The sequence below is a fragment of the Streptomyces sp. NEAU-sy36 genome, assembly GCF_013423905.1.
Taxonomy (GTDB): Bacteria; Actinomycetota; Actinomycetes; order Streptomycetales; family Streptomycetaceae; genus Streptomyces; species Streptomyces misionensis.
In genome coordinates, this window is the sequence record NZ_CP058977.1 from 7191319 (window position 1) to 7247602 (window position 56284).

A 56284-nucleotide genomic window follows, 5' to 3' on the forward strand; every position below is an offset into this window, starting at 1 on the left:
CGTACGACACCACGCGCGACCCCGCCACCCCCTCGGCCGTGGTCGACTGCGCCGTCTACCGCGACGGCCGGCGCCTGCCGAGCGCGAAGCCGCTGACCCCGCAGGAGGCGATGCGGCTGGTGCGGCGCGACGGCGGCTTCGTGTGGATCGGTCTGCACGAGCCGACCGAGGCCGAATTCGCCGGTATCGCCGGGGAGTTCGGGCTGCACCCGCTGGCCGTCGAGGACGCGGTGCAGGCACACCAGCGGCCCAAGCTGGAGCGGTACGACGACTCCCTGTTCACCGTCTTCAAGACCATCCACTACGTCGAGCACGACCGGCTGACCGCCAACAGCGAGGTCGTGGAGACCGGCGAGGTGATGTGCTTCACCGGCCGGGACTTCTTCATCACCGTCCGGCACGGCGGCCAGGGCTCGCTGCGGGCCCTGCGGCACCGGCTGCAGGACGACCCGGAGCTGCTGGCCAAGGGCCCCTCGGCGGTGCTGCACGCCATCGCCGACCACGTGGTGGACGGCTACATCGCGGTCGCCGCCGCGGTGCAGGACGACATCGACGAGGTGGAGACCGAGGTCTTCTCGCCGGGCCGGGGCGGGGTCTCGCGCGGTGTGGACTCCGCGCGGATCTACCAACTCAAGCGCGAGGTCATGGAGTTCAAGCGGGCGGTGGCACCGCTGCTGCGGCCGATGCAGCTGCTCAGCGAGCGGCCGATGCGGCTGATCGACCCGGACATCCAGAAGTACTTCCGGGACGTCGCCGACCACCTCGCCCGGGTCCAGGAGCAGGTGCTGGGCTTCGACGAACTGCTCAACTCCATCCTTCAGGCCAACCTGGCGCAGGCGTCGGTCGCGCAGAACGAGGACATGCGGAAGATCACCGCGTGGGCCGCGATCATCGCCGTGCCGACGATGGTGTGCGGGGTGTACGGCATGAACTTCAAGTACATGCCCGAGCTGCACTGGAAGTACGGCTACCCGGTGATCATGGGCATCACGGTGGCGCTGTGTCTGGGCATCCACCGGACGCTGAAGCGCAACGGCTGGCTGTGAGCGGCGCGGATAGGGTGAGCGCATGACAAGCGAGCTGCTCGACCGGGCTCTCATCGAGGAGGCCGCCAAGAAGTCCGGCCTCGTCTGGGTCGCCGGCGCCGGTGCCGCGCGTGCGCTGTGGCACGTGTGGCACGAGGGCGCGGTGTGCCTGGTCGGCGACGGGCCCGGGGAGCAGCCGCTGACCGGGCTGGCCGACGGCGCGACCGCCGAGGTGACCGTACGCAGCAAGGACAAGGGCGGCCGGCTCGTGTCCTTCCCGGCGACCGTCACCGAGCTGCCCGCCGGCACCCCGGAGTGGGAGGCGGCGGTCGGCGAGCTGAAGGGCAAGCGGCTGAACGCCCCCGACGCGGAGCGGATGCCGGACCGCTGGGCCCGCGAGTGCCGGGTGCTCCGGCTGGTGCCGGCGGGTCCGGTGGCGCCGCTGCCCGCCGAAGACCTCGCACAAAGACCGGTCCCGACCCCGGCGACGACGCGCCGCCCGGTCCCGGCGGCCCTGCCGAGACTGCTGGCCAAGCGCCGCAAGGGCCGGTAGCGCAAGGGCCGGGCGAGGCCCGGCCCGCGGGTCGTCGTGGCGGCGGAGTACCGCCGAGACGGCCGGCCGTCGTCGTGGCGGCGGAGTACCGCCGAGACGGCCGGCCGTCGTCGTGGCGGCGGCGGTGACGCCGGTGCCGGCGAACAGAGGTGGCGGGCGGCCACCGCCCCGTGTTCACGACGTCGGCAGCTGCTGCCCGTAGTCCACCGTCTCCGAGTCCGCGGGCTCGGCGAGCGCGAAGTTCTTGCCCCAGTCGGAGAACCGGAGCGTGCCCGCGTTGCCCGCGCGGGTGAGGGCGAGGGGATAGGGGGTGCCCTGGAGGGAGACGTCCAGGGTGCCGCCGGAGCCGTGGTCGCCGGTGATGCGAATGGTGCGGGTACCCGCCTGGGCGTGGTGCCCGTCCGTCGCCAGCGTGCCGTGCAGTGTCAGCAGACCAGCCAGGAGGACGTCCTTGTCCGTGAAGCCGCTGAACTTCTTGTACGCGGGGTCCCCCTGCGGCACCTTCACGTACTTGCCGTCGAGCTTGGCCGCGGCCCCCGCGCCCTGGGAGCCGGTGCCGTTCTCGCCGTCGGCCTGCCGCCAGAAGTCCGCGCCGGCCTTCAGGTACAGCTGGCTGCCCACCCGCAGCAGCCGGAACGTGGCGCCCTCGGAGGTCACCGAGCCGGTCCCGCCGTCGGCCTTCAGCCGCATGTCCAGCCGGTACGTACGGCCGCTGGTGACCACGGTCCCGGCGAGCCGTACCGCGGGCGCCGCGTCGGCCGCCGCCCGGGTCCTGGCCTGGATCTTCCCGGCGGGCAGCCTGCCCACGCCGTTCGTCCCCGCGTCCGGGTCGTCGCCGCACCCCGTGAGCACCGCCGCGCCGGTCACGGCCAGCGCGCAGATCGCGGTCACCAGACGGGTACGGCCGGGGGGAATCGCAGTCACAGGTGAGGTCGCCTTTCCGACGGTTCCTTCAGCGGCGTACCGCAGCGTACCGGTGCCCCGGCCCCCGGCGGAGCCGGTCCGTCCGGACCCCCCACCAGGGCGTATCCAAGCGGTACGGGCTAGCCTGAAGCGCACCCGTGCGGGCAAATCCGAGCAATTCCGCAACGACCCGCCGACCAGGTGGACAACCCGAAACGCAGAGCGATTCCCAGGCCACGGGCGTGCCCCGGGCCGCGGCAGCAGAGGAAGCAGAACCATGGCAGCCGGCGCTCCCCGGATCTTCGTCTCGCACCTCGCCGGGGTCCCCGTCTTCGATCCCAGCGGCGACCAGGTGGGCCGCGTGCGCGACCTCGTCGTGATGCTGCGCGTGGGCCGCAGGCCGCCGCGCGTGCTCGGGCTGGTCGTCGAACTCGCCACCCGGCGCCGCATCTTCCTGCCCATGACCCGGGTCACCGGCATCGATTCCGGGCAGGTCATCATCACCGGCGTCATGAACGTCCGCCGCTTCGAGCAACGGCCCACCGAGCGGCTGGTCTTCGGCGAGCTGCTGGACAAGCGGGTCACCCTGGTGGAGACCGGCGAGGAGGCCACCGTCCTCGACGTCTCCGTGCAGCAGCTGCCCGCGCGCCGGGACTGGGAGGTCGACCGCGTCTTCGTCCGCAAGGGGCGCAAGGGCAGCGCCTTCCGGCGGGCCAAGGGCGAGACGCTGACCGTGGAGTGGGCGGCCGTCTCCGGGTTCTCCCTGGAGGAGCACGGCCAGGGCGCCGAGAACCTGCTCGCCACCTTCGAACAGCTGCGCCCCGCCGACCTGGCCAACGTGCTGCACCACCTGTCCGCCAAGCGGCGCGCCGAGGTCGCCGCCGCCCTGGACGACGACCGGCTCGCCGACGTACTGGAGGAGCTGCCGGAGGACGACCAGATCGAGATCCTCGGCAAGCTGAAGGAGGAGCGCGCGGCGGACGTCCTGGAGGCCATGGACCCGGACGACGCGGCCGACCTGCTGGGCGAGCTGCCGGAGGAGGACAAGGAGCGGCTGCTCAGCCTGATGCAGCCCGCCGACGCGGCCGACATGCGCCGGCTGATGTCGTACGAGGAGCACACGGCCGGCGGTCTGATGACCACCGAGCCGATCGTGCTGCGCCCGGACGCCACCGTCGCCGACGCGCTCGCCTGCGTCCGCAACCCCGACCTCTCCCCCGCGCTCGCCGCCCAGGTCTACGTCTGCCGCCCGCCGGACGAGACCCCGACCGGCAAGTACCTGGGCACCGCCCACTTCCAGCGGCTGCTGCGCGACCCCCCGTACACCCTGGTCAGCTCACTCCTGGACGACGACCTGCAACCGCTGTCGCCGGACGACACGCTGCCGGTCATCGCCGGGTTCTTCGCCACCTACGACATGGTGGCCGCGCCCGTGGTGGACGAGGCCGGGTCGCTGCTGGGAGCGGTGACCGTCGACGACGTACTGGACCACATGCTGCCCGACGACTGGCGCGAGACCGAGTTCCACCTGGAGGAGAGCCCCGAAGGGGACGAGGGGGCCACGCACCATGACGCCTGAGCGCGAAGGCGGCCGCGAGCACGGCCGGGAGCGCGCCCCCTCGGGCGCCACGGCCGCCACCCGCCCGCGCACGCCCCGGCTCGACCAGCCGCGCCCGCCCCGTCGGCGGCTCCTGCCCGAATGGGACCCGGACGCCTTCGGCCGGCTGTCCGAGCGGATCGCCCGGTTCCTCGGCACGGGACGCTTCATCGTCTGGATGACGGTGGTCATCATCGTCTGGGTGGTGTGGAACGTGGCCGCGCCCGTGCACCTGCGGTTCGACCAGTACCCGTTCATCTTCCTGACCCTGGCGCTGTCCCTCCAGGCCTCCTACGCGGCCCCGCTGATCCTGCTCGCGCAGAACAGGCAGGACGACCGCGACCGGGTCAACCTGGAGCAGGACCGTAAGCAGAACGAGCGGTCCATCGCCGACACCGAGTATCTGACCCGGGAGATCGCCGCGTTGCGGATGGGCCTCGGCGAGGTCGCCACCCGCGACTGGATCCGCGCCGAGCTCCAGGACATGCTCAAGGAGATGGAACGCCGCGGTCACGGGGGGCCGGTCGTATTCCCGGCGGAACGGACGGAACGCCCGCCGGGACGTGACGCAGACGACCGCTGAGGTGCTACCCCCAGGCCCCCGAGGGCGCCGTACCATCGTCCTTATGGCTACGGAAGACGCGGTGCGCGAGGCACTGGCGACGGTGAACGACCCCGAGATCAACCGCCCCATCACCGAGCTGGGGATGGTCAAATCGGTGGAGATCGGGGAGGACGGCGCGGTCGCGGTCACCGTGTACCTGACGGTCTCCGGCTGCCCCATGCGGGACACGATCACCCAGCGTGTCACCGAGGCCGTCACGCGGGTCGAGGGCGTCACCCGGGTCGACGTCACGCTCGACGTGATGAGCGACGAGCAGCGCCGGGAGCTGGCCGAGGCGCTGCGCGGCGGCCAGGCCGAGCGCGAGGTGCCGTTCGCCAAGCCGGGCAATCTCACCCGGGTCTACGCGGTCGCCTCCGGCAAGGGCGGCGTCGGCAAGTCCTCGGTCACGGTGAACCTGGCGGCGGCCATGGCGGCCGACGGCCTCAAGGTGGGCGTCGTGGACGCCGACATCTACGGCCACTCGGTGCCGCGCATGCTGGGCGCGGACGGCCGTCCCACCCAGGTCGAGAACATGATCATGCCGCCGTCGGCGAACGGCGTGAAGGTCATCTCCATCGGCATGTTCACCCCGGGCAACGCCCCGGTGGTCTGGCGCGGCCCCATGCTGCACCGGGCCCTCCAGCAGTTCCTGGCGGACGTCTACTGGGGCGACCTGGACGTCCTGCTGCTCGACCTGCCGCCGGGCACCGGTGACATCGCGATCTCCGTGGCCCAGCTGGTCCCGAACGCCGAGATCCTGGTCGTCACGACCCCGCAGCAGGCGGCGGCCGAGGTCGCCGAGCGCGCCGGTTCCATCGCGGTGCAGACGCACCAGAAGATCGTCGGCGTGGTCGAGAACATGTCCGGCCTGCCCTGCCCGCACTGCGGCGAGATGGTCGACGTCTTCGGCACGGGCGGCGGCCAGCTGGTCGCCGACGGCCTGACCCGCACCACCGGCACCTCGGTCCCGGTCCTCGGCTCCATCCCCATCGACGTCCGGCTGCGCGAGGGCGGCGACGAGGGCAAGCCGGTCGTGCTGACCGACCCCGACTCCCCCGCGGGCGCGGCCCTGCGCTCGATCGCGGGCAAGCTGGGCGGCCGGCAGCGCGGGCTGTCGGGCATGTCCCTGGGGCTGACCCCGAAGAACAAGTTCTGAGCCGTCGGTCCACGCCGAAGGGGCGCCGGAACGAACCGGCGCCCCGGGGATCACACGTAGGCGGAGACGTCCTCGACCGCGGCGAACCCGAGGCCGTACGCGCTCATCCCCCGGCCGTACGCGCCGAGATGCACCCCCGCCTCGGTGGTACCGGCGAGCACCCACCCGAACTCGGACTCGCGGTAGTGGAAGTCAGCGGCCACCCCGTCCACCGGGAGCGAGAGACGGGACCACTCCGGCCCGCCGAGATCGTCGGCCAGCGCCCACGCCGTCTCGGTCTGCTGCTCCAGCCAGTCGTCCCGCAGGGTGTGGTCCAGCTGCCCCGGCCAGGTGAAGGACAGCAGTCCCACCCCCGCGAGCCAGGCGGCCGAGGACACCGACGTCGCCTCCAGCAGCCCCGTCCCGTCGTCGGTCCGCCGGGACGGGTGCGCGGCAACGGTCACCACGACCGCGAACTTGTCCCTCGGTTCCCCGGTGACGCCCTCGTGCAGGACGGAGGGCGTGTCACCGTGCCCGATCGAGCCGTGCTCCACGGCGCCGTCGGAGGCCATGCCGACCTGCATCAGCCAGCGCGGCCCCGTGAACGCCTCGTCGAGCCCGTACCAGGGGAAGGGCGCCCGCAGGTAGGCGTCGACCGTGCGGCGGTCGGAGGGGAACCCCTGCCCGCCCTCCGGGGCCGGCGCCGTCGCGCCCACCCGACTCGTCGTCTCCATCTGCCCGGACGCCTCCTCGCTCTCGTCGGACCGGGGCGGCCCGCCCCCCTTCGGGCGTACTCCTCCGGTCCGCACAACAACTCGGCAGCATAACCACACCGCTGAGCGCCGCAGGGCAGGCGCCGGACGCGGGGGTACCCCGAACGACCCGTTCACGCCGTTCGCGGCGGGCGCGCGCTATGACACGCGTCACGTGCGCGTGTCGGGATGGGACGGTTCGCGGCTTACGTGGCGTCGAAGTCGAACGGGGGCCGCTCGTCCTTGCCGGGGTCCTCGGACTTCTTGGTCATGTCGATCTTGCCGCCGGCGGCGGGGGAGGCCGCCTCGGAGGAGGACGAGGGGGCAGAGGAGGAGGAGCCGGTGTCGCGGCCGTTCACCGCGTCCGTGATCTCGGCCATCTCCTTCTTCAGGTCGAATCCGTTGCGGATCTCCTGGAGGCCCAGGTCGTCATTGCCCAGCTGCTTGCGCAGGAACGTCTTCGGGTTGAGGTCCTCGAAGTCGAAGTCCTTGAACTCGGGACCCAGTTCGCTGCGGATGTCCTGCTTGGCGCTCTCCGAGAACTCGCGGATCTTCCGGATGGTCCGGGTGACGTCCTGGATGACCTTGGGGAGCTTGTCCGGACCGAACACGAGCACCGCGATGACGATGATCGTCAGTAGCTCCATTGGCCCTATGTCATTGAACACCTGACGCTCCTTGCGATGTCCTCGGTCGCTCAACGGTACCCGGCGTTCCCGTCCGACCGGTACCGTCCCGTGGTGAGACTTGTGTCAGTTCCGCTCCGAGGCGCCCAGGACGAGTGAGACCTCCCGCTCGGCACCGCCGTGTTCGACCGTCAGCCGCAGCCGGTCGCCCGGCCGGTGGGCGCGGATCCTGACGATCAGCTCCTCACCCGTGTGGACCCGCTCCCCGTCGACCCGGGTGATCAGGTCGCCCGGCGCGAGCCCGGCCCGTTCCCCGGGGCCGCCCTTGAGGACGGCGGGGCCGCCGTTCGCGCCGTGGTCGTCGATGCGGGCGCCGTCGCCGGTGTAGCCCGTGTCGAGGGTGACGCCGATGACCGGGTGGGTGGCGTGGCCGTCGTTGATCAGTTCCTCGGCGACGCGCCGGGCCTGGTTGACCGGGATGGCGAAGCCCAGGCCGATGGAGCCGGCCTGGCCGCCCTCGGTGTCCGAGCCGCTGTCGGCGGAGCGGATGGCCGAGTTGATGCCGATGACGTGGCCCCGGGAGTCGAGCAGCGGCCCGCCGGAGTTGCCCGGGTTGATCGGGGCGTCGGTCTGGAGGGCGTCCACGTAGGACACGTCGCTGCCGTCGCCCTCCTCGCCGCCCGCGGTGATGGGCCGCTCCTTGGCGCTGATGATGCCCGCGGTGACGGTGTCGGCGAGGTCGAAGGGGGCGCCGATGGCCACGACCGGGTCGCCGACCCGGACGCCGTCGGAGTCGCCCAGGGTCAGCGGGGTGAGCCCGCGCACGCCGTGCACCTGGACGACGGCGAGGTCGTAGCCGCTGTCCCGGCCGACGACCGTGGCCCTGACGGAGTCGCCGCCGCTGAACGTCGCGGATATCTTCCCGCCCGACGCGGCGGGCGCGACCACGTGGTTGTTGGTGAGGATGTGGCCGCGGTCGTCGAGCACGAAGCCGGTGCCGGTGCCCTCCTCGCCGGAGCCGGAGACGTGCAGGGTGACGACGCTGGGCAGGGCGCGGGCGGCGATCCCCGCCACGCTGTCCGGGGCGCGCCCGGCGGGCACGCTCCCTGCCTGCGGCAGGGTCACCTCGCCGCCGAGGCCCCCGCGTTCCACATAGGCGCCGACGACGCCGCCGATCCCGGACGCCAGCAGGGCGACGGCCAGGGTCCAGACGACCAGGAACCGAGCGCCTCGCCGCCCGCCCCGCCGCGCGCCGTCCGGCACGGCGCCGGCCTGCTGGAGCGGCCCTCGCCCCCACGGGTCGTAACGCCCCCAGGGGTCCTGTGCGGGCCCCGGGGCGGCCGGGGACACCGGGACGGGGCCGCCGGCCGCGACGCGCTCCGGGACCGCCGTGGAGCCCTGGACGGGCGCCGTTTCCGGAAGGGGCGCCCGTGCCGGGGCCGCGGCGGGTGCCGGTACGCCGGTGGACGCCGGTGCCTGGGCAGCCGGAGCGGCGGGCGCAGGCGCGCCCGGGAACGCGGGCGCGGGTGCCGGGGCGTGGCCGTGCGGGCCTGCCGGTGGCGGCGGCAGCGGGGTGCCGTGCGTCGGGGTGGTGCCCGGGTGCTGGACCGGCGGGGCGGGGGCCCAGGGGCCCGGCTCGCCGTAGGGCGGGGTGCTGTAGGGGTCCGGTTCGTGCAACGGCGTGGGGCGCTCCGGCTTGGCCAGCTCGAAGTCGCCGTCCGGCGTCGGACCGGTCCCCGCCGCCCCCTCCGTACCCGCTCCCGGCGGGACGCGGTTCCCCTCGTTCATGCTCTCCCCACGGCCGGCCGCGGCCGTGCGCTTCGGCGGCCGCGGGACGTCGACTGCGTGCCCGGCCGATCATCACGGGCACGGCCCTCACCGGATTCAACCAGGTCCGCGGGCCGTGGCGCAGCGCCGGTCAGCGCGCCTCCTGCGGGGCGCTCGGGGACGTCGAGGGGGTGGCCGCGGTGGCGGGGAGGGAGTCGGAGAGCACGCCGGGGACCATCGGGACCGTGGACCACTTGGTCAACGGCAGGCCCGTGGCCTTGTCCGGCAGGCGTATCAGCGGGGAGACGGCGGTCGCGCCCGCCATCAGCGGAGCGCTCAGCCGGCCGCCGAGGCCCTGGTCCGGTCCGGCCGAGGGAGCGGGGGCGCCGGGCACCAGGGGCGCGGTGACGGCGGTCGGCGGTGTCGCCGTCGTGTGCCCGAGCAGGGTGCCGCCCTGGGCGAGCAGCGGGCCGGGGCGACGGCGCTGGGTGTCGGCCGTGCCGGCGCCGGTGCCGCCGGTGGCGCTGCCGGTCCCCGTGGTGCCGGCCGGGACCACGTTGCTGCCGGTGCCGGAGCCGCGGGCGTCCGCCGCCGGGGAGCCGGGGATGGCGGTGGTCACGCCGCCGAGGGCGACCGCGGCCAGCGACACCGCGCCCGCGGCGGCGACCGCGAACCGCAGCCCGCGCGAGGCGGCGCGGCCGTCGTCCGGGCGGCCGACGGGATGGACGCGGAAGCCGCCGTCCTCGACGGCGGGGCCGGGGCCGTGCGGGCGTGCCGGGACGTAGCCGAAGGAGAAGCCGCGCCCGGTGCCGAAGACGCCCGGGGAGCCGGAGGCCGGGGCCTCGGGGGCGCTGCCGAGCAGTCCCGGGGCCGTGGAGCCGCCGCCGTCGGGGCCGCCGCCGGGCAGGCCCTGGAGGCGGGCCAGCAGGCTCGCCGAGGGCGGGGGCGGGGGCGCCGCCGCGAAGGCGTTCTTCAGCGCGCGCTGGGCGTCCGCCTCCGCCTTGCAGCGGGCGCAGGTGGCCAGGTGGGCGAGGACGCGTTCCCGCGTGTCATGGCCGAGCTCTCCGTCCACCAGGGCGGAGAGCCGGTCTCCCAGATGCTGCTCGGCGAGGCGTGTCCCCTCGGCGGGTTTCTGTCGCGATCCGCTCACGCCGTCGCGCCCCCTCCCCCCAGCGCGGGGACCCGGGCCAGGAACGAGCGCCGCTCGGCCGCGCGGGCCTCCGGTGAGCGGTGCGCGAGGGCCTTGCGGAGCTGGGAGCGGCCGCGGTGGATGCGGGAGCGGACGGTGCCGAGCTTTACGCCGAGGGTCGCCGCGATCTCCTCGTAGGACAGCCCCTCGATGTCGCACAGCACGACGGCGGCCCGGAACTCGGGCGCGAGGGTGTCCAGGGCCTGCTGGACGTCCGCGTCGAAGTGGGCGTCGTTGAAGAGCTGCTGCGGGGTGGGTTCGCGGCTGGCCAGGCGCTCGGCCGCGTCCTCGCCGAGGGCGTCGAAGCGGATGCGCTGCTTGCGCCGGACCATGTCCAGGAAGAGGTTGGTGGTGATGCGGTGCAGCCAGCCCTCGAAGGTGCCCGGCGAGTACGTCGACAGCGAGCGGAAGACACGCACGAAGACCTCCTGGGTGAGGTCCTCCGCGTCGTGCTGGTTGCCCGTGAGGCGGTAGGCCAGGCGGTAGACGCGGGCGCTGTGGGTGCTGACGATCTCCTCCCAGGTGGGCGGAGTCCACGCCTGCCCGTCCGCGTCACTGGTGAAGGTCGCGGTCTGGGGCTCGCCCGGGGCGAGTCCGGCGGCGTGGTGGTCAGCAGCGGTGTCGGTCACGGATTTCGGCCTGCCCGCCGACCCGAGGAAGCGCCACAGCACTCCGCCCCGGTCCTCGGGCGCAGCCGCACCTCCCCTGTCGGCTCTGGTGGTGTCCAGTGGAGCCCCTACCATAGCCACCTCGCCCGTTAGCTCCGGATAAGCGTTTTTACGAGAATTTGATACTTGCTGGTGCGGCTCGTGCCGCTGCGTCAGCAGTTGTGCGCTCTCCTCGTCCATCCCCTGCCCCCGAAGCATTCCCCCGCCACCGTCTCTTCCTTGTAAACGCCTGGTCCCATCTGCGGGTTCCCGACGCCAACGGATACAGTCACGCCGAGGCATCCATGGGGACAGGAGAGGGTCATTACCGGCAACCGGCAGACGAGCTCGGCATTCGCCGACGCCTTTGCCGCCGAGGACGAAGCGCTGCTCTGGGCCCGCGACCGCGCCCGTGACGCGGGACTTCGCTCGGTGTCGCCCGGCACGGGCTCCGCGCTGCGCCTGCTCGCCGCCTCCGTGGACGCGAAGGCCGTCGCGGAGATCGGCACGGGCTGCGGGGTGTCCGGAATCCATCTGCTGCACGGCATGCGCCCGGACGGGGTGCTCACCACGGTCGATTCGGAGCCGGAGCACCAGCAGTTCGCCCGGCAGGCCTTCCGCGCCTGCGGCTTCGCCAGCAACCGGGCCCGCTTCATCCCCGGCCGCGCCCTGGAGGTGCTGCCCCGGCTCGCGGACGCGGGCTACGACCTCGTCTTCTGCGACGGGGACCGGCTGGAGTACCTGGACTACTTCGCCGAGTCGCTGCGGCTGCTGCGCTCCGGCGGCGTGGTGGTCTTCGAGGGGGTCTTCGCGAGCGGCCGTACGGTCGACTCGGGGCCGCAGCCGTCGGAGGTGCTGCGGCTGCGGGAGCTGCTGCGCACGGTGCGCGAGAGCCAGGAGATGGTCACGTCGCTGCTGCCGGTCGGCGACGGGCTGCTGTGCGCGGTCAAGCGGTGACGGCGGCCGTCGGGAAGGGGTCCGCCGGCGAGTGCGGGGGGCCGGGAACGCGGCTGCCCCGGCACCGCGTACGATGCCGGGGCAGCCGTGAGGACTGACTTGCGCGCGTCAGACGACGACCTTCTTGAGGGCGTCACCGAGCGCCTCGGCCTCGTCAGGGGTCAGCTCGACGACGAGTCGACCGCCGCCTTCGAGCGGAACGCGCATGACGATGCCCCGCCCCTCCTTGGTCACCTCGAGCGGGCCATCGCCCGTCCGCGGCTTCATGGCCGCCATGCTCGTTCCCCTTCCTGAAACCAGCTCATCGTCTGCCGATTGGTGGCACCCGGGCGGGCACCCACGGGACCGGATCGGACACGCGACACCGGCATCGAACACATTGCTTCCCAGCCATTATCCCGCATCTCAGGACCCGATGACCAACATCGGTCCGCATCGCTTGGGCAACGCGCGCGAGCAAAACCACTCAATTCGGGGATGTGGCTGCGATACTGCGCCATCGCACACACACCCGTCGGCCAACCTCCGTCCGGTTTTCTTTGACGCAGCTCACACCGCTGGTCGGACCCTCGGCCCGGGATCTCCGCCATGCTGTTCCCGGACACGGACGTACCGAGCGGTACGTCACCACCGCGACGGAGGGGATGCGCCATGGCCGACACCGTGCTCTACGAGGTGAGCGACGGGCTCGCGACGATCACGCTGAACCGCCCCGAGGCGATGAACGCGCTGAACGTCGAGGCCAAGGTCGCCCTGCGGGAGGCGGCGCGGGAGGCGGCCGATGACCCCGCTGTGCGGGCGATCCTGCTGACCGCGGCCGGGGACCGGGCGTTCTGCGTGGGCCAGGACCTCAAGGAGCACATCGGGCTGCTGGCCAAGGACCGGGAGACCGGGTCCGGGCAGACGATGAGCACGGTCCGGGAGCACTACAACCCGGTCGTGCGGGCCCTCGCCGGGGCGGCGAAGCCGGTGGTCGCCGCGGTGAACGGGGTCGCGGCCGGGGCCGGGTTCGGCTTCGCCCTCGCCGCGGACTACCGCGTCGTCGCCGACACGGCGTCCTTCAACACCTCCTTCGCGGGGGTCGCCCTGACCGGTGACTCCGGGATCTCCTGGACGCTGCCCCGGGTGGTCGGGCCCGGCCGCGCGGCCGACCTGCTGCTCTTCCCGCGCAGCATCGGCGCGCGGGAGGCGCTGGAGCTGGGCATCGCGAGCCGGGTCGTGCCCGCAGGCGAGCTGCGGGCCGAGGCCGAGAAGGTGGCGCGCACGCTCGCCTCGGGCCCGACGGTGGCGTACGCGGCGATCAAGGAGGCGATGGCCTTCGGGCTGACGCACTCGCTGTCGGAGACCCTCGACAAGGAGGACGAGCTCCAGACCCGGGCCGGGCGGTCCGAGGACCACGCGATCGCCGTGCAGGCGTTCGTCGACAAGCAGAAGCCGCGCTACACGGGGCGGTGACGTCCCTCCCGGGCGCCACGGGCGACGCACGCCTCCAGGTGGTCGTCCACCAGCCCGCACGCCTGCATCAGCGCGTACGCCGTCGTGGGTCCCACGAACTTCAGGCCCCGCTTCTTCAGCGCCTTGGACAGGGCCGTGGACTGGGGGGTGACCGCCGGGACGTCCGCCAGGGTCTTCGGGGCCGGGCGGGTCGCGGGGTCGGGGGCGTGGGACCAGATCAGTTCGTCCAGTTCGCCGTCGGACCAGTCGGCGAGGACGCGGGCGTTGGCCAGCGTGGCGTCGATCTTGGCGCGGTTGCGGATGATGCCGGGGTCGGCCAGCAGCCGCTCGCGGTCCTCGTCGGTGAAGGCGGCGACCTTCTCGATGGAGAAGCCCGCGAAGGCCGTGCGGAAGCCCGGGCGGCGGCGCAGGATGGTGATCCAGGACAGGCCGGACTGGAAGGCCTCCAGGCTGAGCCGTTCGAAGAGGGCGTCGTCGCCGTGGACGGGGCGGCCCCACTCCTCGTCGTGGTACGAGACGTAGTCGTCGGTGGACAGGGCCCAGGGGCAGCGCAGCGCGCCGTCCGGCCCGGCGACGGCGGCGGTCATCGCTGGTCCTCCGGGTGCTCGGGCTTGTCCTGCCGGGGCTGTGCGGCGGCGGCCCGGGCGCCGGCCAGCGCGGATTCCAGGCCGGCGATCCGGGCGTCCCGCTCGGCGAGTTCGGCGGCGAGCCGGCCGAGGGCGTCGTCCACGTCGGCCATCCGGTAGCCGCGCGGGGCCAGCGGGAAGCGCAGGGTCTCGATGTCGGCGCGGCCGACGGGGCGGTCCTCCGGCAGCGGGTCCTGGAGCCGCTCGGGCGCGGCCTCGGGCAGCGGGGCGCTTTCGCCGCCGCCCACCACGGCGAGGGTCACCGCGGCGACCACGACGGCCAGCGCGACGACCAGGAACAGGAACATCACCATCGTCTCGAGGTCCCCACGCTCGGGTGCCGGCCGCGAGGGCCGGACGCGGAATCTGTCTGGTCCGATCGTGCCATGCGAGCCCGACGGTTAGGGTCACTGGCGGTCGCAGTGCCGGACGTACGAGGAGAGGTCACAGCGGATGCTCAGGCTGGGCAGGCGGGAATTCGGACCGCACGAACGGGTGATCATGGCGATCGTGAACCGGACCCCGGACTCCTTCTACGACCGGGGGGCGACCTTCCGGGACGAGCCGGCCCTGGCGCGGGTGGAGCAGGCGGTCGCCGAGGGCGCGGCGATCATCGACATCGGCGGGGTGAAGGCCGGCCCGGGCGAGGAGGTCTCGGCCGAGGAGGAGGCGCGCCGCACGGTCGGCTTCGTGGCGGAGGTACGGCGCCGCTTCCCGGACGTGATCATCAGCGTGGACACCTGGCGGGCCGAGGTCGGCGAGGCGGTGTGCGAGGCGGGCGCGGATCTGCTGAACGACGCGTGGGGCGGTGCGGACCCCGGCCTCGCCGAGGTCGCGGCGCGGTACGGGGTGGGGCTGGTGTGCACCCACGCGGGGGGTGCCGAGCCGCGCACCCGCCCGCACCGGGTGACGTACGACGACGTCATGGCCGACGTCCTGGACGTGACGGTGGGGCTCGCCCGGCGGGCGGTGGAGCTGGGGGTGCCGCGGGAGTCGGTGCTGATCGACCCGGGGCACGACTTCGGCAAGAACACCCGGCACAGCCTGGAGGCGACGCGCCGGCTGGACGAGATGGTCGCCTCGGGCTGGCCGGTGCTGGTGTCGCTGTCCAACAAGGACTTCGTCGGGGAGACGCTGGACCGGCCGGTCAAGGAGCGGCTGATCGGCACGCTGGCGACGACGGCGGTGTCCTCCTGGCTCGGCGCGATGGTCTACCGCGTCCACGAGGTCGCCGAGACCCGCCAGGTGCTCGACATGGTCTCCTCCATCGCGGGCCACCGCCCCCCTGCGGTGGCCCGGCGGGGGCTGGCGTAGGCCGGGCCTACCGCGCGGCCTCCTTGGAGACCAGGGCCACGGCCTCGTCCACGTCGTCGGTGACGTGGAAGAGCAGGAGGTCCTTCTCCAGGGCCTTGCCCGAGGCCACCAGGGTGTTCTTCAGCCAGTCGACCAGGCCGCCCCAGTACTCGCTGCCGAAGAGGACGATCGGGAAGCGGGTGACCTTCTGGGTCTGGACCAGGGTCAGCGCCTCGAACAGCTCGTCCAGGGTGCCGAGGCCGCCGGGCAGGACGACGAACCCCTGGGCGTACTTGACGAACATCATCTTCCGGACGAAGAAGTACCGGAAGTTGAGGCCGATGTCGACGTAGGGGTTCAGGCCCTGCTCGAAGGGCAGCTCGATGCCGAGGCCCACCGAGACGCCGCCCGCCTCGCACGCGCCCTTGTTGGCCGCCTCCATGGCGCCGGGGCCGCCGCCGGTGATCACCGCCCAGCCGGCCCGCACCAGGCCCCGGCCGAGCCGGACCCCGGCGTCGTACTCGGGCGAGTCCACCGGGGTGCGGGCCGAGCCGAACACGCTGATGGCGGGCGGGAGTTCGGCCAGGGTGCCGAAGCCCTCGATGAACTCCGACTGGATGCGCAGCACCCGCCAGGGGTCGGTGTGGACCCAGTCGTTGGGAGCGCGTTCGTCCAGCAGCCGCTGGTCGGTCGTGCTCGCCGTCACCTGGTCCCGCCGCCGGAGGACCGGCCCGAGCCGCTGCTCGTCCGGTGGCTGCTTCTTCCCCTCGGGGTTCCCGGTAGGCATGTGCGCTCCCTCCGCTTGCCGGTGGTTCCGTCCCAGCGTAGATCCACGCGGGTTGCGCAGGGGGGACGTGCGCGTGTCCGCCGGGCGTGCGCCGCGCGGGGCTCCGCTACGCGGTGAGCCAGCCGCGCAGCCGCTCCTCGGCCGCCAGGATCTTGGCGGTCTCCACGCGCTCGTCCCGCTTGTGCGCCAGGTGCGGGTTGCCGGGGCCGTAGTTGACCGCGGGGATGCCGAGCGCGGCGAAGCGGGAGACGTCCGTCCAGCCGTACTTGGGCCGCGGGGCGCCGCCCACCGCCTCGATGAAGGCCGCGGCGGCCGGGTGGGAGAGGCCGGGCAGCGCGCCGCCGCTGTGGTCGTCGATCACGAACTCCTCGACCCCGCAGTCCGCGAACACCTCGTGGACGTGCGCGATCGCCTCCTCCTCGGTGCGGTCGGGGGCGTAGCGGAAGTTGACGGTGACCACGCACTCGTCGGGGATGACGTTGCCCGCGACCCCGCCGCTGATACCCACGGCGTTCAGCCCCTCGCGGTACTCCAGGCCGTCGATCACCGGGTGGCGGGGCTCGTAGGCCGCGAGCCGCTCCAGGATCGGCGCGGCCGCGTGGATGGCGTTGGCGCCCATCCAGGAGCGCGCCGAGTGCGCCCGCTCGCCCTTGGTCCGCAGCAGCATCCGCAGCGTGCCCTGGCAGCCGCCCTCGACCTCGCCGTCGGAGGGTTCGAGCAGCACCGCGAAGTCGCCCGCCAGCCACTCCGGGTGGGCCTCCGCGACATGCCGGAGGCCGTTGAGGTGGGCGGCGACCTCCTCGTTGTCGTAGAAGACGAAGGTCAGGTCGCGGTTGGGGGCGGGGACCGTGGCCGCGATGCGCAGCTGGACCGCCACGCCCGACTTCATGTCGCAGGTGCCGCAACCCCACAGCACGCCGTCCTCGTCCAGGCGCGAGGGCACGTTGTCCGCGATCGGCACGGTGTCGATGTGTCCGGCCAGCACGACCCGCTCGGCGCGGCCCAGGTTCGTCCGGGCGATCACGTTGTTGCCGTACCGGTCCACGGTCAGGTGCGGCAGGGCGCGCAGGGCGGTCTCGACGGCGTCCGCGAGCGGCTTCTCGGTGCCGCTCTCGGAGGGGAGGTCCACGAGCCGCGCGGTGAGCGCGGCGGCGTCCAGCGTGAGGTCAAGCGTGGTGTCGGCCATGACCTCGACCCTAGCGCGCCGTCGTCGGCCGCCCGGCTCACGCGCGGTAACGCACCGCTGGCGTAAGGGTGGTGATCGCTCCAGTACCTTGTACGCGTGTCTGAGCCGTCCCCCACCCGTCTCAAGCGCCGCGGCCGTCTCTTCCGGTTCTCCGCGGCCCTGTTGGTCCTGTGCGGCGTCGCCGCCTACCTCGTGGTGCAGTACGTCACCGGAGGCGGTGGAGCCCATGGCTGCAAGGTGGTCTCGGCCACCGGCGACGGGGCGTCGTACGAGTTCACGCCCGAGCAGGCGGCGAACGCGGCGACGATCGCCGCCGTGGGCACCGGCCGGAACATGCCCGAGCGGGCCGTGACCATCGCGCTGGCCACCGCGATCCAGGAGTCCGGGCTGCGCAACATCGAGCACGGCGACCGGGATTCGCTCGGCCTGTTCCAGCAGCGGCCCTCGCAGGGCTGGGGCACCGAGGAGCAGATCATGGACCCCACGTACTCGGCGGGGATCTTCTACGCCCATCTGGCCAAGGTCCCCGACTACACCGGGCTGCCGCTGACGGTGGCCGCGCAGAAGGTGCAGCGCAGCGGCTTCCCGGAGGCGTACGCCAAGCACGAGCCGGACGCCGAGCTGCTGGCGGCCGCGCTGACCGGGCAGGCGGCGGCCACGCTGACCTGCGACGGGCGCTTCGACACGAGGGCCACGGCGACCGGTCCGGACGCGGTACGGGCGGCGCTGGTGCGGGACTTCGGGCGGGATGCGCTGCAGGAGACCGGTGCCGAGGTCGGCGGCACCCCGGTGCCCTCGCCGACCCCCTCGCCCAGCGTGACGGCGACGGCGAGCGGGCGGACCGTGAGCGTGCCGGTGCCGCTCGGCGCGCGCCGGGACGCGAGCGGGCGCGGCGAGCAGCAGCGGGGGTGGCAGCTGGCGCAGTGGGCGGTCGCCAACTCCGCGGCGCTGCACATCCAGCGGGTGACGTACGCGGGGCGGGTCTGGACGAGCGACGAGGGGTCGTGGCAGCCGGTGCGCTCGGACGGGGCCGGCGGTGCGGAGCGGTCCGTGGGCGTTGTCCGGATCGTGACCGGACAATAGTGCGGGGCGTCGTCCGGGAGGATGGCGTCGCCGTCTTGTGCGGGGCCGTACGGGCGAATCACGGGTCGAACCGGGAAACCCTTGGGAATCAAGGGGCGTAAGGATTCTGCTGGGCGCGCGGAGCCTCGCTCTTTGCCCGTTTTTATCCACACCTGATAATGCGATGCGTTATCCATTCGTGACCTGGGGTGTCCGCAACCTTCGCGGGCTTCGAGCGGTAGTCACGGCGTCCGGGCCCGGTGCCGGGTCCGGACGAAGACACCGTTCTCTCCCGTCGAATGGAGCATCATGTCCCTCCCCCTGACCCGCCGGATCGCCCGTGCCGCGCTGCTCGTCGCAGCGGGAGCGGCCGCCGGGGTCGGTGCGGCCGGCTCCGCCGGTGCGGCCACGAACCTGCCGGCCACTCCGAACCTGGGCGGCCTGACCGCGCTGGACGGCGCGCACGTCGGCAACACCGTCGACGGTGCCGCCGAGAACGTCACCGCGCTGGCGGGCAACGCGGGCGGCAACGCCCTCAAGCAGGCGGTCCCGGCCGCGGGCAGGACGGCCGGCGGTGCCGTGCAGAAGGCGGCGCCCGCGGCGCAGCAGGCCGCGGGCGGTCTGACCGGGGCCGCGGGAAGCGCCCTCGGGGACGCGGCGGCCGGCGCGACGAAGGGCGGGCTGCCCACGTCCAACCTGCCGGTCCAGGGGCTGCCGCTCACCTGAGTCCGGGCCTGAGCCGGCGCATCGCCCGCTGAACGGGGTCCAGGGGTTCCCTGGGCCCCGTTCCGCGCGTCCGGGCCCGCCAGGGCCCGCGGCGGTCAGCGAAGCCGGGAGACCGCCGCCTGGACGCGTTCGTCCGTGGCCGTCAGCGCCACGCGCACGAAGTTCTCGCCCGCCGTGCCGTAGAAGTCGCCGGGGGCGACCAGGATGCCCAGCTCGGCGAGGTGGGCGACCGTGGTCCAGCAGGACTCGTCGCGGGTGGCCCAGAGGTAGAGGCTGGCCTCGCTGTGCTCGATACGGAAACCGTGGGCGACCAGGGCCGCCCGCAGGGCCTCGCGGCGGGCGGCGTAGCGGGCGCGCTGCTCCTGGACGTGGGCGTCGTCGCCGAGGGCGGCCACGACCGCGGCCTGGGTCGGCGCGGACGTCATCATCCCGCCGTGCTTGCGGATCTCCAGCAGCGGGCCCAGGACCGCCGGGTCGCCCGCGACGAAGGCGGCGCGGTAGCCGGCCAGGTTGGAGCGCTTGGAGAGGGAGTGCACGGCCACGATGCCGTCGTACGAGCCGCCGTTGACGTCCGGGTGCAGCACCGAGACCGGGTCGGCCTCCCAGCCCAGCTCCAGGTAGCACTCGTCGGAGACGACCAGGACGCCGTGGGCGCGGGCCCAGGCGACGATGTCGGTCAGCTCCCGGGCGGAGAGGACCTTGCCGGTGGGGTTGGACGGGGAGTTCAGCCAGAGCAGCTTGAGACCGGCCGGGTCCAGGTCGCGCGGGTCGTCGTAGACCTCGTACGCGGCGCGGGCGAGGCGGGCGCCCACCTCGTACGTCGGGTAGGCCAGTCGCGGGTAGGCGACCTTGTCGCCGGGGCCGAGGCCCAGCTGGGTCGGCAGCCAGGCCACCAGCTCCTTGGAGCCGACGACCGGCAGCACGTGCCGGTGGGTCACGCCGCGGGCGCCCAGGCGGCGCTCCAGCCAGCCGCAGATCGCGTCCCGCAGGGCGGGGGTGCCCCAGACGGTCGGGTAGCCCGGTGAGTCGGCCGCGTCGACGAGGGCCTTCTGGATCAGCTCGGGGACCGGGTCGACCGGGGTGCCGACGGAGAGGTCGACGATGCCGTCCGGATGGGCCGCGGCCGTCTTCTTGTAGGGCTCCAGCTTGTCCCAGGGGAAGACGGGAAGCCGGTCGGAGACTGCGGACACGATCAGTGGCTCACTTTCGTCTGGTGCGGCAAACGCCTCGGTCCCGTGCGGCGGCGATCGGGGCGATCGAGCCGTACGGGACCGAGGCGGCGCGGTTCGGCGCGGGCCGCTTGGCGCTAAACGGTCACTCGCCCTGCGGCGGCAGCGCGGCGACGAAGGGGTGGTCGCGTTCGATCAGCCCCAGCTTGCTGGCGCCGCCGGGCGAGCCCAGCTCGTCGAAGAACTCGACGTTCGCCTTGTAGTAGTCCTTCCACTCCTCCGGGACGTCGTCCTCGTAGAAGATCGCCTCGACCGGGCAGACCGGCTCACAGGCACCACAGTCGACGCATTCGTCCGGGTGGATGTACAAGGACCGCTGGCCCTCGTAGATGCAGTCGACCGGGCACTCCTCGATGCACGCCTTGTCCTTGACGTCGACACAAGGCTGCGCGATGACGTAGGTCACGCTGTCGTTCCTCCTCGATAGGGCGCTGGCGGGCCTCCTCAGGCTCCGCCGCCTGGCGCGCGGGAGCGCGGCGTCGTCGATGCCCGCCCCTAGTATCTCCGTTCCGGAGCATGATCCGAACAGGAGGGGTGAACTGACCGGTGGAAATCTCGGCACAAGGGCGCCTTGTAGTCCGCATCACCCCCGCTGACGTGGGGAAACGCGTCTCCGTACGGCGGTTGAGCGAACCCGGTGCGGCGCGGGAGAAGTTCACCGACACGGTGGGCGTTCTCACATCTTGGGATCATGGCGTGGTCATGATCACACAACGGGGCGGCGAGAGTGTCCGGTTTCCGGAAAACACCCTCGTGGCGGGCAAGGTGGTGCCGGCCGCCCCGGCCCGCCACCGGGGTCCGGCGGCCGGTTACGAGGAGCTGGCCCGGGTCGCCTCGCGCGCGTGGCGGCCGGTGGAGAGCGAGCCGCTCGGGCAGTGGGAGCTGCGGGCCGCCGGCGGGTTCACCCGGCGGGCCAACAGCGTGCTGCCGCTGGGCGATCCCGGCCGTCCGCTCGACGCGGCCCTGGCGGCCGTACGACGCTGGTACGGCGAGCGGGGCCTGCCCGCGTACGTGCAGACCGCGACCGGCGCCGAGGGCACGCAGGAGCTGCTCTGCGCGGAGCTGGAGCGGCGCGGCTGGGTGCGGGAGGTGACCGCCGAGGTGTGGACGGGCGCCCTGGCGCCGGTCGCGGACCGGGCCGGCGGCGCGGACGTGGTGCTCGCCCGCGAGGCGGACGCGGCGTGGCTCGCGCGGTACGGGCGCAAGGGGGTGAGCGAGGTGGCCCTGAAGGTGCTCGGCTCGCGCGCGGACGACCGCGGGGCGGGGCCGTCCGTGTGGTTCGCCTCCGTGCCGGGCGCGCCGGGCGCGGCGCCGGCGGCGATCGGGCGGTGTGCCGTGGACGGGCGCTGGGCCGGGTTCGCCGCCGTCGAGGTGGACCCCGGGCGGCGCAGGCAGGGCCTGGCCACCGAGGTGATGGCCGCGCTCGCCCGCCGCGCCCTGGCCGAGGGCGCCTCGGCCGCCTGGCTCCAGGTGGAGTCCGACAACGAGCCCGCACGGGCCCTGTACGGCGCTCTGGGCTTCTCCCGGCACCACGCCTACCACCACTTCCGGGAGCCGGGGGAACGCTCGCCGCAGGACCTCCCGGACCGGTCGTAGAACCCCGTTGAGAGGGCAGGAACCCGCCATGCCGAACCCCCGTCGTCTGCCGCCTCCCTACCCGCCGTCGCCGGAGCGGTCCGCCGAGGTGCGGCGCCGGTTCGGCGAGGAGGCGCGGGCCGAGCGGCCGGATCTCGCGGCGCTGTGCCTGCTGATCGGCGCGGAGGCGGACGGCTCGCTGGACGAGGCCGGGATCGACGCCGCGCAGGCCGAGCTGGACCGGCTCGCGGGCGAGCTGCCGTACCGGCCCGGCGGGCCGCGCGCCTGGGCGGAGGCGGTGCGGCGGCTGCTCGGCGGGCGCTACGAGTTCCACGGCACGCCCGGCGACTACGAGCGCCTGGAGTCCTCGCTGCTGCACGAGGTGCTGCGGCGGCGGCGCGGGCTGCCGATCCTGCTGTCGGTGGTGTGGCTGGAAGTCGCCCGGCGGGCCGGGGCACCGGTGTACGGCGTGGCGCTGCCCGGGCACTTCGTGATCGGGTTCGGGACACCCGGGGAGCAGGTGCTGGCCGATCCGTTCGAGGGCGGGCGGGTGCTGAGCGGGCCGGACGCCGAGCTGCTGGTGGTCGGGGCGACCGGCGCGCCGCTGGATCCGGCGATGCTGGGACCCGCCCCGCCGCTGGAGGTCGTCCAGCGGATCCTCAACAACATCCGGGCCTGGGCCGCGGCCCGCCCCGAGCACTCGGACGTCGCGCTGCGGGCGGTGGAGCTCTCGCTGCTGATCCCCGCCCACCCGGCCCGGCTGCGCTACGAGCGCGGGCAACTGCTGGTGCAGCGCGGGCAGTTCCTGGCCGGGGCGGCGGAACTGGACGCGTACGCCGAGCTGATCGAGGTCGTCGACGAGCCGGCCGCCGAGCGGGTGCGGCGGCAGGCCCGCACGGCCCGCGCCAAGCTCAACTGACCGGCCGCCGGTCCGCGTTCAGAGCCAGCCCTTCTCCCGGGCCGTGCGCACCGCCTCCGCCCGGTTGCGGACGGCGAGTTTCTGGATGGCCGTGGAGAGGTAGTTGCGGACCGTCCCCTGGGACAGGTGCAGGGCCGCGGCCAGTTCGGCGTTGGTGGAGCCGTCGGCCGCGGCGCGCAGCACCTCGCGTTCGCGTTCGGTGAGCGGGTTGGCGCCCTCGGCCAGCGCGGCGGCGGCCAGCGTGGGGTCGATGACCCGCTCACCGGCGAGCACCGTGCGGACGGCGGCGGCGAGTTGGGCCGCCGGGGCGTCCTTGACCAGGAAGGCGTCGGCGCCGGCCTCCATGGCGCTGCGCAGATAGCCGGGGCGCCCGAAGGTGGTGAGCACCACCAGCTTCACCCGGGGGAACTCCCGGTGGACGCGGGCCGCGGCCTCGATGCCGGTGCAGCCCGGCATCTCGATGTCGAGCAGCGCCACGTCGACGTCGTGCGCGCCGACCGCGGCGAGCACCTCGTCCCCGCGTGCGACCTGGGCGACGACCTCGATGTCCGGCTCCAGGCCCAGCAGCGCGGCCAGCGCCTCGCGGACCATCGACTGGTCCTCGGCCAGCAGGACCTTGATCGTGCGCGTCATGCCCCGGATCCTACGTCCCCGCCGGCCGCCGCGGGCACGCGGGCGACCAGCCGGAAGCCGTGTCTGCACCGGCCCGCCTCCAGGGTTCCGCCGGCCTTCTCCAGGCGCTCGGTCAGCCCGGTCAGGCCGTTGCCGAAGCCGCCGCTGCCGCCGGATCCGTTGTCCTCGACGGTGAGTTCGAGCACCGGGCCGTCCAGGGTCTGGCGGTGCAGGAGCCGTACGGCGCAGCGGTCGGCGCCGCTGTGCCGGACCACGTTGGTGACCGCCTCGCGCAGGGCCCAGGCGAGCGCGGACTCGGCCTCCCGGTCCACCCCGTCGAGATCGGGCTCGTCGGGCAGTTCGGCGGTGACGCCCGCGGCGGTGAGGGCCACCTGGGTGCCGGCCAGCTCCACGGCGAGCCGGGGGCGCCGGTAGCCGGTGACCGCCTCCCGGACGTCCACCAGGGCCTGGCGGCTGACCTGTTCGATGTCGGCGACCTGCTGGGCCGCCTTGTCCGGGTGGTCCGGCAGCATCCGGCCGGCCAGCTCGCTCTTCAGCGTGATCAGCGAGAGCGAGTGGCCCAGCAGATCGTGCAGGTCGCGGGCGAGGCGCAGCCGCTCCTCGTTGGCGGCGAGCTGGGCGACGGTGGCCCGCGCCTTGCGCAACTCGATCGTGGTGCGCACCAGTTGGCTCACGCCGATCATCGCGAACCCGATGAGCACGACCATCAGCAGGTCCTCGTCGACCGCGTACGCGTCCCAGCGCATCTTGACGAGGTACATCACCAGTCCGGAGCCCGGGACCGCCCAGACCGCGAGCCGCGGCGGCAGCGTGGCCCCGCAGGCCACCGAGAGGTAGACGAACAACCCGGTCCAGTGGGTGCCGAGGCCGTAGCCCAGGGCGGGCGCGAGGACGGCGAGGACGCCCAGCAGCACGGCCACGGCCCGCGGCGAGAAGGGCCGTCCCATGTTCCGGAAGACCAGCGTCAGATACGCGACGACGAAGACCGCCAGGCCCGCCGCCCCCGCCACGGTGCCGGCCGTGGTGTGCCGGCCGCTGGTCAGGTCGTGGACCGGGGAGCTGAGGAAGACCAGCCACACGCCGATCCACAGCAGCTTGATCAGGACGTCGCGCCGGTTGCGGGGCCCCTGGCCGATCCGCACCTGCGGCTCCGGCCCGCGCGCGCCGGCCTGTGGGTCTTCCGTCATCGTGCTCACGCCTTCAGCGTGTCCTTCCGGTACAGCCACGCCGCGCCGCCCGCGAAGAGGACGAAGTACCCGGCGAGGACGGCGATGTCCGTGGTGTGCGGGGCCTGGCTCTCCTCGATCGCCCGGCCCAGCGCGGCGTACGCGTGGGTGGGCAGCCACTTGGCGATGTCCTGGAGGAACCGCGGGAAGGTCGTGGACGGCATCCACAGGCCGCCGAGGATCGACAGACCGAAGTACACGATCATCGTGATGGGGCGCACCGCGTCCCCGGAGGCGAGGTAGCCGAGGGCGACGCCGAGCGCGGCGAAGACGAGGCTGCCGGCCCAGATGACCCCGGTGAGGGCGAGCCACTGCCAGGCGTCCAGTCGTACGTGCTTGATCGCGGCGGCGGCCAGGAAGACCACCACGATGGACGGCAGGCTCACCACGGCCGCGCTGGCGGTCTTGGCGAGGACGTAGCCGCGCCCGGGCAGCGGGGTCAGCCGCAGCTGCCGCACCCAGCCGCTCTCGCGTTCCTTGGCGATGCGCTCGCTGTTGCCCATCAGGACGGCGGTCAGGGCGCCGAAGGAGGCCATGGAGACCATCATGTAGGTCGCCAGGGTCAGCCCGGTCCCGTCGATCCTGGTGTCGTCGGCGTTGCCCGCGATGATCAGGAAGAGGACGGCCGGGTAGAGCACCGAGAAAAACAGGAACTTCTTGTTGCGCAGGGCGCGGGTCAGTTCCAGTTTGATGAGCGAGTTCACGACTGCTTGGCCTCCTCGGCCTCCGTGATGGCGACGAACGCCTGTTCCAGCCCGAGGCCGGTGACTTCGAGGTTGCGGGGGTAGACATCGAGGCGGTACAGGGCGTGCACGGTGGCGTCGGCGTCGGCGGACTGGAGGCGCACGGTGTGGCCGAAGCCGCCGTGGGACACCGTGAGGGAGGTCAGCCGCGGCAGGGCGCGCAGGGCGTCCTCGTCGACGGTGCCCTCCAGGTCGAAGGAGATCCGCCGGGCGCCCGCCCTGGCCTTGATCTCGGCGGCGGTGCCGTCGGCGAGGAGCCGGCCGCGGTGCAGCACCAGGACCCGGTCGGCGATGGCGTCGGCCTCTTCCAGGTAGTGCGTGGCGAACAGCACGGTACGGCCCTGGTCGGCCTGCTCGCGCATGGTGGCCCAGAAGGCCTGGCGGGCGGTGACGTCCATGCCGGTGGTCGGCTCGTCCAGGATGATCAGGTCGCTGTCGCCCGCGGTGGCCAGGGCGAAGCGGACCCGCTGGGCCTGGCCGCCGGAGAGCTTGTTGACCTTGCGGTCGGCGATCTGCGTGATCCCGGCGCGGGCCAGCACGTCGGAGACCGGGTACGGCCGCGGGTGCAGCGAGCAGGACAGCTTGACCAGTTCACCGACGGTGACCTCGTCCATCAGGCCGCCGCTCTGGAGCATGGCCCCGACCCGCCCGGCCACGATCGCCTCGCGCGGGCTGGTGCCGAACACGGACACCGTGCCGCTGTCGGGCTGCTTCAGGCCGAGGAGCAGATCGAGGGTGGTGGACTTGCCGGCACCGTTCGGGCCGAGCAGGGCGACGGTCTCCCCCGGGTGCAGCCGCAGCGAGAGTCCGTCGACGGCCCGCACCGTCCCGTACGTCTTGGTCACCTGGTCGAACCCGACCACCTCGGTGGAGGTGGCCGGTACCGCTGTCGTTGTCATGACCCCAATGGTGCCGGGCGGGACGGGCGACCGGCAGTGCCGGTGATCCTGTGTGCGGGATGACAGATGTCATGCGGCCGGGGTGACATCCCCCGGGGGACGCGTCAGGGGCGCCCGGCGCGGTGCCGGACGCCCCTGACGCGGACCTCAGTTCGGGTTGGTGCTGATCACCGCGACGCGGTCGGTCGTGCTGGTCAGCGCCTGACGCATGGCCAGGTAGACGTCCTGGGGCGTCACCGGCGTCTTCTTGCCGTTGCCCCGGGTGATCAGGACACCGTCGAACGCCTGGCCGTACAGCTGCTTCAGGGCGGTGTAGTCGGGCTTGTCGGTCAGCTTGCCGTTGACCGCGGCCACGCCGAGGAACTTCCACAGCGACTTCTGCGGGCTGAACATGACCGTGTGCGCGGCGTCCGTCCGCACGGTCACGGGCGCCGACATGGCCGGCTTCGCGAACTCCTTCATCTCCCGGTCCACCTCGGCGTTGGAGACCGTCGGCTGCCGGTTGGTCGTCGGCACGGTGACCGGGGCCGAGCTGTTCGTCTCCACGGCCGTGCGGTAGGCCTGTTCGATCGCCTGGGCGGAGCCGGCCGCGTCGATGGCCTTGCCCGGCTTGCCGTAGACGGCCACGGCCTGGCCGGGCTTGAACTCGATGCCGCCCTCGACGACCGCGCCGGAGCCGGAGCCCCCGCCGGCCTGCTGGAGGGCGGCCTGGAGCTTCTCCTCGTCCACCGGCATGACCGGGGCGACCACGCGCTTCCGCCCGAAGAGGGTGCCGACCACGGAGACCGGGTTGTAGTCGCTCGTCGCGGCCTGGCTCGCGGTGGCCTGGAAGTCGAACTGGAGACCGGCGTTCGCCGGGGTGAGGGTGACCGTCTTGCCGCCCACGTCCAGCTTGAGCGGCTTGGCCACCCGGCTGCCGAACGCGTCGTCGAGCTTCTTGACGGCGTCGTCACGGGTGCCGCCGCCGATGTCGACGCCGAGCACGGTGGTGCCCTTGGGCACATCGGTGTGGTTCATCAGCAGCCCGGCGCCGTAGACACCGCCCGCGATCACCACCACGCCGGCGGCGAGCAGCACGAGCTTGCTGCGCCCCTTCTTCTTCGGCTTGGCCGCCGCCTTGGGCGCGGCCTTGGCGGGCTCGGGCGCGGGCTTGGCCGCGGTCCGCCCGGCCGGGCCGCCGGGGCCGCCCGCGCCGAACGGGACGCCGTTCCCGCCCGGGACGACCGGGATGCCGCTGGTGACGGTGTGTCCGGAGACGTTGTCCGGGGCGCGGTAGCCGGGCGTGCCCGGTTCGGGGGCCGGCTTCTGCGGGGTGAGGATCGCGGTGTCGTCGCTGAGCCCGCCGCCGGGACCGAGCCCGGTGCCCGAAGCGCCCGGGCCGTCGAGGCCGGCGATGTCCGCGAGGGCGCTGTGCGCGGGCGCGCCGCCCTGGCCGCCGTACCCGCCGGTCCCCGGCACCAGCGGGCTGTCGCCGGTGACCGGACCCCCGGTCGGCCCGGCGGGGCCCTGCGGGCCGCCGCGGCCGCCCGGTCCGTCGGCGCCGTCGGCACCGCCCACGCCGCCCGCGCCCGCGGGGCCGCCGAAGCCGTCCTGGCCGCCCTGCTCCGAGAAGTACGGCAGGTCGTCGCGGCGCGGCTCGCCGCCGTTGCCGTCGGCCCGGGAGCCGCCGCCGAGCGGGCCGGCGGCCAGCGCCTCGGTGACGTCGAAGGAGCCCGTGCCGCCGCCGTGCCCGGGGGCCACGGGGCCGCCGGTGGCGCCGGGCAGGCCCGCGCCGTTGGTCTTGCCGGAGCGGCCGGGCACGCTCATGGAGCCGACCACACCGCCGGGGCGTGCGCCGGTGCCACCCGCCGCGCCGTTCGCACCCGGTCCACCCGGACGGGCAGCCGGCGCGCCGGAGGCAGCGGTGGAACCGCCGGGGTTCTTGCCCCCGTTGGCGCCGCCCTTGCCGGTCGCGGCCTTGCCCCCGGAGGACTTGCGCGGCGCGAACCAGTCGCTGGTCTTCTCCTCGGCCGGGGCCGCGGGCTCGGCGGGCGCCTGCGGGGCGGGCGCCGCGGCGTCCGGCGTGCGCGCCTCGGCGGCCGGCTTCTCCTCGCGGGCGCCCTCGGCGGACTCGCCCTCCCCGACGGGCTTGCGCACGACGACCGGCGGGATCGGCCGGGACCCGGGGATGTTGATCCGGATCCGGGTCGTCAGCGTGGTCTCGGTCTTGCGTTCCTCCGGCGCGCCCGAACGGGCCGCACCCGTACCGTCGTCGGAAGCCATGGGGGTCCCGTACGGCGGGGTGCCGGAGGGGTACGCGGCTCCGCCGCGCCCGTTGGGCCCGGAGGACGGAGTGTCAGTTTCACGACTCAAGGCAGGTTCTCCCAGTTGGCTCCACCGCCCGACACGACCTCACTGCTCTGGCGGTCCCCCCGGCTCGAACGAGGTCGGCGGCGTGGGGGAGGTTCGGCGGCGCGCACCACCATACTGGCCGCTTCCGGCGGGCATCCCCTGACCGCCGGGGAAACCCACACCCAACTCGCACGCGGGCGGCACCGGAAAGCGGTACGTCACTTCCCAAGTCGGGCGGAGCCGTCACGGGGTTGCCGCATCGCGCCAAGCGTGGCGCAGATCACAGCGAGCGCCATGCCGCCGAAGAGGAAGAGGTAGGAGCCGCCGCCCGCGCCGAAGAGGAAGTCGCCCTCGGGGCGCGAGGAGGTGAGCAGTATGACGGTGACGATCCAGCCCGCCGCCGGGGCCATCGCGCCGCCCCGGGACCGGGTGGCGTACGAGCCGCCGAGGAAGGCGCCGACCGCGGCGGCGAGGGCGAGCAGCAGCCCGCCGGGGAACCAGGCGGCCTGCACCAGCGCGCCGGCGACCGCGACGAGGGCGCCGAGCAGGAACAGGCCGACGTACGCCGCGGCCCGCCCCGCGGACGGCGGCCGCAGCGGCTGGGCGAGCATCGAGCCCGGGGCGCCGTTGCCCGCGCCGCCGCTCACGGGGTCTCCTCGACGCCGAGGCCGGCGAACAGGTCGGTCTCGCCGGGGACGGCCGTACCGCGCACCAACTCGTAGTACTCGGTGGTGAACAGGGGCTGGGCCAGCTCGTTGGAGAGTGCGAAGCAGGACCCGGCCACCTCGATCTGGGTGGCGTGGGCGCGCATCGCGGCGGCCTTGGCGGCGGCGTGTGCGGTGCCGTCGACGGCGGTGGTGATCCGGTCGTCGTCCACCACGCCGGGTACGTCGTCCAGGGCTGCGCTCTTGGTGAAGGGCAGCGCGGGCAGCTCGTCCTGGAGCCGGGCGAAGGCGGCCTCGGCCACGGAGCGCGGGGTGCGGTTCCAGTAGACCTTGTCGACGCGGTGCCCGCGCTCGGCCGCGAGGTCCACGGCGCGCATGGCGACGCGGTGGGCCTGGATGTGGTCCGGGTGGCCGTAGCCGCCGTTGTCGTCGTAGGTGACGAGGACCTGGGGCCGGGTCTCCAGGATCACCTCGGCGAGGTGGCCGGCGGCCTCGTCCACGTCGGCCCGCCAGAAGCAGCCGGGGTCCTCGTTGTCCGCGGTGCCCATCATCCCGGAGTCGCCGTAGCGGCCCGCGCCGCCGAGCAGCCGGGCGTCGGTGACCCCGAGCGCGGCGAGGGCGGCGGCCAGCTCGCCGCGCCGGTGCGCGCCCAGGGCGGCCCCGGTCAGATGCCGCAGTCCGGGCGGGATGCACTCGCCCCGCTCCCCCAGGGTGCAGGTGACCAGCGTCACGTGCGCACCCTCGGCCACGTACTTGGCCATGGTGGCGCCGTTGTTGATCGACTCGTCGTCCGGGTGCGCATGCACCAGGAGCAGCCGCCGAGCGCCCCGCGACCCAAAGGAGGACAGTTCCGTCATGCCACCACCCTACGCAGGCCGACGGTGTTCCCGGCGCCCCCGGGCCTCCCCGTGCCCCGGCTCCGGCGGTTTGCGGGCCGCGCGGGAGGGAACCCGCACGGCCGGACGGGAGGGGCCGGCCGGGAGGCCGTTCAGAACTTGATGCTGCCGATCATGCTCGCCACGTTCGAGGTCAGCTGACTGATCGTGGGCGCGATGGTGGAGGAGGCGAGGTAGAAGCCGAGCAGGATGCAGACCACCGCGTGGCCGCCCTTGAGCCCGGACTTCTTCATCAGCAGGAAGACGATGATCGCCAGCAGCACCACCGCCGAAATCGAGAGTGCCACGGCGGCTCACCTCCAAAGTTCCCAGGGACGCGGCTGTTCGGAAAGATCGGTAGAGCAAGTCCATGCAGGCACCGGCAGGTTCATACCCACACAGCGGTAGTGATCATAACTATCCGTGCTCGCGCATCGCTCGGCGCACAGCCGCACAAGGGGGCGCATGGCCAATATGGTCGGGGTATGACGACCGAGTCCGACTCCTTCCCCCGTAGGCACGCCAGGACCCAGCGGTTCACCCTCGGCGCGCCGCGTGGATTCACCGTGGCGCCCGACGGCGCACGTGTCGCGTTCCTCCGATCGAGCTCCGGCACCGACCGGGCCAACTCGCTGTGGGTGCTTGACCTTCCGGACGGCACCGAGCGCCTCGTCGCCGACCCGGCCGCCCTTCTGCGGGGCGCCTCCGAACAGCTGTCGCCCGAGGAGCGGGCGCGCCGCGAGCGCAGCCGCGAGGGCGGGGCCGGCATCGTCGGCCACGCCACCGACGCCGCCGTGGAGTTGGCGGCTTTCACCTTGTCAGGGCGGCTTTTCACGGCGCGTCTGACGACCGGCGAGACCCGTGAACTCGCCGTCGCGGCACCGGTGATCGACCCCCGTCCGGCCCCCGACGGCCGGCACGTCGCGTACGTCGCGCAGGGCGCCCTGCGCGTCGTGGGCGCCGACGGCGAGGGCGACCGCGCGCTCGCCGAGCCGGAGACGGAGAACGTCACCTACGGGCTCGCGGAGTTCATCGCGGCCGAGGAGATGTCACGTCACCGGGGCTTCTGGTGGGCGCCGGGGTCGGACCGGCTGCTGGTGGCCCGCGCGGACGACACGCCGGTGACCCGCTGGTGGATCGCGGATCCGGCCCACCCCGAGCGTGAGCCACGTAACGTCGCCTATCCCGCCGCGGGCACCCCGAACGCGGACGTACGGCTGTTCGTACTCGGCCTCGACGGTGCGCGCACCGAGGTGCTGTGGGACCGCGCCCGCTACCCGTACCTGGCCCGAGTGCACTGGTCAGAGGCGGGTGCGCCGCTGATCCTGGTGCAGGCCAGGGACCAGCGCAGCCAGCTGTTCCTGGCGGTGGACCCGGACACCGGGACGACCCGGATGGTGCACGCGGACGAGGACCCAAATTGGCTGGAACTGTTTGCCGGTGTGCCCTGCTGGAGCCCCTCGGGCCAGTTGGTCCGGATCGCGGACGAGGGCGGCGCGCGCGTCCTGACCGTGGGCGAACGTCCGCTGACCAGCGGCCAGTTGCACATCCGCGCGGTGCTGGACGTGGGCGCGGACGACGTGCTCGTCTCGGCCTCCGCGGGTGCCGAGGCGGAGACGCCGGAGACCGGTGAGATCCATGTCTACCGTGTGAACGAGCTGGGTGTGGAGCGCGTCTCCCAGGAGCCCGGCGTGCACTCGGCGGTACGCGCCGGGGGCGTGACCGTGCTGGTCTCCGCGACGCTGGACAGGCCGGGCGCCCGCGTCCAGGTGCTGCGTGACGGAAAACCGGCGGCCACTGTCCGGTCGTACGCCGAAGACCCCGGTTTGTCCCCCCGGGTCACCCTCACCGAGGGGGGCGCACGCCGAATTCCGTGCGCCGTGCTTATGCCACGGGACTACCCCGGTGACACTCCCCTGCCGGTTCTGCTGGACCCCTACGGCGGTCCGCACGGCCAGCGGGTGGTCGCCGCGCACAACGCGCATCTCACCTCCCAGTGGTTCGCCGACCAGGGCTTCGCCGTGATCGTGGCCGACGGCCGGGGCACCCCCGGGCGCTCCCCGGCCTGGGAGAAGGAGATCCGCGACGACGTGGCGGAACTCGTGCTCCAGGACCAGGTGGACGCGCTTCGGTCGCTCGCCGAGCGGTTCCCGCTGGACCTGGACCGGGTGGCGATCCGGGGCTGGTCCTTCGGCGGCTACCTCTCGGCGCTCGCGGTGCTGCGCCGCCCGGACGTCTTCCACGCGGCGGTGGTCGGCGCCCCCGTCACCGACCTGCGCCTCTACGACACCCACTACCAGGAGCGCTACCTGGGCGACCCGAACGAGCAGCCCGAGGTCTACCGCCGCAACTCGCTGATCGACGACGCCGGCCTGGTCGACCCCGCCGAGCCGCACCGCCCGATGATGATCATCCACGGTCTCGCGGACGACAACGTGGTGGTCGCCCACTCCCTGCGGCTGTCCTCCGCCTTGCTGGCCGCCGGCCGCCCGCACGAGGTGCTGCCGCTGTCCGGGGTGACCCACATGACCCCGCAGGAGACCGTCGCGGAGAACCTGCTCAGGCTCCAGCTGGACTTCCTGCGGCGCTCCCTGGGCTGAGCCCCGGCCGCGTTAACACGCGGGCAACCTGCCGGTAGCGGTACCGATATGCGGACACGGCAGGCTGCCGCTCATACGGCCGTGCGGGTGCCGTGCGCGGGCCGGGGTGCGTGTCACCCCGGCCCGTTGCCGTTCACCGTGGCCTGCGGTGCCTCGGGCCCTCCGGGGTCCTCCGGCGGCACCACCCGCCGCTCCTCGGCGAAGTGGCACGCCGAGTCGTGCGCGGCCGGTCCCCCGCCCTGCGCGAACACCGCGGGCACCGCGAGGGCCGGCACCTCCCGGGCGCACCGCTCCCGCGCCTTCCAGCACCGGGTGCGGAAGCGGCACCCGGAGGGGATGTCCGTGGGCGAGGGCACGTCGCCGCCGAGGATGATCCGCTCGCGGTGCTCACGGGCCCCGGGGTCCGGGACCGGTACCGCCGACAGCAGCGCCTGGGTGTACGGGTGCGTCGGGTGGTCGTAGATCTCCGCGTCCCGTCCCGTCTCCACGATCCGGCCCAGGTACATCACCGCGACCCGGTCGGAGATGTGCCGCACGATCGACAGGTCGTGCGCGATGAACACGTAGGAGAGGTCGAACTCCGTCTGGAGCCGGGCCAGCAGGTTGATCACCTGTGCTTGCACGGAGACGTCCAGGGCGGACACCGGTTCGTCGGCGACGATGACCTCCGGGCGCAGCGCGAGCCCCCGCGCGATGCCGATGCGCTGGCGCTGGCCGCCGGAGAACTGGTGCGGGTAGCGGTTGACGTAGTCCGGGTCGAGCCCCACCACGTCCAGCAGCTCCCGCACCCGCCGGCGCCGGTCCCCCCTGGGGGCCGCCTCGGGGTGGATCTCGTACGGCTCCCCCACGATGTCGCCCACCGTCATGCGGGGGTTGAGTGAGGTGTAGGGGTCCTGGAAGACCATCTGGATGTTGCGGCGCACGGCCTTCAGGGCACGGCCCGACAGCCGGGTGATGTCCTCGCCCTTGAACCGGATGGATCCGGCGGTGGGCCGCTCCAGACTGCACAGCAACCGGGCGACGGTCGACTTGCCGCAGCCCGACTCGCCGACGATGCCGAGGGTTTCGCCCCGGCCGAGGGCGAAGTCGACGCCGTCGACGGCCCGTACCGCCCCGATCTCCTTCTTGAACAGGATGCCCCGGGTCAGCGGGTAGTGCTTGACGAGTCCCTCCGCCTCCAGGATCGGTTCACCGCTCGCCGTCATCGAGGCACTCCCTCCAGAAGTGGCAGGCGCTGCCCCGGGCCTCGGACACCTCGTACAGCGGGGGCACCTCGGTGCGGCAGACGTCCCGGGCCATCGGGCAGCGCGGGTGGAAGGCGCAGCCCGGGGGCACCCGGGTCAGGTTCGGCGGCAGGCCCTTGATGGCGTACAGCTCCCGCCCCTTGAGGTCCAGGCGGGGGATGGAGTCCAGCAGGCCCCGGGTGTACGGGTGGGCGGGCGCCCGGTAGATGTCGTGCACGGGCGCCGACTCCACGATCCGCCCGGCGTACATCACCGCGATCCGGTCGGCCACGTCCGCCACCACCCCGAGGTCGTGGGTGATGAGGACGAGCCCCATCCGGTACTCGCGCCGCAACTCCGCGAGCAGGTCCATCACCTGGGCCTGCACGGTGACGTCCAGGGCGGTGGTCGGCTCGTCGGCGATGACGAGGGCCGGCTCCAGGGCCAGCGCCATCGCGATCATGATGCGCTGGCGCATCCCGCCGGAGAACTGGTGCGGGTAGTCGCGCACCCGCTGGGCGGCGCCCGGGATGCGCACCCGGTCCATCAGCTCCACCGCCCGGGCCCGCGCCTCCCGCTTCGACGCCCCCCGGTGCACCACGAAGAGTTCGCCGAGCTGGTCGCCCACCGGGAGCACCGGGTTGAGGGCGGACAGCGCGTCCTGGAAGATCATCGCCATCTTCGCGCCGCGCAGCCCGCGCCGCTCCTCCTCCCCGAGCCCGAGCAGGTCCCGGCCCTGGAAGAGGATCTCGCCGCCGGTGATCCGGGCGGGCGGCGTGTCGAGGATGCCCATCACGGCCTGCGCGGTCACCGACTTGCCCGACCCGGACTCGCCGAGCACCGCCAGCGTCCGACCCGCGTCCACCGCGTACGACACCCCGTCGACCGCCCTGGCGACCCCGTCCCGGGTGCGGAACTCCACGTGCAGGTCGCGGACTTCGAGCAGCATGTGCGCGGTCACCTCAGCCGGGGGTCGAGGGCGTCGCGGACCGCGTCGCCGAGCATGATGAAGGCAAGGACGGTCACGGCGAGGGCGCCGGAGGGCCACAGCAGGGCGTGCGGGGCGTTGCGGACGTAGGGCGAGGCGGCGGAGATGTCGATGCCCCAGGAGACGCTGGGCGGTCTGAGGCCGACGCCGAGGTAGGACAGGGTGGCCTCCAGGGAGATGTAGGTGCCCAGCGCGATGGTCGCGACCACGATGACCGGGGCGACGGCGTTCGGGGCGATGTGGCGCAGCAGGATGCGGGAGTCGGAGGCGCCGAGCGCGCGGGCCGCCTGGACGTAGTCGTGCTGCCGGGCGGTGATGACCGAGCCGCGCGCGATGCGGGAGATCTGCGGCCAGCCGAGCAGCACCATGAAGCCGATCACGGGCCAGACCGTGTTGCTGGTGACCACGGACAGCAGCACCAGGCCGCCGAGGACGACGGGGATGGCGAAGAAGATGTCGGTGGTGCGGGACAGCAGCGCGTCCCACCAGCCGCCGTAATAGCCCGCCAGGCCGCCGAGCACGGACCCGAGGAGGGCGACCCCCAGGGTGGCGCAGACGCCGACCGTGACGGACGTACGAGCGCCGTAGACGGTGCGTGTGTACACGTTGCAGCCCTGTCCGTCGTAGCCGAAGGGGGCGCCCGGGCCCGGACCGTCCTGGGACTTGGCCAGGTCGCAGGCGAGCGGGCTGCCGGAGGCGATCGCCGAGGGCCACAGCGAGACGAACACCAGGAAGACGATGACCAGGGCGGAGAGCAGGAAGACCGGGTTGCGGCGCAGGTCCCGCCAGGCGTCGGACCACAGCGAGCGGGGCTTGCCCGCGGGGCCCGCGCCCGCCGGGCCGCCGGGGCCCTCCTCCAGCGTGGCGGCCTCGCTCGCGCCCAGGTCCATGGGGCCGCCCATGCCGGTCCCGGCGATGGCCCCCTCGGGCTCGTAGGGCTGTTCAGGCATAGCGGATCCTCGGGTCGAGTACGGCGTACAGGAGGTCGACGAGGAGGTTGGCGAGGAGGAAGACCAGCACCAGGACGGTCACGAAGCCGACGACGGTCTGCGTGTTCTGCCGCAGGATGCCCTGGTAGAGCTGGTAGCCGACGCCGTGGATGTTGAAGATCCGCTCGGTGACGATCGCGCCGCCCATCAGCGCGCCGATGTCGGTGCCGATGAAGGTGACCACCGGGATCAGCGAGTTGCGCAGCAGGTGGCGGGTGACGACGCGGCGCCGGGGAAGGCCCTTGGCGATCGCGGTGCGCACGTAGTCGGAGCGCTTGTTCTCCGCGATCGAGGTGCGGGTGAGCCGGGTGACGTAGGCCAGCGAGACGGAGGCGAGCACCAGCCCGGGCACGATCAGCTCGCCGAAGGCGGCGGCCGGCGAGACGGACGGTTTGATCCAGCCCCACTCCACGCCGAGCAGCAGTTGCAGCAGCAGTCCGGTGACGAAGGTGGGCAGGGAGATGACGACCAGGGTGGCCAGCAGCACGCCGGTGTCCACGGGCCGGCCGCGCCTGAGGCCCGTGACGACGCCGAGCGCGATGCCGATGACGATCTCGAAGAGGACGGCCACGACGGTGAGCCGAACGGTGACCGGGAACGCCGCCGCCATCAGCTCGGTGACGGGTTGTCCGTTGAACGCCGTACCGAAGTCGCCCTCGAAGACGTTTCCCATATAGGTGGCGTACTGGCGCCACAGCGGCTGGTCGAGCCCGAACTCCCGTTTGAGCTGGGCGGCGGTGGCCGGGTCGCAGGCCCGCTCGCCGCACAGGCCCGCGATGGGATCTCCCATCACGTTCACCATGAGGAAGATCAGCAGGGTGGCCCCGATGAACACCGGGATCATCTGCAGCAGTCGCCTGGCGACGTAGCGGCCCACGCGGCTCAGCCGACCTTGATCTCGTTGTAGACCGGCACGCTGAACGGGTTGAGCGCCACCCGGGAGAGCCGGGAGGAGTATCCGGCGCTGCCGTTCTGGTACCAGAGCGGGATGGCCGCCATGTTGTCGCGGACGACCTTCTCGGCCTCCTGGAAGAGCCGGATGGAGGCGGCCCGGTCGGTCTCGGCGTTGGCCCGGTCCACGAGCCGGTCGAACCGCGGGTCGGACCACTTGCCGTCGTTGGAGGAGGCGCCGGTGTAGTACAGCGGCTGGAGGAAGTTCTGGATCAACGGGTAGTCCATCTGCCAGCCGGCCCGGAAGGGGCCGGTCATCTTGTGCTGCCCGATCTGGTTGCGGAAGTCGGCGAAGGTGCCGACCGGGTTGCCGACGCACGCCTTGTCGTCGCGCAGGGCGTTGTTGATGGAGTTGCAGACGGCGTCCACCCACTGCTTGTGCGAGCCGGTGTCCGCGTTGTACGTGATGCGCAGCCGGCCGCCGGGGATGCCGCCGCCCTCCCGGACGAGCCTGCGGGCCCCGGCGGGGTCGTAGGCGCACGCGTGGCCGCACAGCCCGGCCTGGTAGCCGCCGGCCTTGCCGAGGACCGGGGAGGTCCAGTCGGTGGCCGGGGTGCGGGTGCGGCGGAAGATGGTCTCGGTGATCTGCGCGCGGTCGATGGCCATGGACAGCCCGGTGCGGACCTTGCGCGCCCCCTCGGTGTTCCACCTGGGGTCGTAGTACGGGAAGGCCAGGGTCTGCAGGATGCCGGCCGGGGTGTTGATGTACCGGCCGTCCAGGTCCGTGCGGACGTTCTTCAGCTGGGTGGCGGGCACGTCGTCGACGAGGTCGAGGTTGCCGGCCAGCACGTCGGTGTACGCGGTGTTGTTGTCGGTGTAGACGAGGAGGGTGACGCCCTCGTTGCGGGCCGGGTCGGGTCCGGGGTAGCCGTTCCACTTCTTCAGGGTCATCGCGGAGCCCTTGGTGTACGACGCGATCCGGTAGGGCCCGTTGCCGACCGGCTTGCGCAGCCAGGCGGCGTGGTCGGTGAAGAAGGATCGCGGCAGGGGCGCGTAGGCCGCGTAGCCGAGGGTGTCGGGGAAGCCGGCGAACTTCTGCGCCAGGCGGACGGTGAAGGTCCGGGGGCCGGTGACCCTGAGCCCTGACAGGGTGTCGGCGCGCTGCCGGCCGCTGTCGGGGTGGACCTTGTCGTAGCCGTCGATGTATCCGAAGAAGTAGGCGTCCTTCTGGTTGTTCCGCAGGCTCGCGCCGTAGTTCCAGGCATCCACGAAGGAGCGGGCGGTGACCGGCTCGCCGTCGCTGAAGCGCCAGCCGTCCTTGACGGTGATGGTGAAGGTGCGCGAGTCGGGGGTGCTGATGCGCTCGGCGAGCATGTTCACGGCCCGGCCGGTGCGCGGGTCGTACTTCTTCAGGCCCCGGAAGATCATGTCGAGGACCTTGCCGCCCTGCACCTCGTTGGTGTTGGCGGGCTCCAGCGGGTTCTGCGGGTCACCCCAGGACGAGGTCAGCACCCCGGCCCCGCCGAACGTCCCGGAACCGCCACATCCGGCCAACATCAGCCCGGCGGCAATCGCACAGGCGCCCCGTCGGACGCGCCGGACACCACGCATGGAGCGCCTCCTCGACGATCACCGAATGCATCACCGGCCAATATCGGCTCATACGACACATACCGCATACCCATGGCGGGATTGAGGGACCTTTAGAGGGACACGTCATCCGAATGCAGGCACCCCGGCGGAACCCTCGCAATGATCTTGAAAGGAGAGCGCAACAGATCACCGCGTAACGTTGCTGAAACGTTGGATTGGGACACGTCGATGTACGTATTTCGACACTCCACCATCCGCATATCGAACTTCTTGCCCGATTAGTCCAGTTGGTCCGATGTGAAGCACGGATTGATTACAGCGCGCTACCCGCGTAGCTACAGATCGACCAAGCGGAGGCAAAGAAGGTAAAGACAAAACCAAGCCGACCGAGAATTTATTGACCTTGAATGAATTGCGTTGAAAAAGTCCGGCGTAGCCCGTAGGGGAGCGCCCTGCGGAGTCATCAGACCCTCCCTTGGGCCAGGAGCACCATGACCTCCCCAACTCCATCCGCGGCCGCCCCGCTTGAGGTGACCGACGAGACCGTCACGAAGTCGACCACTTCGAGCGGTCCGAAGGGCAGTGAGAGCCGTTCCCCGGGCCGGCTCGCCTGGAAGCGCTTCAAGCGCGACAAGACGGGCGTCGTCTCGGCCTACATCGTGCTCTTCTTCTTCGTGATCGCGATCGCTGCGCCGCTGATAGCCAAGCTGTACGGCAAGAACCCGTACACGACGTACGCCAGCCAGGACCCCAGCCTGCTGGACATGTTCTCGTACCCGGCCGGCCCCAACGGCGGCATGAGCTCGCAGTTCTGGTTCGGCGTCGAGCCGCAGCTGGGCCGGGACGTGTTCACCTTCCTGCTCTACGGCATCCGCACCTCGCTGGGCATCGCGGTGGCCGCCACGATCCTCACGGTGGTCGTCGGTGTCGTGGTCGGCATCACGGCCGGCTACCTGGGCGGCAAGACGGACTACCTGGTCAGCCGGGTCATCGACATCCTGCTGTCGTTCCCGTCCACCCTGTTCTTCATCGCGTTCATGCCGGTCGTCTACGGCATCTTCGTCGCCCCCGACGACAACATCCCGACGTGGCTGCGCGCCACCGCCCTGATCGTGGTGCTGACCACGTTCGGCTGGGCCACCATCGCGCGTCTGCTGCGCGGTCAGGTCCTCGCGCTGCGTGAGCGCGAGTTCGTGGAGGCGGCCAAGGTCACGGGCGCGTCTCCGATGCGCATCGTGTTCAAGGAACTGCTGCCCAACCTGTGGACACCGATCATCATCCAGGGCACGCTTCTGCTCCCTACGCTCGTGACCACGGAGGCGGGCCTGTCCTTCCTCGGCGTCGGCATCATCGACCCGACCCCGGACTGGGGCGTGATGATCGCGCGTGGCGCCGGGTTCTACTCCCAGGACATCACCTTCATGCTGTTCCCGGGCATCTCGATGGTGATCTTCGTGGTCGCCTTCAACCTGCTCGGTGACTCCGTGCGCGACGCGCTCGACCCCAAGTCCAAGCGATAGCACGTCCTTCCACCCGGTCCGGCTCGATGGCGTCCGGCTGGTCACGACCGTCCGAATCGACCCCTATAGGCAGGCTCAGCATGTCTTTTTCACGTAGAAACTTCCTGATCGCCACCGGTGTGGCCGCGGCCTCCACGACTGTGCTGAGCGCCTGCAGCAGCGACGACAACAAGGCCACCGACAAGAACGTGCCGTCGGTGAGCAAGGCCAAGACCACGAACATCCCGGTGGGCACCAAGGCGGACTCCACGGGTCCGGCCCCCGAGGTCGCCGGCGCGGTCAAGGGCGGGACGATCTACTCGCTCGACCAGTTCGACATGGACCACATGGACCCGGCGCAGATCTACGTCGCGACCGAGGGCGCCATCACCCGTCCGATCATGCGTGGTCTGACCGGCTACAAGGTCGACGACAAGGGCGGCTGCACGCTCGTCGGTGACGTCGCCACCGACGCCGGCACCATGAAGAACGGCGGCAAGACCTGGTCGTTCACCATCAAGGACGGCATCAAGTGGGAGGACGGCTCCGACCTCTCCATGGACGACGTCCGCCACACGTTCGAGCGCCTCTTCGCCTCGTTCGTCACCGAGGGCCCGCGCTACGTCCAGCAGTGGCTCGTCGGCGGCGACAAGTACAAGGGCCCGTACGACGGCAAGCACATCGACTCGCTCGAGGTGTCCGGCAACACGATCACCTTCAACCTGACCGAGCCGCGCGCGGACTTCAACTACACGCTCGCCATGCCCGGTTACAGCCTGGTGAACAAGAAGCACGACACCAAGGAGAAGTACGACAAGCGCCCGTTCGCGCTCGGCCCGTACCGGATCGGCAGCCGTGACATCGGCAAGTCGCTGACCTACGTGCGCAACGACCACTGGGACCCGAAGACGGACCCGATCCGCAACGCGTACCCGGACAAGTACGTCTTCCAGTTCGGCTTCGAGCTGGTCGCCTCCACCGACCGCTACATCGCGGACAAGGGCAACGACCAGTACGCGATGTCGATCTTCAACGAGGTCGCGCCCGAGCGCATCGCCCAGGTCATGACCAACGCCACGCTGAAGAAGCGCGTGCTGACCCAGGTCGACACGGTCTGCTACTACTGGCCGATCAACATGACCCGGATCAAGGACGTCAAGATCCGCCAGGCCATCAACTACGCGTGGCCGCACCAGCAGATCCAGACGATCAACGGTGGCCCGGCCACCAACGAGATCGCCACCACCCTGCTGAGCCCGGTCACCCCCGGCTACGAGAAGTTCGACCTGTACGGCGTCGACAAGAAGCCCGGCGGCGACCCGGTCAAGGCGAAGGCCCTGCTCAAGGAGGCCAACGCGATCGGCCAGAAGCTGGTCATCGCCTACCAGCAGTCGGACACCCAGGTGAAGGTGGCCGTCGCGATCAAGAACGCGCTGGAGGCCGCCGGCTTCCAGGTCGTCAACAAGCAGGTCGACAAGTCGACCTTCTACAGCCAGATCGGCAAGCTGGACAACGGCTTCGACCTGATGGCCGCCGGCTGGAGCCCGGACTGGCCGAACGGTTACTCCGTGTTCTACCCCTGCTGGGACGGCAAGAACATCGGCGACGGCCGCAGCAACTACGCCCAGCTGAACGACCCGAGCATCAACAAGGCGATCGAGGCCGCCTCGAAGATCGCCGACGTCGAGCAGGCCAACAAGGCCTGGGGCGCGGTCGACCGCCAGATCATGGAGCTGGCGCCGGTGGTGCCGGACTACAACAAGATCCGCAACTGGATGTACGGCTCCAAGGTCGGCAACGTCGTCTACGACCCGGGCAACACCTGCGTCGCCCTGTGCAAGCTGTACGCGAAGAAGTAAGCGCGTAGTACCCACGGGGGCGGCCACGACCTGGCCGCCCCCTCGGCCCTCCCCCCTATCCCGGCGACGGCGCCCCGTCCGGAAAGTCACGCCCCATGCTCCGCTTCCTTGTCCGCCGAATCCTCGGCGCGCTGGTCATCCTGCTGGTCATCAGCGCCGTCACCTTCTGGCTCTTCTACGCCATTCCGCGTGACCCCGCCATGATGTCGTGCGGCAAGAACTGCTCGCCCGACATGCTCAAGCAGGTCCGGCACAACCTGGGCATCGACCACCCGGTCCCCGTCCAGTACTGGTACTGGCTGAAGGGCATCTTCGTCGGCCGCAGCTACGGCGACTTCGGCGACTGCGCCGCCCCCTGCCTCGGCTACTCGTTCGCCAACCGCGAGCCCGTGCTCGGCACCATCATGAACCGGCTGCCGCTGACCCTCTCGCTCGCCTTCGGCTCCGCCGTCATCTTCATCATCTTCGGTGTCGGCGCCGGCATGATCGCCGCCGTCAAGCAGGGCAAGTGGCAGGACAAGGTGGCCAGCTCCGGCTCGCTGATCGCCTCCTCACTGCAGATCTACTTCGTCGGTTACATCGCGATGTACTTCCTCGTCGCGAAGCTCGGCATCCTCGACAACCCGTCGTACACGCCGCTCACCGACAACCCCGCCGAGTGGGCCTCCGGACTGCTGCTGCCCTGGCTGGTGCTGGCGCTGATCTGGACCGCCAACTACACCCGTATGTCGCGCTCCCAGCTGGTCGAGACGCTCAGCGAGGACTACGTGCGCACGGCCCGCGCCAAGGGCCTGTCCCGCCGTACCGTCTTCTTCCGCTTCGCCTGGCGCGGCGCGATGGGCCCGATCGTCACCATCTTCGGCATCGACCTCGCCACCCTCGTCGGCGGCGCGATCATCACCGAGACCGTCTTCAGCCTCCAGGGTGTGGGCCGGCTCGCGCTGAAGGCCGTGGACCAGAGCGACCTGCCCATGGTGCTCGGCGTGACCCTGCTGTCCGCCGGCGCGATCGTCATCTTCAACATCGTCGTGGACGCCGTCTACGCCCTCATCGACCCGCGGATCCGGCTCGCCTGACCTCCGCCCCGTTCCCGACCCCCCGCATCACCCCCAGGAGCGTCCCCGTGACGAGCACCGATCAGCAGCCGTTCCTCTCGATCAAGGATCTAAAGGTCCACTTCTCCACCGAGGACGGCGTCGTCAAGGCCGTCGACGGTCTCAGCTTCGACCTGGCCAAGGGCCAGACGCTCGGCATCGTGGGCGAGTCGGGCTCCGGCAAGTCGGTCACCAACCTGACGATCCTGGGCCTGCACGACCCGGCGCGCACCTCGATCGAGGGCGAGATCCTCCTCGACGGCCAGGAGCTGCTCACCGCCTCCGAGCGGGAGATGGAGCGGCTGCGCGGCAACAAGATGTCCATGATCTTCCAGGACGCGCTGGCCTCGCTGTCGCCGTACCACACCGTCGGCGCCCAGATCTCCGAGACCTACCGCAAGCACACGGGCGCCTCCAAGGCCGAGGCCCGCACGCGTGCCATCGAGATGCTGCGCCGGGTCGGCATCCCGCAGCCGGACATGCGGGTGGACGACTACCCGCACCAGTTCTCCGGCGGTATGCGCCAGCGCGCCATGATCGCCATGGCGCTGGTCTGCGACCCCGAGCTGCTGATCGCCGACGAGCCGACCACGGCCCTCGACGTGACCGTGCAGGCCCAGATCATGGACCTGCTCAAGGATCTCCAGCAGGAGTTCGGCACCGCGATCATCTTCATCACCCACGACCTGGGTGTGATCGCCGACATCGCCGACGACGTGCTGGTGATGTACGGCGGCCGGTGCGTGGAGCGCGGCACCAAGGAGGAGGTGCTCCGGGACCCCCAGCACCCCTACACGCTGGGCCTGCTCAACTCCATGCCGAGCCTGAACGGCCCGGTGGACGTGCCGCTGACGCCGATCCCCGGCTCGCCGCCCTCGCTGCTCAACCCGCCGACCGGCTGCCGCTTCCACCCGCGGTGCGCCTTCGCCGAGAAGGTCGCGGGCGGCAAGTGCTCCAGCGAGCGTCCGGCCCTGGAGATCGTGGACGGCCGTGGCTCGGCCTGCCACCTCACCGCCGAGCAGAAGCAGGAACTCTTCGCCGACTTCGCCGCGACCCGGCACAACTGACGGACAGCAGACGGGACTTCACGATCATGAGCAACACGAACCCCCTCCTGGACGTCTCCGGGCTGACGAAGCACTTCCCGATCAAGGGCGGCTTCCCGATCCGGCGGACCGTCGGCGCGGTCCAGGCCGTGGACGGGCTGGACTTCCAGGTCGCCGAGGGCGAGAGCCTCGGCCTCGTCGGCGAATCGGGCTGCGGCAAGTCCACCACCGGCCGGCTGATCACCCGCCTGATGGAGCCGACCGGCGGCAAGATCACCTACCGCGGGCAGGACATCACGCACGCGGGCCGCAAGGCCCTCGCGCCGATCCGCTCCGAGATCCAGATGATCTTCCAGGACCCGTACGCCTCGCTGAACCCGCGGCAGACGGTCGGCAAGATCATCTCCGGGCCGATGGAGATCAACGACATCAACCCGGAAGGCGGCCGCGAGAAGCGGGTGCGTGAACTCCTGGAGATCGTGGGTCTCAACCCCGAGCACTTCAACCGGTTCCCGCACGAGTTCTCCGGCGGTCAGCGCCAGCGCATCGGCGTGGCCCGCGCGCTCGCCCTGGAGCCGAAGCTGATCGTGGCGGACGAGCCGGTCTCGGCGCTGGACGTCTCCATCCAGGCGCAGGTCGTCAACCTGCTCCAGAAGGTGCAGCGGGAGCTGGGCATCGCCTTCGTCTTCATCGCCCACGACCTCGCGGTGGTGCGGCACTTCTCGCAGCGCGTCGCGGTGATGTACCTCGGCAAGATCGTGGAGATCGGCGACCGCGAGGACCTCTACGAGAACCCGCGTCACCCCTACACCCGGGCGCTGCTGTCCGCGGTGCCCGAGGCGACGGTGGACGAGGAGCCGCGCGAGCGCATCCGCCTGGTCGGCGACGTGCCCTCGCCCATCAACCCGCCGTCCGGCTGCCGCTTCCGCACCCGCTGCTGGAAGGCGACGGAGAAGTGCGCGTCCGAGGCCCCGCCGCTGGTCCAGGTGGAGGGCAACAAGCCCGGTCACCTCACGGCGTGCCACTACCCCGAGACGCAGGACGCGGTGCCGGCCCCGCGTCTCGCCAAGGACCCCGAGGCGGCGGCCTGACACACCCCTTTTCCGTCGGTCGCTCCCTTGCCGGAACGGACTTCACCGGCCCATTGACCCGAGCCACCAGAACGTCCGCTCCACGGGAAGGAAGGCCCGCGTCTCCCCAAGACGCGGGCCTTCGCCGTACCCGGGACCATCGGCGGGGTGCCGGGCGAAAAGAGCGCCGCCCATCGGTGAGTCACCACTCCCGCCTTCCGTGGCATCCGTTCCCGGGCCGAGGGCGCGGAAGGCCGGATGGTCCAGCCCCGGCCGCACCCGGGCGTGCCCGGCACCAAACCGCGCACACCGCCCCCCTCTCCAAAAGCCCCGCGGCGCAAGCGGGTGGTATGACAGACTGCCGCGGTGGTGGATCACTCGTTCGTCGATCTCTCGCTCGCCGCGCTCTACGACGGCCTCAACTCCTGGGGCCCGAGCGACGAGTTCTATCTGCAGCTGGTGCGGCGGGCGGACGCCGTGCTCGATGTCGGCTGCGGCACGGGGCAGTTGCTGTGCAGGGCGCGGGCCGAGGGGCACCGGGGCCGGCTCGTGGGGCTCGACCCGGCCGCCGCCATGCTCGTCCAGGCCCGGCAGGCGCGCGCGGACGTCGAGTGGGTGCTCGGGGACACCCGAACGCGGGGCTGGGACGGCGAGTTCGACCTCGCGGTGATGACCGGGCACGCCTTCCAGGTGCTGCTCGGCGACGAGGACGTCCTCCAGTGCCTGCGGGCCGTGCGCAGGGCGCTGCGGCCCGGCGGGCGGTTCGCGTTCGAGACGCGGAACCCGGCCGCCCGCCCCTGGGAGCGGTGGACCCCCGACCGCGTGCGCGAGGTCGCCGCCCCCGACGGAGCCGTCGTACGCGTCCGGCACGAGGTCCAGGACGGCGGCCTGCGCGACGGCCGGGTCCGGTTCAGCGAGACCTACGAAAGCGACCGGTGGCCCACCCCCCGCGTCAGCCACACCGTCCTGCGCTTCCTGGACGCCGGGGAACTCGGCGCCTTCCTCACGGCCGCCGGCCTGACGGTCGTGGAGCAGTACGGCGACTGGGACGGCGGCCCGCTGACGCCCGCCGCCCCCGAGATCATCACCGTGGCGACGCCCGCCGCCTGACCCCGCCCCGCGCCTACCCCCGCGCCCCCGCGTCCGGTCCCGGCTCCTCCAGGGCCGCCAGCGCCGGGTCCAGCACGATGTCCTCCTCGCGCGCCTCGGTCGTCGGCTCCTCCGGGAAGTGGCACGCCGTCAGATGGCCCTCGTGGTTGCCGGCGATCCGGACCAGCGGGGGCTCCTCGGTGGCGCACTTGTCCTGGGCCTTCCAGCAGCGGGTGCGGAAGCGGCAGCCGGAGGGCGGGGAGATGGGGGACGGCACGTCGCCGGCGAGCCGGATGCGCTCGCGGCCGCCCGCCTCCCCGTCCGTGAGGCTGACCTCGGGGACCGCGGACAGCAGGGCGTGGGTGTAGGGGTGGCGCGGGCGGGTGTAGATGGAGTCCCGGTCGCCCACCTCGATGATCTTGCCGAGGTACATCACCGCGACGCGCTGCGAGAAGTGCCGCACCACCGCGAGGTCGTGGGCGATGAAGAGGAACGCGATGCCGAGTTCGTTCTGCACCTTCTGGAGCAGGTTGACGACCTGCGCCTGGATGGAGACGTCCAGCGCCGAGACCGGCTCGTCCGCGACGATCAGCTTCGGCTCCAGGGCGAGCGCGCGGGCCACGCCGATGCGCTGGCGCTGACCGCCGGAGAACTCGTGCGGGAACCGGTTGAAGTGCTCGGGGTTGAGACCCACGATCTCCAGGAGTTCACGCACCCGCTTCTCGCGGCCGCCCTCCGGGTTGATGTCGTTGATCTCCATCGGCCCGGAGATGATCTTGCCGACCGTCTGCCGCGGGTTCAGCGACGAGTAGGGGTCCTGGAAGATCATCTGGATCTCGGACCGGATCGGCGCCAGTTGCTTGCGCGAGGCGTGGCTGATGTCCCGGCCCCGGTAGGTGATCGTGCCGCTGGTCGGCTCCATGAGCCGGGTGATCAGCCGGCCGGTGGTGGACTTGCCGCAGCCCGACTCGCCGACCAGGCCGAAACTCTCGCCGGTGTGCACGGTCAGGTCGATGCCGTCGACGGCCTGCACCTGCCCGACGGTACGGCGGATCGGGAAGCCGCCCTTGACGGGGAAGTGCTTGGTCAGCCCGGAGACCTGGAGCAGCGGCTCGCCCTCCGTGTCACCGCCGCGCTCGCGCTGGGCCGGGAGGACCAGGTCCTCTTTCATGACAGTGTCCTCCTAGCCCAGACGGGGCTTGATCTCCTCGATGAAGATGGTCCGCTTCTGGTCGGCGCCCAGATGGCACGCCGACGCGCGGCCGGGGCCGATCGGCGGCCGTTCGGTCGTACAGCGGCCGGTGCCCGCCACCCGGTCCTGGAAGGTGCAGCGTGGATGGAAGCGGCAGCCGCTCGGCGGGTTGAGCAGCGAGGGCGGGGTGCCCGGGATCGGGGACAGCCGCGCGGCCGGGTCGGAGTCCAGGCGCGGCATGGAGTTCAGCAGGCCCCAGGTGTACGGGTGCTGGGGCGAGCGCAGCACCTCTTCGGTGGTGCCCCGTTCGACCGCGCCGCCCGCGTACATCACCATGATGTCGTCGGCCATGTCGGCGATCACCCCCAAGTCGTGGGTGATGAAGATGATGCCCGATCCGAACTCCTGTTGCAGGTCCTTCAGCAGATCGAGGATCTGCGCCTGCACGGTCACGTCGAGGGCCGTGGTCGGCTCGTCGGCGATGAGCAGGTCGGGGTCGCAGACCAGGGCCATGGCGATCATGGCGCGCTGGCGCATACCGCCGGAGAACTGGTGCGGGTAGTCCTTCGCCCGCTGGCGGGGGTTGGGGATGCCGACCTTGCCCAGCATCTCCACGGCGCGTTCCCAGGCGTCCTTCTTGGAGGCGCCGTTGTGCTTCATGTACGGCTCGGCGATCTGCCGGCCGACGGTGTAGTAGGGGGACAGCGCGGTGAGCGGGTCCTGGAAGATCATGGCGACCTTGTTGCCGCGCAGCTTCTCCAGCTCCGACTCGCGCGCGGTGGTCAACTCCCGTCCGTCCAGCAGGATCTCGCCCTCAACGGTGGTGAACATGGGGTTGTGCAGGCCGAGGATGGTCAGGTTCGTCACCGACTTGCCGGAGCCGGACTCGCCCACGATGCCGAGGGTCCTGCCCCGTTCCAGGTCGAAGGAGAGTCCGTCCACGGCCCGTACGACGCCGTCCTCGGTCTTGAAGCTGACATGCAGGTCCCGCACGGAGAGGAGAGGTGTGCTCATGGTTGTCTCCCCCTAGGACAGCCGCACGCGCGGGTCGATGAAGGCGTACGCGGCGTCGACGACGATGTTGAAGAGCAGGATCATGGTGGCGGCGAACAGCATCACGCCGAGCAGCAGCGGCAGGTCGCTGAAGAACACGGACTGCACGGCGAGTTGGCCGAGGCCCGGCAGGCCGAAGGTGTACTCGGTGATGATGGCGCCGCCGAGCAGGGAGCCGAGGTCGATGCCGAAGATGGTGACGATCGGGATCAGCGAGCCGCGCCAGGCGTAGCGGAAGAAGACGTACCGCCGGGACATGCCCTTGGCCCGGGCCGTGCGGACGTGTTCCTCCTGGAGCTGTTCGATCATCGCGGACCTCGCCATACGGGTGTACTGCGCGGCGAAGATCGTGGACAGCACGACCCAGGGGATGATCAGCCCGGTGAACCAGGTCAGCGGATCGCCGGTGAAGTTGTTGTAGGCGGGTTTGTCGAACCAGTGGGTCTGGTAGACGAGGATCGCGAGGGCCAGCGGGCCGAGGAAGTAGATCTGCAGCGAGCTGACGACCATGGCGCCCGCGGTGGCCGTCTTGTCGACCATGGTGCCGCGTCGCCAGGCGGCCAGCAGACCGGTGCCGAGGCCGACGATCAGGAAGCACACGGCCGCGCCCAGGGTGAGCGAGACGGTGGTGGGCAGCCGGTCCATCAGCGTGTTCCAGACCGGGTCGTTGGTGTGGTACGAGTAGCCGAAACAGGGCGCGGGGCACGGGCCTTGGGCGAACTGGCTGCTGCCCGCGACAAGGTTGTGCAGGAAGATCCAATACTGCTCGGTGATGGGCTTGTCGAGCCCGAGCACATGGTGGATGTTCGCGATGCTGTCCGGGTTGCAGGTCTTGCCGCACATCAGCAGCGCCGGGTCCCGGGGCACCCCGAAGAACAGCACGAACGTGACGATGCTCAGCAGGAACAGAATGACGACGGCACCGATGATCCGGCGGACGAGGAAGCGCAGCATGACAGGGCAGCTCTCAGACGTCGGCGGTCCGGGCGGTACCCGGCACTCCCCCGCGGCGGGGTCGCGCCGGGTACCGGCGGAAGACGGTTACTTGATGTAGAGGCGACGCGGGTCGACGCCGCCGATCACGTCGTCGAAGACGAGGCCGCCGACCTTGGAGCCGGCGATCTGGGTCTGCTTGTAGTACGCGGTCGGAACCTCGTTGACCACCTTGGTGAGGAGGTACTTGTCGAGCTTCTCCCACTCGGCGGCGGACTTGACCGGGTCGGTGATCGTGTTGATGCGGTCGATCTCGCTGTTCACGTGCGCGTCGTTGATCTGCGAGTAGACCGAGGCACCGTCGGCGATCTGCCGGCCGTCGTACAGCGGCGGAATGACCGTGGAGGCGGACGGCCAGTCGGCGCCCCAGGCGGTGTGGAAGATGTCGTAGGGGTTGTTCAGCTTGGAGACCTGGTCGTAGAAGGTCTCGGCCGGGATCTCCTGGCGCTGCACGTTGAAGCCGGCCTTCTTCAGGCCCGCCGCCATGGCGGTGGAGTACTGCTGGCCCTCGGGAGTGTTGATGTAGCCGAAGGTGAGCTTCATGTTGAGCTTGCCGGCCTCCTTGAGGAGGGCGTGCGCCTTGGCCGGGTCACCCGCGGGCTTCTTCTTCTTGCCGAAGGGGTCGAAGGAGGCGTCGTAGCCGCTGACGGTCGGGCTGATCAGGCCGCCGGCGACCTCCATGGCGTCGGTGCCGCCGTAGGCGCGGACGAAGGGGGTGACCGGCAGGGCGTAGGCGATGGCCCGGCGGACCCGGATGTCCTTCATCTCGGGCTTGCTCATGTTGATGTTCATCTGGCCCACGTACGACTGGTAGCCGGAGACCGTGCGGGACTTCAGCTTCGGGTCCCCGAGCACCTGGGAGAGGTTGCCCGCGTCGACCTGGTTGTTGAAGCTGATGCCGGTCTGGTCGGGGCCGCTGTCGGCGAGCAGCGCCTTGGTGGAGGCCTCGAACTGCTGGTTGAAGGTGATGTTGAACCGGTCCACGTACTGGTGGCGGATCGGGTCGGTCTTCGGGTCCCAGTTCGGGTTCTTGACCAGCACCATCGACTTGCCGGACTGGAACGACTGGACCTTGTACGGGCCGGTGGTGACCGGGGTCTTGTCGTACTTCTCCTTGGTGTCGCCCTTGGCGGAGACGACGGAGTAGCCCGCCATGGCCAGCGCGTACGGCAGGTCCGGGTGGGGCGTCTTGAAGTGGAAGACGACGGTCTTGTCGTCCGGCGTGGACAGGACGCTGTCCGGCAGGTGCTTGCCCTTGTAGGGGCCGTCGGGCAGCAGCTTGCGGTAGCCGGTGCCGCTGGTGTTCGCGAGCCACTGCTGGATGTAGGTCGGGCCCTGGTTGATGAAGGGGGCGAACAGCCGCTCGAAGGTCTGGCGGACGTCCTTCGAGGTGATCGGCGTGCCGTCCTCGAACTTGATGCCGTCCTTGAGCGTGTACTTCCAGGTCTTGCCGCCGTCGGTGGTGGTGCCGGAGTCGGTGGCGAGGTCGCCGACCACCTCGTGCTGCTTGCCGTCGTCGCTGGTCGCCTTGTAGCCGGTGAGGCCGCGGTGGATCAGCTGGGAGACGGTCATCTCGTCGTTGACGTAGATCTGCCCCGGGTCGAGGTGCGCGTAGCTGTCGCGCTGGAGCACCTCCATGCTGCCGCCGGGCTTGGCGCCGGGCACGGGGGCCGCCGGGCCGGTGGAGTCGGCCGCGTCGCCGAACTTGATGGCGGCCTGCTGGCGTTTGGCGTTCTGCTGGTCCTGCTTGGAGTTGTCGCCGGCGTCGCTGCCGCCCTTGCTGCAACCGGTGAGCACAAGAGCTCCGGCCGCGAGCACGGAGAGTGCGCCGTATGCGTGGCGTCCGCCCCTACTCATCACGAGGATTCCCACCCATCTGTGTGTCACCAGTGCGTTGTGTGTGTCACCGGTACGAAAAGGACTGTGGCGTGGTGCGAGGAGTGCTGAAGTGACGTGCGGTGAAGAGGAGTTGCCGAAGACGCGGCCGGCGGCCGCTCGTCTCCAGGGGGTCAGCGCGCGGTCTTGGGGTCGAACGCGTCCCGGACCGAGTCGCCGAGCAGGTTGAACGCGACGACGAAGATGATCATCGATACGCCCGGGAAGAACATGTAGGTGATGTCGTTCTGCATCACCAGTTCGGTGGACGCCTTGGAGAACATCTGCCCCCAGTCCGGCGTCGGTTCGACGATGCCCACGCCCAGGTAGGACAGACCCGCCTCGGCGGTCACGAAGTTGGGGAGCAGGTACGTCGACTGCACCAGCAGCGGGGTGACGATGTTCGGCAGGATCTCCTTGCGGATGATCCGCCAGGGCGAGGCCCCGCTGACCTTGGCCGCCTCGATGAACTCCCGTTCCCGCAGGGCGAGTGCGGTGCCGCGCAGGATGCGGCCGAGGCCCATCCAGCCGAGGAACCACTGGACGATGATCAGTGCCAGCACCCGGACGTAGGTCGGCGTCTCGTCGCGCGGGCTGACGAACAGGGAGACCACGACCGGCATGCTCGCGATGAAGAACAGCTGCGCGGGGAAGGCGAGCAGGAAGTCGATGACCCGGCCGATGAAGTAGTCGGTCTTGCCGCCGAGATAGCCGGCCGCGACGCCGAGCAGGATGCCGGTGACGACCACCGCGAGGGTCACCACGACCGAGATCATCAGCGAGGTGCGGATGCCGTAGATCAGCTTGGTGAAGACGTCGTAGCCGTTGCCGGGTTCGAGGCCGAACCAGAACTGGCCGCTGATGCCGCCGTTGGGGTGCACCGGCACGCCGGCGCTGTCGAAGAGGTCCGGGCGTTCGTCCGCGTAGACCGTGTACGGGTTCTTGCCGTACAGCTTGGAGATCAGCGGGGCGAGCAGGCCGATCAGGAAGAAGAACCCCACCACGTAGGCCGAGATCACCCCCGTGCGGTCGCGCTTGAAACGCATCCACATCAGCCGGCCGGGAGACCGGCCCGCCAGCTCGACGGCTTCGCCCTTCGCCTTCGGCCCTGGTTCGCCGGAGACGACGACCGAGGTCCCGCCGTCACCGATGTCGATAGGACTTGTCACGGTTCGTCCGTTTCACAGATATGAGTGTGAGTGGTGCCCGGGTACTCCGAGGACGCGCGAAGCCGCAGCCGGACGCGCGTAGTTCTAAGACCTGGTCACTCGACGGGAAGTGAAGAACCGATCCGCCTGTTGCTCATGACACCGCACATGGGTGTTCCTCCTCACGACTGCACGCGTTCACCTACAGGAGAGGGTTCTGGCCGTGCCTCCGACACCCCTGACGGAGGCTCAGGATCCCCCTGGTGCTCGTGAGTCGACGCAACTGTCCCCACAGTGCGTGACCCATTGACCCGAGCGCTACGCGGCTAACTATCTGCCATGGGTGGAACCAGCGACCACTGCCCGTAGATCTCGATTCAGTCACAGCTGACGCCCAGACCTTTCAAAATCTGGACAAATTGTTCGCCCGAAGAAGGCGCGAAACGGACTTGTTACATGGGTATCGGGCAGCGATCTCCGTAAGTCGGACATGCGCCCGTGAAAACCGGGTTGCAAAAAACCCGGGCTCCCCCACCATGGGGGAACCCGGGTTCAACAAGCCCTGGATCAGCCGTGCTTGGCGCGGCTCGCGGCGCGGGCCCGCTCACGCTGGTCGAGGTTCACCTTGCGGATGCGAACGGCCTCCGGGGTCACCTCGACGCACTCGTCGTCACGGCAGAACTCCAGCGACTGCTCCAGCGACAGCTTGCGCGGCGGCACGATCGACTCCGCCACGTCGGCCGTCGAGGACCGCATGTTGGTGAGCTTCTTCTCCTTGGTGATGTTGACGTCCATGTCGTCGGAGCGCGAGTTCTCGCCGACGATCATGCCCTCGTACACCTCGGTGCCCGGCTCCACGAAGAGCACGCCGCGCTCCTGGAGGTTCGTCATCGCGAACGCGGTGACGACACCGGCGCGGTCGGCCACCAGCGAGCCGTTGTTACGGGTCGTCAGGGTGCCGAACCAGGGCTCGTGGCCCTCGTGGATGGAGTGGCCGATGCCCGTGCCGCGGGTCTGCGTCAGGAACTCGGTGCGGAAGCCGATCAGGCCGCGGGAGGGGACCACGAACTCCATGCGCACCCAGCCCGAGCCGTGGTTCGACATGTTGTCCATCCGGCCCTTGCGGACGCCCATCAGCTGGGTGACGGCGCCCATGTGCTCCTCGGGCACGTCGATGGTCATGCGCTCGACCGGCTCGTAGACCTTGCCGTCGACCTCCTTGGTGACCACCTGGGGCTTGCCGACGGTCAGCTCGTAGCCCTCGCGGCGCATCTGCTCGACCAGGATGGCGAGCGCCAGCTCACCACGGCCCTGCACCTCCCAGGCGTCCGGACGCTCCGTGTCCAGGACGCGCAGCGAGACGTTGCCGATCAGCTCGCGGTCGAGGCGGTCCTTCACCTGGCGGGCGGTGACCTTGCGGTCCTTGACGGCCGACTTGGCGTCCGCGCCCTTGCCGGTGCCGCCCCGGCCGACCAGCGGCGAGGTGTTGGTGCCGATGACCATGGAGATCGCGGGCTCGTCCACCGTGATCAGCGGCAGCGCGACCGGGTTCTCCGGGTCGGCCAGGGTCTCGCCGATCATGATGTCCGGGATGCCGGCGACGGCGCAGATGTCACCGGGGCCGGCCACCTCGGCGGGCTTGCGGGTGAGCGCCTCGGTCATCATCAGCTCGGAGATCCGCACGTTCTGGATCGAGCCGTCGCGCTTGATCCAGGCCACCGTCTGGCCCTTGCGCAGCTCGCCCTGCTCGACACGGAGCAGCGCGATGCGGCCGAGGAAGTTGTCGGCGTCGAGGTTGGTGACGTGCGCCTGGAGCGGCGCCTCCTCGTCGTACGTCGGGGCCGGGATGTGCTCCAGGATCGTGGAGAAGAACGGCTCCAGGCTGTCGCTGTCGGCCGGGACGGTGCCGTCCTCGGGCTTGGTCAGCGAGGCGACGCCGTCACGGCCGCAGGCGTAGACGATCGGGAACTCGATCTGCTCCTCGTCCGCGTCCAGGTCGAGGAAGAGGTCGTACGTCTCGTTGACGACCTCGTCGATGCGGGCGTCCGGGCGGTCCGTCTTGTTGATGCACAGGATGACGGGCAGGCGCTGCTGAAGCGCCTTGCGCAGCACGAAGCGGGTCTGGGGCAGTGGGCCCTCGGAGGCGTCCACCAGCAGCACCACGCCGTCGACCATCGACAGACCGCGCTCGACCTCGCCACCGAAGTCGGCGTGGCCGGGGGTGTCGATGATGTTGATGGTGATGGGCTCCCCGCCGTCCTTGGGGTGGTACTTCACCGCCGTGTTCTTGGCGAGGATCGTGATGCCCTTCTCACGCTCCAGGTCGTTCGAGTCCATGACCCGGTCGTCGACCTGGTCGAGCTGGTGGGCGGCGAACGCGCCGGCCTGCTTGAGCATGCCGTCGACGATGGTGGTCTTGCCATGGTCGACGTGAGCGACGATGGCGACGTTGCGGATGTCGTGGCGCGTGGCCATAGTGCGGCGAACTCCCGGAATGTGCGGAAGGCCCTCGGTGTGCGTCCGGTGTGACGCGGGCCCTGCCGGGCTTGACATGCCACGGCCTCACCCCATGTTACGTGGCCCCGAGCGGGTCGGCTTCCGCAGGGCCCGGCCGCCCTCAGCCGCGGGAGGGGCTCGCCGGCGCCTTCGCGCCCTTCCTCAGGAAGCCCATGTCCTCGTACACCGGTGTCTGGAAACCGAACGCCCCTGCGTTGACCAGGTCCTTCCGGGCGCCCACCAGCTGGGGCCGCTGGTAGAGCGGGATCGATCCCGCGGCCGCCCAGATGCGGGAGTCGGCCTGCTTGATCAGGCCCGCCGCCTCGTCCTCGTCCAGCGTGGTCGCCGCCTGCTCGAAGAGCTGGTCGACCTGGTCGGTGCCGACCCGCGTGTAGTTCTGCTCGACGTTCACCGAGCCGTCGGCGGCCGGCAGCGGCTTGGCGTAGATCGGCCGGGCGTCCGTGGCGGGGAAGGCGGAGGACGGCCAGGAGTACAGCGCGAGGTCGAAGTCGCCGGCGGCGATGTGGTCCTTGAAGTAGCTCTCGTCGGAGACCTTGGTGATCGTCGTGCTGATCCCCAGCCGGTCCAGCATCGCGGAGATCCGCGTCGCGACGGTGTTCAGGGTGTCCGAGCCGGGCCCGGAGGGCAGCACGAAGCGGAGCGCGAGGGGCTTGCCGTCCTTGGCGAGCGGCGCGGCCTTGGCACCGGCCGGCGCGGCCGTGCCCTTGGGGGCGTACGCGCCGGGCGCGCCCCCGTGCCGGCCCTCCTCGGCGAGGTGCCGGCCGCTCCCGTCGCCCTTGTCGTCCTCGCCGACGACGTACTCGCCGTCCCTGCCGCCGTCGGACTTCTCCTCCTGCTCGCTCTCCGGCCCGGCCGCCTTCTGTCCCTTCCGCTCGTCCTTGACCGGCCCGCCGGGCACCCAGCCGGCGTCCGCGAGCAGCGCCTGCGCCGCCTTGGTGTCCTGCGCGCCGAGCGCGCCGCTGTCGTCGGCGTAGGCGGGCTGCCCGGACAGCGCGAGGTGGCTGCCGACCGGCACGGCGGGCAGGCCCAGCGGGGTGAGCACCAGCCGGGCGATCTCCTTGCGGTCCAGGGCGCGGGCGACGGCGCGGCGGACCCGCTCGTCGGTGAGCGGCCCCGCGGCGCCGTTCAGCGCGAGCTGGGTGTAGGCGGGTTCCAGCGACTTGCGGACCTCCAGGGCCTCCAGGGCCCGCTGCTGGTCCAGGTAGCGGGAGATCGACTTGGCCAGGTCCTCCTTGCCGGCCTCGGCCGCGTCGGCGCCGAGGCCGTGGGCACGCGCCCAGGAGCGCAGGTTCGACAGGGAGGTCTTCCCGCCCTGGAGCGGGCCGGAGTCGCCCTTGTGGCGGGCGGCGAGCCCGATCCGCTGGGCATCGGCCGGGTCGAGGTCGGCGAGATCGGCGCTGCCGTCGGCGAGCGCGCTCACCCGCTTGTCGCGGTCCACGGCGTGCAGCACGATCCGGTCCAGCTTGGCTGGCCTGCCCCACCAGCGGGGGTTGCGGCCGAGGACGACGTCCTTGGCGGCGGTGTCGACCTTCTCCACCTTGAAGGGGCCCGCGCTGACGGCCAGCCTGCGGCGGGCGCCG

52 protein-coding genes (2 of these 52 running past the window's edge) are annotated in these 56284 nt (G+C 71.5%); 19 read left to right on the forward strand and 33 right to left on the reverse strand.

The window, feature by feature from the left end; translation table 11 throughout:
- Together HZZ00_RS31355 and HZZ00_RS31360 are read left to right on the forward strand one after the other, a co-directional pair.
- Positions 1-1046 carry the 3' portion of a magnesium and cobalt transport protein CorA gene (locus HZZ00_RS31355; protein WP_070026906.1) on the forward strand. It extends 82 nt beyond the left edge of the window, so 1046 of the gene's 1128 nt are visible here — the last part of the coding sequence; the start codon falls outside the window, past its left edge; the stop codon is at positions 1044-1046.
- A gap of 22 nt (positions 1047-1068) precedes the next feature.
- Positions 1069-1578, forward strand: a complete 510-nt coding sequence (locus HZZ00_RS31360; protein ID WP_180329544.1) for a hypothetical protein — start codon at positions 1069-1071, stop codon at positions 1576-1578.
- Positions 1579-1752: 174 nt separating this feature from the next.
- Here the strand turns inward: HZZ00_RS31360 and HZZ00_RS31365 are convergent, their stop codons facing one another.
- Positions 1753-2502 carry a hypothetical protein gene (locus HZZ00_RS31365; RefSeq protein ID WP_180329545.1) on the reverse strand — a complete coding sequence of 250 codons (750 nt, stop codon included), beginning with the start codon at positions 2500-2502 and terminating at the stop codon, positions 1753-1755.
- 256 nt (positions 2503-2758) lie between these two features.
- Here HZZ00_RS31365 and HZZ00_RS31370 point away from each other — a divergent pair, with 256 nt between their 5' ends.
- From HZZ00_RS31370 to HZZ00_RS31380, 3 genes are read left to right on the forward strand one after another with little or no spacing between them, the layout of a single operon-like run.
- The gene (locus HZZ00_RS31370; protein WP_180329546.1) at positions 2759-4060 is read left to right on the forward strand and encodes a magnesium transporter MgtE N-terminal domain-containing protein; all 1302 of its coding nucleotides are present in this window, start codon (positions 2759-2761) and stop codon (positions 4058-4060) included.
- Positions 4050-4661, forward strand: coding sequence for a DUF1003 domain-containing protein (locus tag HZZ00_RS31375; protein WP_180329547.1), 612 nt, complete (start codon positions 4050-4052; stop codon positions 4659-4661). Before HZZ00_RS31370 ends, HZZ00_RS31375 begins: the two co-directional genes overlap by 11 nt.
- A 43-nt stretch (positions 4662-4704) precedes the next feature.
- On the forward strand, positions 4705-5838 hold the full coding sequence (locus HZZ00_RS31380; RefSeq protein WP_070026910.1) for an Mrp/NBP35 family ATP-binding protein: 1134 nt from the start codon (positions 4705-4707) through the stop codon (positions 5836-5838).
- Positions 5839-5888: 50 nt separating this feature from the next.
- Here the strand turns inward: HZZ00_RS31380 and HZZ00_RS31385 are convergent, their stop codons facing one another.
- The 5 genes from HZZ00_RS31385 to sigE all read right to left on the reverse strand — a co-directional run bounded on the left by HZZ00_RS31385 (position 5889) and on the right by sigE (position 10822).
- A complete protein-coding gene (locus tag HZZ00_RS31385) occupies positions 5889-6551 on the reverse strand; it encodes a hypothetical protein (RefSeq protein ID WP_180329548.1) in 663 nt (220 codons plus the stop codon).
- 224 nt (positions 6552-6775) lie between these two features.
- Complete coding sequence (locus HZZ00_RS31390; RefSeq protein ID WP_180329549.1) at positions 6776-7237, reverse strand: sec-independent translocase; 462 nt, start codon at positions 7235-7237, stop codon at positions 6776-6778.
- An 84-nt stretch (positions 7238-7321) separates the two neighbouring features.
- Positions 7322-8983 carry a S1C family serine protease gene (locus HZZ00_RS31395; protein ID WP_180329550.1) on the reverse strand — a complete coding sequence of 554 codons (1662 nt, stop codon included), beginning with the start codon at positions 8981-8983 and terminating at the stop codon, positions 7322-7324.
- Between the two features lie 130 nt (positions 8984-9113).
- Entirely contained in the window at positions 9114-10112 is a 999-nt protein-coding gene (locus HZZ00_RS31400) for a zf-HC2 domain-containing protein (protein WP_180329551.1), read from the reverse strand.
- Positions 10109-10822 carry an RNA polymerase sigma factor SigE gene (gene sigE, locus HZZ00_RS31405; protein WP_180329552.1) on the reverse strand — a complete coding sequence of 238 codons (714 nt, stop codon included), beginning with the start codon at positions 10820-10822 and terminating at the stop codon, positions 10109-10111. The genes HZZ00_RS31400 and sigE overlap by 4 nt, the downstream gene beginning before the upstream one ends.
- Positions 10823-11056: 234 nt before the next feature.
- Here sigE and HZZ00_RS31410 point away from each other — a divergent pair, with 234 nt between their 5' ends.
- Positions 11057-11755 carry an O-methyltransferase gene (locus tag HZZ00_RS31410; protein WP_071828745.1) on the forward strand — a complete coding sequence of 233 codons (699 nt, stop codon included), beginning with the start codon at positions 11057-11059 and terminating at the stop codon, positions 11753-11755.
- A 108-nt stretch (positions 11756-11863) separates the two neighbouring features.
- Here the strand turns inward: HZZ00_RS31410 and HZZ00_RS31415 are convergent, their stop codons facing one another.
- Positions 11864-12031, reverse strand: a complete 168-nt coding sequence (locus tag HZZ00_RS31415; protein WP_018544333.1) for a DUF3117 domain-containing protein — start codon at positions 12029-12031, stop codon at positions 11864-11866.
- 375 nt (positions 12032-12406) lie between these two features.
- Between HZZ00_RS31415 and HZZ00_RS31420 the strand changes: the two genes are divergently transcribed.
- On the forward strand, positions 12407-13210 hold the full coding sequence (locus HZZ00_RS31420; protein ID WP_180329553.1) for an enoyl-CoA hydratase/isomerase family protein: 804 nt from the start codon (positions 12407-12409) through the stop codon (positions 13208-13210).
- Here HZZ00_RS31420 and HZZ00_RS31425 read toward each other — a convergent pair.
- The gene (locus tag HZZ00_RS31425) at positions 13195-13797 is read right to left on the reverse strand and encodes a DNA-3-methyladenine glycosylase I (protein ID WP_180329554.1); all 603 of its coding nucleotides are present in this window, start codon (positions 13795-13797) and stop codon (positions 13195-13197) included. The genes HZZ00_RS31420 and HZZ00_RS31425 overlap by 16 nt on opposite strands.
- Complete coding sequence (locus HZZ00_RS31430; protein WP_070026917.1) at positions 13794-14150, reverse strand: DivIVA domain-containing protein; 357 nt, start codon at positions 14148-14150, stop codon at positions 13794-13796. Before HZZ00_RS31430 ends, HZZ00_RS31425 begins: the two co-directional genes overlap by 4 nt.
- A gap of 139 nt (positions 14151-14289) precedes the next feature.
- On the opposite strand from HZZ00_RS31430, the gene folP reads away from it, so the two are divergent.
- Positions 14290-15150, forward strand: a complete 861-nt coding sequence (gene folP, locus HZZ00_RS31435; protein WP_070026918.1) for a dihydropteroate synthase — start codon at positions 14290-14292, stop codon at positions 15148-15150.
- 7 nt (positions 15151-15157) lie between these two features.
- Here the strand turns inward: folP and HZZ00_RS31440 are convergent, their stop codons facing one another.
- Together HZZ00_RS31440 and dapE are read right to left on the reverse strand one after the other, a co-directional pair.
- Positions 15158-15916 (reverse strand): TIGR00730 family Rossman fold protein, encoded by a 759-nt coding sequence (locus HZZ00_RS31440; RefSeq protein WP_070026919.1) that lies wholly within the window; start codon positions 15914-15916, stop codon positions 15158-15160.
- A gap of 106 nt (positions 15917-16022) precedes the next feature.
- Positions 16023-17102, reverse strand: coding sequence for a succinyl-diaminopimelate desuccinylase (gene dapE / locus HZZ00_RS31445; RefSeq protein ID WP_180329555.1), 1080 nt, complete (start codon positions 17100-17102; stop codon positions 16023-16025).
- A gap of 96 nt (positions 17103-17198) precedes the next feature.
- Here dapE and HZZ00_RS31450 point away from each other — a divergent pair, with 96 nt between their 5' ends.
- Positions 17199-18185 carry a heavy metal transporter gene (locus HZZ00_RS31450; RefSeq protein ID WP_180329556.1) on the forward strand — a complete coding sequence of 329 codons (987 nt, stop codon included), beginning with the start codon at positions 17199-17201 and terminating at the stop codon, positions 18183-18185.
- 288 nt (positions 18186-18473) lie between these two features.
- Positions 18474-18890: an ATP-binding protein gene (locus HZZ00_RS31455; RefSeq protein WP_180329557.1), complete on the forward strand. Its 417-nt coding sequence runs from the start codon at positions 18474-18476 to the stop codon at positions 18888-18890.
- A gap of 95 nt (positions 18891-18985) precedes the next feature.
- Here HZZ00_RS31455 and HZZ00_RS31460 read toward each other — a convergent pair whose 3' ends face one another.
- Positions 18986-20080: a bifunctional succinyldiaminopimelate transaminase/glutamate-prephenate aminotransferase gene (locus HZZ00_RS31460; protein ID WP_180329558.1), complete on the reverse strand. Its 1095-nt coding sequence runs from the start codon at positions 20078-20080 to the stop codon at positions 18986-18988.
- Positions 20081-20204: 124 nt separating this feature from the next.
- The gene (gene fdxA / locus HZZ00_RS31465) at positions 20205-20525 is read right to left on the reverse strand and encodes a ferredoxin (RefSeq protein WP_014674796.1); all 321 of its coding nucleotides are present in this window, start codon (positions 20523-20525) and stop codon (positions 20205-20207) included.
- A 140-nt stretch (positions 20526-20665) separates the two neighbouring features.
- Between fdxA and HZZ00_RS31470 the strand changes: the two genes are divergently transcribed.
- Together HZZ00_RS31470 and HZZ00_RS31475 are read left to right on the forward strand one after the other, a co-directional pair.
- Positions 20666-21715, forward strand: coding sequence for a GNAT family N-acetyltransferase (locus HZZ00_RS31470; RefSeq protein WP_180329559.1), 1050 nt, complete (start codon positions 20666-20668; stop codon positions 21713-21715).
- A 28-nt stretch (positions 21716-21743) separates the two neighbouring features.
- Positions 21744-22613 carry a SirB1 family protein gene (locus HZZ00_RS31475; protein WP_180329560.1) on the forward strand — a complete coding sequence of 290 codons (870 nt, stop codon included), beginning with the start codon at positions 21744-21746 and terminating at the stop codon, positions 22611-22613.
- Between the two features lie 18 nt (positions 22614-22631).
- On the opposite strand, the gene HZZ00_RS31480 is transcribed toward HZZ00_RS31475, so the two are convergent.
- The 8 genes from HZZ00_RS31480 to HZZ00_RS31515 form a co-directional block, all read right to left on the reverse strand.
- On the reverse strand, positions 22632-23246 hold the full coding sequence (locus HZZ00_RS31480) for a response regulator transcription factor (protein ID WP_180329561.1): 615 nt from the start codon (positions 23244-23246) through the stop codon (positions 22632-22634).
- Positions 23243-24433: a sensor histidine kinase gene (locus HZZ00_RS31485; RefSeq protein WP_180333780.1), complete on the reverse strand. Its 1191-nt coding sequence runs from the start codon at positions 24431-24433 to the stop codon at positions 23243-23245. Before HZZ00_RS31485 ends, HZZ00_RS31480 begins: the two co-directional genes overlap by 4 nt.
- Positions 24434-24438: 5 nt before the next feature.
- Positions 24439-25176: an ABC transporter permease gene (locus tag HZZ00_RS31490; RefSeq protein ID WP_070026926.1), complete on the reverse strand. Its 738-nt coding sequence runs from the start codon at positions 25174-25176 to the stop codon at positions 24439-24441.
- Positions 25173-26114, reverse strand: coding sequence for an ABC transporter ATP-binding protein (locus tag HZZ00_RS31495; RefSeq protein WP_180329562.1), 942 nt, complete (start codon positions 26112-26114; stop codon positions 25173-25175). Before HZZ00_RS31495 ends, HZZ00_RS31490 begins: the two co-directional genes overlap by 4 nt.
- A gap of 147 nt (positions 26115-26261) precedes the next feature.
- Positions 26262-28466, reverse strand: a complete 2205-nt coding sequence (locus tag HZZ00_RS31500) for a hypothetical protein (RefSeq protein WP_180329563.1) — start codon at positions 28464-28466, stop codon at positions 26262-26264.
- A 197-nt stretch (positions 28467-28663) separates the two neighbouring features.
- Complete coding sequence (locus HZZ00_RS31505) at positions 28664-29056, reverse strand: DUF6113 family protein (RefSeq protein ID WP_180333781.1); 393 nt, start codon at positions 29054-29056, stop codon at positions 28664-28666.
- 32 nt (positions 29057-29088) lie between these two features.
- On the reverse strand, positions 29089-29967 hold the full coding sequence (gene mshB / locus HZZ00_RS31510) for an N-acetyl-1-D-myo-inositol-2-amino-2-deoxy-alpha-D-glucopyranoside deacetylase (protein ID WP_180329564.1): 879 nt from the start codon (positions 29965-29967) through the stop codon (positions 29089-29091).
- Between the two features lie 131 nt (positions 29968-30098).
- The gene (locus HZZ00_RS31515) at positions 30099-30293 is read right to left on the reverse strand and encodes a hypothetical protein (RefSeq protein WP_070026930.1); all 195 of its coding nucleotides are present in this window, start codon (positions 30291-30293) and stop codon (positions 30099-30101) included.
- A 177-nt stretch (positions 30294-30470) separates the two neighbouring features.
- Between HZZ00_RS31515 and HZZ00_RS31520 the strand changes: the two genes are divergently transcribed.
- Positions 30471-32585 (forward strand): S9 family peptidase, encoded by a 2115-nt coding sequence (locus HZZ00_RS31520; protein WP_180329565.1) that lies wholly within the window; start codon positions 30471-30473, stop codon positions 32583-32585.
- Between the two features lie 113 nt (positions 32586-32698).
- Here the strand turns inward: HZZ00_RS31520 and HZZ00_RS31525 are convergent, their stop codons facing one another.
- From HZZ00_RS31525 to HZZ00_RS31545, 5 genes are read right to left on the reverse strand one after another with little or no spacing between them, the layout of a single operon-like run.
- Positions 32699-33790: an ABC transporter ATP-binding protein gene (locus HZZ00_RS31525; RefSeq protein ID WP_180329566.1), complete on the reverse strand. Its 1092-nt coding sequence runs from the start codon at positions 33788-33790 to the stop codon at positions 32699-32701.
- On the reverse strand, positions 33774-34757 hold the full coding sequence (locus tag HZZ00_RS31530) for an ABC transporter ATP-binding protein (RefSeq protein WP_180329567.1): 984 nt from the start codon (positions 34755-34757) through the stop codon (positions 33774-33776). Before HZZ00_RS31530 ends, HZZ00_RS31525 begins: the two co-directional genes overlap by 17 nt.
- A gap of 8 nt (positions 34758-34765) precedes the next feature.
- Positions 34766-35746, reverse strand: coding sequence for an ABC transporter permease (locus HZZ00_RS31535; RefSeq protein WP_074993175.1), 981 nt, complete (start codon positions 35744-35746; stop codon positions 34766-34768).
- Positions 35739-36662: an ABC transporter permease gene (locus tag HZZ00_RS31540; RefSeq protein WP_180329568.1), complete on the reverse strand. Its 924-nt coding sequence runs from the start codon at positions 36660-36662 to the stop codon at positions 35739-35741. The genes HZZ00_RS31535 and HZZ00_RS31540 overlap by 8 nt, the downstream gene beginning before the upstream one ends.
- 5 nt (positions 36663-36667) lie before the next feature.
- Positions 36668-38287, reverse strand: coding sequence for an ABC transporter substrate-binding protein (locus HZZ00_RS31545; protein ID WP_180329569.1), 1620 nt, complete (start codon positions 38285-38287; stop codon positions 36668-36670).
- 473 nt (positions 38288-38760) lie between these two features.
- Between HZZ00_RS31545 and HZZ00_RS31550 the strand changes: the two genes are divergently transcribed.
- The 6 genes from HZZ00_RS31550 (at position 38761) to HZZ00_RS31575 (ending at position 45947) form a co-directional block, all read left to right on the forward strand.
- On the forward strand, positions 38761-39789 hold the full coding sequence (locus tag HZZ00_RS31550; protein WP_180329570.1) for an ABC transporter permease: 1029 nt from the start codon (positions 38761-38763) through the stop codon (positions 39787-39789).
- Positions 39790-39869: 80 nt separating this feature from the next.
- Complete coding sequence (locus HZZ00_RS31555; protein WP_180329571.1) at positions 39870-41627, forward strand: ABC transporter substrate-binding protein; 1758 nt, start codon at positions 39870-39872, stop codon at positions 41625-41627.
- 95 nt (positions 41628-41722) lie between these two features.
- On the forward strand, positions 41723-42703 hold the full coding sequence (locus HZZ00_RS31560; RefSeq protein WP_180329572.1) for an ABC transporter permease: 981 nt from the start codon (positions 41723-41725) through the stop codon (positions 42701-42703).
- A 47-nt stretch (positions 42704-42750) separates the two neighbouring features.
- Positions 42751-43788: an ABC transporter ATP-binding protein gene (locus HZZ00_RS31565; RefSeq protein ID WP_070026940.1), complete on the forward strand. Its 1038-nt coding sequence runs from the start codon at positions 42751-42753 to the stop codon at positions 43786-43788.
- 26 nt (positions 43789-43814) lie between these two features.
- Positions 43815-44858 (forward strand): ABC transporter ATP-binding protein, encoded by a 1044-nt coding sequence (locus tag HZZ00_RS31570; protein ID WP_180329573.1) that lies wholly within the window; start codon positions 43815-43817, stop codon positions 44856-44858.
- 345 nt (positions 44859-45203) lie between these two features.
- Positions 45204-45947, forward strand: coding sequence for a class I SAM-dependent methyltransferase (locus tag HZZ00_RS31575; protein ID WP_180329574.1), 744 nt, complete (start codon positions 45204-45206; stop codon positions 45945-45947).
- 13 nt (positions 45948-45960) lie between these two features.
- On the opposite strand, the gene HZZ00_RS31580 is transcribed toward HZZ00_RS31575, so the two are convergent.
- The 7 genes from HZZ00_RS31580 to HZZ00_RS31610 all read right to left on the reverse strand — a co-directional run.
- Positions 45961-47097, reverse strand: a complete 1137-nt coding sequence (locus HZZ00_RS31580) for an ABC transporter ATP-binding protein (protein ID WP_180329575.1) — start codon at positions 47095-47097, stop codon at positions 45961-45963.
- 12 nt (positions 47098-47109) lie between these two features.
- A complete protein-coding gene (locus tag HZZ00_RS31585; protein WP_180329576.1) occupies positions 47110-48132 on the reverse strand; it encodes an ABC transporter ATP-binding protein in 1023 nt (340 codons plus the stop codon).
- Between the two features lie 12 nt (positions 48133-48144).
- Positions 48145-49125: an ABC transporter permease gene (locus HZZ00_RS31590; RefSeq protein ID WP_070026946.1), complete on the reverse strand. Its 981-nt coding sequence runs from the start codon at positions 49123-49125 to the stop codon at positions 48145-48147.
- 87 nt (positions 49126-49212) lie between these two features.
- Positions 49213-51021, reverse strand: a complete 1809-nt coding sequence (locus HZZ00_RS31595) for an ABC transporter substrate-binding protein (protein WP_180329577.1) — start codon at positions 51019-51021, stop codon at positions 49213-49215.
- Between the two features lie 152 nt (positions 51022-51173).
- A complete protein-coding gene (locus tag HZZ00_RS31600; RefSeq protein ID WP_070026948.1) occupies positions 51174-52208 on the reverse strand; it encodes an ABC transporter permease in 1035 nt (344 codons plus the stop codon).
- Between the two features lie 546 nt (positions 52209-52754).
- Entirely contained in the window at positions 52755-54662 is a 1908-nt protein-coding gene (typA, locus tag HZZ00_RS31605) for a translational GTPase TypA (RefSeq protein WP_180329578.1), read from the reverse strand.
- Positions 54663-54804: 142 nt separating this feature from the next.
- On the reverse strand, positions 54805-56284 hold the 3' portion of the coding sequence (locus HZZ00_RS31610) for an ABC transporter family substrate-binding protein (RefSeq protein WP_180329579.1). 638 nt of this gene lie beyond the right edge of the window; the window shows 1480 of its 2118 coding nt (coding positions 639-2118); its start codon lies off the right edge, out of view — the gene reads right to left on this strand; it ends in the stop codon at positions 54805-54807.

Bases quoted from the DNA above. Each gene is read 5' to 3' on its own strand.
- HZZ00_RS31475 (WP_180329560.1), top strand. From the start codon at position 21,744: ATGCCGAACCCCCGTCGTCTGCCGCCTCCCTACCCGCCGTCGCCGGAG.
- HZZ00_RS31425 (WP_180329554.1), bottom strand. From the start codon at position 13,797: ATGACCGCCGCCGTCGCCGGGCCGGACGGCGCGCTGCGCTGCCCCTGG.
- HZZ00_RS31520 (WP_180329565.1), top strand. From the start codon at position 30,471: ATGACGACCGAGTCCGACTCCTTCCCCCGTAGGCACGCCAGGACCCAG.
- HZZ00_RS31485 (WP_180333780.1), bottom strand. From the start codon at position 24,433: ATGACGGAAGACCCACAGGCCGGCGCGCGCGGGCCGGAGCCGCAGGTG.
- HZZ00_RS31495 (WP_180329562.1), bottom strand. From the start codon at position 26,114: ATGACAACGACAGCGGTACCGGCCACCTCCACCGAGGTGGTCGGGTTC.
- HZZ00_RS31375 (WP_180329547.1), top strand. From the start codon at position 4,050: ATGACGCCTGAGCGCGAAGGCGGCCGCGAGCACGGCCGGGAGCGCGCC.
- HZZ00_RS31420 (WP_180329553.1), top strand. From the start codon at position 12,407: ATGGCCGACACCGTGCTCTACGAGGTGAGCGACGGGCTCGCGACGATC.
- HZZ00_RS31505 (WP_180333781.1), bottom strand. From the start codon at position 29,056: ATGCTCGCCCAGCCGCTGCGGCCGCCGTCCGCGGGGCGGGCCGCGGCG.
- HZZ00_RS31395 (WP_180329550.1), bottom strand. From the start codon at position 8,983: ATGAACGAGGGGAACCGCGTCCCGCCGGGAGCGGGTACGGAGGGGGCG.
- HZZ00_RS31440 (WP_070026919.1), bottom strand. From the start codon at position 15,916: ATGCCTACCGGGAACCCCGAGGGGAAGAAGCAGCCACCGGACGAGCAG.
- HZZ00_RS31455 (WP_180329557.1), top strand. From the start codon at position 18,474: ATGTCCCTCCCCCTGACCCGCCGGATCGCCCGTGCCGCGCTGCTCGTC.
- mshB (WP_180329564.1), bottom strand. From the start codon at position 29,967: ATGACGGAACTGTCCTCCTTTGGGTCGCGGGGCGCTCGGCGGCTGCTC.
- HZZ00_RS31370 (WP_180329546.1), top strand. From the start codon at position 2,759: ATGGCAGCCGGCGCTCCCCGGATCTTCGTCTCGCACCTCGCCGGGGTC.
- HZZ00_RS31525 (WP_180329566.1), bottom strand. From the start codon at position 33,790: ATGACGGCGAGCGGTGAACCGATCCTGGAGGCGGAGGGACTCGTCAAG.
- HZZ00_RS31535 (WP_074993175.1), bottom strand. From the start codon at position 35,746: ATGCCTGAACAGCCCTACGAGCCCGAGGGGGCCATCGCCGGGACCGGC.
- HZZ00_RS31430 (WP_070026917.1), bottom strand. From the start codon at position 14,150: ATGGTGATGTTCCTGTTCCTGGTCGTCGCGCTGGCCGTCGTGGTCGCC.
- folP (WP_070026918.1), top strand. From the start codon at position 14,290: ATGCTCAGGCTGGGCAGGCGGGAATTCGGACCGCACGAACGGGTGATC.
- HZZ00_RS31360 (WP_180329544.1), top strand. From the start codon at position 1,069: ATGACAAGCGAGCTGCTCGACCGGGCTCTCATCGAGGAGGCCGCCAAG.
- HZZ00_RS31570 (WP_180329573.1), top strand. From the start codon at position 43,815: ATGAGCAACACGAACCCCCTCCTGGACGTCTCCGGGCTGACGAAGCAC.
- HZZ00_RS31580 (WP_180329575.1), bottom strand. From the start codon at position 47,097: ATGAAAGAGGACCTGGTCCTCCCGGCCCAGCGCGAGCGCGGCGGTGAC.
- HZZ00_RS31590 (WP_070026946.1), bottom strand. From the start codon at position 49,125: ATGCTGCGCTTCCTCGTCCGCCGGATCATCGGTGCCGTCGTCATTCTG.
- HZZ00_RS31415 (WP_018544333.1), bottom strand. From the start codon at position 12,031: ATGGCGGCCATGAAGCCGCGGACGGGCGATGGCCCGCTCGAGGTGACC.
- HZZ00_RS31545 (WP_180329569.1), bottom strand. From the start codon at position 38,287: ATGCGTGGTGTCCGGCGCGTCCGACGGGGCGCCTGTGCGATTGCCGCC.
- HZZ00_RS31595 (WP_180329577.1), bottom strand. From the start codon at position 51,021: ATGAGTAGGGGCGGACGCCACGCATACGGCGCACTCTCCGTGCTCGCG.
- HZZ00_RS31585 (WP_180329576.1), bottom strand. From the start codon at position 48,132: ATGAGCACACCTCTCCTCTCCGTGCGGGACCTGCATGTCAGCTTCAAG.
- HZZ00_RS31385 (WP_180329548.1), bottom strand. From the start codon at position 6,551: ATGGAGACGACGAGTCGGGTGGGCGCGACGGCGCCGGCCCCGGAGGGC.
- HZZ00_RS31550 (WP_180329570.1), top strand. From the start codon at position 38,761: ATGACCTCCCCAACTCCATCCGCGGCCGCCCCGCTTGAGGTGACCGAC.
- typA (WP_180329578.1), bottom strand. From the start codon at position 54,662: ATGGCCACGCGCCACGACATCCGCAACGTCGCCATCGTCGCTCACGTC.
- HZZ00_RS31560 (WP_180329572.1), top strand. From the start codon at position 41,723: ATGCTCCGCTTCCTTGTCCGCCGAATCCTCGGCGCGCTGGTCATCCTG.
- HZZ00_RS31555 (WP_180329571.1), top strand. From the start codon at position 39,870: ATGTCTTTTTCACGTAGAAACTTCCTGATCGCCACCGGTGTGGCCGCG.
- HZZ00_RS31380 (WP_070026910.1), top strand. From the start codon at position 4,705: ATGGCTACGGAAGACGCGGTGCGCGAGGCACTGGCGACGGTGAACGAC.
- dapE (WP_180329555.1), bottom strand. From the start codon at position 17,102: ATGGCCGACACCACGCTTGACCTCACGCTGGACGCCGCCGCGCTCACC.
- HZZ00_RS31480 (WP_180329561.1), bottom strand. From the start codon at position 23,246: ATGACGCGCACGATCAAGGTCCTGCTGGCCGAGGACCAGTCGATGGTC.
- HZZ00_RS31530 (WP_180329567.1), bottom strand. From the start codon at position 34,757: ATGCTGCTCGAAGTCCGCGACCTGCACGTGGAGTTCCGCACCCGGGAC.